This window comes from Streptomyces sp. 5-10 (genome assembly GCF_014712245.1).
GTDB classification, from domain to species: domain Bacteria; phylum Actinomycetota; class Actinomycetes; order Streptomycetales; family Streptomycetaceae; genus Streptomyces; species Streptomyces violaceusniger.
The window spans coordinates 111,783-159,690 of the sequence record NZ_JACVYG010000019.1 but is presented as its reverse complement, the minus strand read 5'-3'; the positions used below and the strand labels follow the sequence as shown (position 1 = coordinate 159,690).

Here is a 47,908-nt window from a genome sequence, read left to right as displayed (position 1 = left end):
GAGCGGTGCGCGCGGCGCGGGCGGCGGTGGCTGGAGCGCGCTGGACCGCGGGCGGCGCGCGCGAGTGCTCGCGCGCCGCCGCCGCACCACCGTGATCCTCTTCGTCGTCTTCACCCTCGGCGCGATCGTCGCGGCCGTCGGCGGTCTCGCCTTCCTGTGGGCCCCGGGCATCCCGGCCATACTGCTCAGCGCCTATATCGCCTACCTCCGCGCCCAGGAGCGCCGCCGCTTCGCCTTCACCATGGACCAGCGCCACGCCGAGCAGGCCGCGCAGCGGCTGCGCGAGCGCCGTCCGCGGGCCCATCCGCCCGCCGAGGGCCCGTCCGCAGAGGACTGCCCCGCCGACCCTCCCGCACCCTCAGAGGCCGAGCCCGCCCCCGCAAAGGCGCCCTCGCCGCACGCGGCCGGGCGCCGCGCGCTGGTGGAGCAGACCGATCACGCCGAGTGGGTGGACCAGGAGCGTGAGCGCGAGCGGGGCCCGGCCGCCGGGGAGGGCTGGGAGCCGGTGCCCGTCCCGCTGCCCACCTACGTCACCGCCCCGGTCGCCCCGCGCGCCACCGGCAGCGTCGACCTGGCCGCCCCCGACGCCTGGAGCTCCGCCCGCTCCAGCACCGTCGACCCCGCCTCCGCCCACGACCCCGCCCCGGCCCCGGACCCGGTCGCCGCCCCACCCCGCGGCACCCGCGACCGCGGCCGCACCCCCCTCTTCGACCAGTACGCCGACGAGGACCGGCCGCGTGCTGCCAACGAGTGACGGCCCCTTCACTGACCAGCGGGGAACGGATTACCAAGCACCCCGGAGGGGATGCTAGAGTTTCACTCGTTGCAAGGGCCTGTGGCGCAGACTGGTAGCGCACCTCGTTCGCATCGAGGGGGTCAGGGGTTCAAATCCCCTCAGGTCCACCGCAGCTCAAAGCCCCCGCCGGGGAAATCTGGCGGGGGCTTTTTGGTGCCGTACAGCAGCGGAGTACCGCGGTTACTTCCGATCGTGCTCACCCAGGTGCTCGCCGAGCCTCCGTGGCGCCTTATGGCGTGCGTGCTTCGTCGGCCGAAGCGGATGGCGCGTGACATTGGCGGGCGGCGCCGCTGCCTTGGTCGACAAGGTCCTCGTACACCCCGACCTTGAACCTGATCAGGTCCAGGGATTCGGAGAGCCTGCCGATCTGGGCGGTGACGTGCTCGTGGTGCTCGCGCATGAGCGTGAGCCGTTCTTCCTCGTTGCCGGCGCCTTCTCTGACGAGGTCGGCGTATCGGCGGAGCGCGGGCAGGGGCATGCCTGAGGCGCGGAGAATGATGCAGACGGTCAGCCAGTCCACGTCATCCTCGCTGTAGACGCGGCGTCCGCCAGGTCCGCGTCGCACGGCGTTGACGAAGAGGCCCTCGCGCTCGTAGAAGCGCAGCGCGTGAACGCTCAAACCGGTGCGTTCGGCGACTTGTCCGATGCTCAGACTTGTCGTGATCTCAGCCATGCCGGTCAGGGTAATGGGGTTGATCTAGAGCCGGGTCTAGTTCCTAGGGTGCCTCGTGCGATCGACGCTTCCGTCGCTCCGCGTTATCGGTTGAACGAGTAAGGGAGCATCACCATGCGCTATCGCACCCTCGGGAGAACCGGTATCGAGGTCAGTGTCCACTGCCTCGGGACCATGATGTTCCAGGATGGCTGCAACTCCGACCACGACGATTGTGTCCGCATCATCCACGCCGCCCTCGACCAAGGGATCAACTTCGTCGACACCGCCGACATGTACGGACAGGGTGAGTCCGAGGAGATTGTGGGGAAGGCGCTGCGGGGGCGCCGTGACGACGTCGTCCTCGCCACCAAGGTCCACTTTCAGATGGGTGAGGGCCGCAACCGCAGTGGCAACTCGCGGCGTTGGATCCTCAGGGCGGTCGAGGACAGCCTCAGGCGCCTGAACACTGACTGGATCGACCTCTACCAGGTCCACCTCCCCGACCACTCCACGGACATCGAGGAGACGCTCTCGGTACTCAGCGACCTCGTGCGCCAGGGAAAGATCCGCGCCTTCGGCTGCTCGAACTTCCCGGCCGAGGAGATCGTCGAGGCACACCACGTCTCCGAGCGGCGCAACCTCGGACGCTTCCGTACCGCCCAGCCGCCCTACTCGATTCTCGCCCGCGGGATCGAGGCCTCGCTCCTGCCCGTCTGTGAGCGCTACGGCATGGGGGTACTGGTCTGGAGCCCCCTCGCCTTCGGATTCCTCACCGGCAAGCACCGCAAGGACCAGCCCATCGACCTGGCAGCCGGCCGTGCCGCGCTCCGCCCGGCATTCTTCGATCCCGCGATCGCCGAAAACGCCGCCAAGCTCGACGCCGTCGAACGGCTCATCGAGCTCGCGACAAGCATCGGCTGCACCCTCCCGCAGCTCGCCGTGGCCTTCACCGTGGCCCATCCCGCCGTCACCTCGGCGATCATCGGACCGCGGACCATGCGGCAGCTGGAGGATCTACTCAAGGGCGCCGCGCTCACCCTGGATGACGCGACCCTCGACCGGATCGACGAGATCGTGCCGCCTGGGGTGAACCGGTACAACCCCAGCACCTCCTTCCCGGCCCGATCACTGACCGACACCGCCTTGCGGCGCCGCCCGCTCGCCGAACGCGCCGCGGCCTGAGCCCGACCACGGCTCAAAGCCCCCGCCGGGGACCTTGAGTTCTCGTAAGGATCAGGCGGAGCGGTTTTCCGCGCTGACCATCCAGGCGTGCTTCTCCAGGGATTCGATGATCGCGTGCAGCAGGTCGGCCGTGGAGGGGTCCTCGCTGTCGACCTGGTCGTGGAGGGTGCGCAGGGTGTCGACGGTGGCGCGCAGACGGGCGGTGATGAGGTCGACGACGGCGGTCACACTCACCTCGCCCGCCGGGAACGCGGGGAGTGTGGTGGTCGCCGCCACGGTCTCGGAGCGGCCGTCCGGGATGGCGGCCAGGGCGCGCATGCGTTCGGCGATGGTGTCGGCCGACTCGCGGGCGTCGTCCACGATCTGATCGAGTTGAAGGTGCAGATCCCGGAAGTTGTGGCCGACCACGTTCCAGTGGGCCTGCTTGCCCTGGAGATGCAGTTCGACGAGGTCCACCACGATCCGCTGCAACGCTTGGGCGAGCTGTGGTGAGGCCGTGAATCCGGCGACCTCGCTCTCCGAACGTCGGGAACCCCCAGAAGAGGCCATGGCGTGTCTCCTTCGAAAGCGCCGCAGAGCAGACCCCTGGCACAGGAGGCCCGTGTCAAGCCTCAGGGAGGTCTCTCTCCGTCGCCACTCCGCTTGATCCGCTCGGGTACCTAGGGGGAATGAGTACCCCGCACGATCCGCGGGCGGCCCGTGCGCGGTTGGGTGGAACGGTGAACGAGACAGCTTCCGCGGGAACGGGTGCCGATGAGGCGGCAGGCGCCGCGCAGGACCGGAGGGTCCGTACGGTGGCCAAGGTCGGCCTCGCACTGCTGGTACCCACGGCCGTCGTCAGCATCGTCCTCGCCCTCATGACGCAGCGGGCCACCGATTGCATCGTGGACGGCGACCACTGCTCCTCCATACCCGGCTCGGTGATCTTCGGGTCGTTTCTGGCCTCGGCGGCGTTCGGGATCTTCGCCGTCGGCTGCCCGCGGGAGCGGCTGCCGTTTCCCTCGGCGCGGTCGTGGGCGGTCAAGCTACAGGGGGCCGCTCAGGTGGTGATGGCGATGCTGCTGCTGGCCTCTCCCTGAGCGTTCGGGAGGCGCGGGGGAGGGCGCGATGTCATGGAATCGTGCTCACCGCGTTCGTGTTTGGTGCGGGCCCGGGGACAGGTGATGGCGCAGGCCAGGGGCGCGGGCATAGTAGGTGCCCGGTCCTTTGGCTCCATGGCGTGAAAGCGCCGTAGGGCAGAGGGCGGCATACCGCAGCACACCACAGCACAGCACGACAACTGCACCACAACAGGGGGATAAGGCTCCATGCCACTCATACGCCGTTCCACCGTGGCGGCCGCGGCCATGACCGCGCTGCTGGTGGTCTCCGCTTCGGCCTGCGGGCCCGGTGACGACGAGGCGGCTTCCTCGTCGAGCTCCTCGGCCGCGTCCACCGGACAGCAGGCCAAGGACGGGATCCAGCTGCCCGATGGCGTCCCGACGAGTCTGGACGACCTGAAGAAGTGGAAGGAGGGCGGCTGGAAGGACTGGGACAAGTGGGCCCGCAAGGCATCGGAATTCGCCAACCCGATCATCAAGAACTTCTGGCAGCCGTCCAGGATGGCCAAGGCGAAGGACTCGTCGCACACCGTCTCCACGCAGAGCGCCGGCCAGGACCAGGCGGCCACCGACCCCGAGCCGCCCGCCGTGCCGGCCAAGCAGGTCTCGCGGCCGTACCACCAGAACATGGCGCCGGTCGGGAAGGTGTTCTTCGACAGCCCCGAGGGGCCGATGGTGTGCTCCGGGACGGTCATCGACGACCCGGCCCATCCGGGGAAGTCCAACCTGGTGTGGACCGCGGGCCACTGCGTGCACTCCGGCAAGCAGGGCGGCTGGATGCGCAACATCGTGTTCGTGCCCTCGTACAACGACAACGGACTGCCGGCCGAGCAGACCCAGACGGCGGCGCAGAACGAGGTCAGCCCCTACGGCGTGTGGTGGGCGGACTGGTCGCAGACCTCGTCCGAGTGGATCGCGAACGGCGGTAAGACCGGCGGGGTGGGCTCGGCGTACGACTTCGCGGTGCTGCATCTGAAGCCCGAGAACGGCGGCGGCAAGTCGCTGCAGGAGACGGTCGGGGCCTCGGTGCCGGTGTGGTTCGGGGCGCCGTCGGCGGACCGGGTGAGCTCGATCGGCGCGTACGGCTATCCGCAGGCCCCGCCGTACGACGGGGCGAAGATGTTCAACTGCACCAGCAGGCCGGGCCGGCTGTCGTTCTCGCCCACCTCGCCGACGATGTACCGGATCGGCTGCTCGATGACCGGCGGTACCTCGGGCGGCGGCTGGTTCGTCAACCACGGCGGTAAGACGGTGCTGGTGTCCAACAGTTCGATCGGCTCGTACGGGCACACCTGGCTCGCCGGGCCGCATCTGGGGGCCGAGGCCAAGGGCGTGTTCGAGGCCATCAGCAAGAAGTTCGCCGGTCGGGGCTGACCGGCCCGCAGAGGTGGAAGGGGCCCGCTCCGCATGGGCGATGGGGAGCGGGCCCCTCGTCATGGCCGTACGGATGGCCTTACGGGCGCCCCCGAAAGGCCCGTCGCGTCCGTCGTGTCCGCCGCACCCGTGGCGTCCGTAAGGAGCTTGGCGTAGCAGCGGCTGGTCTCCTCGAAGCGGTAGAGCCCGAACTTGGTCACCGGTGTGTAGCCGGACGAGGTGTACAGCGCGATGGCCTCCGGCTGCTCGGTGCCGGTCTCCAGGACCATCCGCACCCGCCCCGCCTCCCGCGCGCTGTCCTCCAGCGCCGCGAGGATCCGCCGGGCCAGCCCCCGCCCGCGCGCCGCGCGCACCACGAACATCCGCTTGATCTCGGCGTCCCCGTCCTCGTAGCCCTCCTCGCTCCGCTCCTGGCTGCGCCAGCCGCCGCTCGCGACCGGGGTGCCGTCCGTGTCGTAGGCGATGAGGTAGAGGCCGCGCGGCGGCTCGAAGTGGGCCGCGTCCATATGCGTCAGATCGCCCTCGCCGTAGCGCTCGGCGTACTCCACCTGCACTTCCTCGTCGAGTTTGCGGGCGTCAGGGTGATCGTAGCGAATGACTCGAACGTCCATGCGACGGATCGTACTTCCAGGCAGGGGGAGGGGCCGTTGATTTCGTCGCGTATCGTGCCGGGCGTGCTCACCGTGACGACCGTGAATGTGAACGGGCTGCGCGCCGCCGCCAAGAAGGGCTTCATCTCCTGGCTGGACGGTACAGCGGCCGATGTGGTGTGCCTCCAGGAGGTGCGCGCCGAGCCCAAGGAGCTGCCCGAGGCGGTCCGCGAACCCGACGGCTGGCATGTGGTGCATGCCCCCGCGGCGGCCAAGGGCCGGGCCGGGGTGTCGGTGTACGCCCGGCGCGAGCTGGAGGGCGTCCGGGTCGGCTTCGGGTCGTCCGAGTTCGACGGCAGCGGCCGCTATGTGGAGGTCGATCTGCCCGGCGTGACCGTCGGCAGCCTGTACCTCCCCTCGGGTGAGGTCGGCACGGACCGCCAGGACGAGAAGGAGCGCTTCATGGCGGAGTTCCTTCCGTATCTGAAGGAGCTGCGCGAGCGGGCGGCGGCCGGCGGGCGCGAGGCGTTGGTGTGCGGCGACTGGAACATCGCCCACCAGGAGGCCGACCTCAAGAACTGGAAGGCCAACCAGAAGAAGTCCGGATTCCTGCCCGAGGAGCGCGCCTGGCTGACCAGCGTCTTCGAGGAGGCGGCGTACGTGGACGTGGTGCGCGCCCTGCACCCGGACGTCGCGGGTCCGTACTCGTGGTGGTCCTACCGCGGCCGGGCCTTCGACAACGACGCGGGCTGGCGCATCGACTACCAGATCGCCACCCCGGGGCTCGCCGGGCGCGCGGTCAAGGCGGTCGTGGAGCGGGCGGCCGCCTACGACCAGCGGTGGAGTGACCACGCCCCGGTGACGGTGGCCTACGGCCCGGCTCACTGAGGTTCGCGGGGCGGCGGTCCTGTGGGTTCGCCGACCTCCGCGGGCTCACCCGCCCCGCAGGCTCACCCGCCCCGCGGGCTCACTGACCCCCGGAGTGGCCCTTGGGCGGCGCCTCGCCCAACTCCGTCCGCATCCGGCGGTTCATGGCCATCGTCAGCTCGGCGTCCACCGCGCTCGTGGCCAGCGGCCGCAGCCGCTCCACGGTCTCGCCGACGTCCTCGCCGCGCTCCATGGCGTCCGCCAGCACATGGGCGCGCAGCAGTGTGACGAAGGTCTCGGCGATCGCGTCCACATGCTCACGCACCTCGCGCGCCGCGCCGAGCACGGCGGCCAGCGGGACGCCCTGTTCGACCAGGGTGTGTGAGACGTCCAGCAGACGGCGGCTGAGATGGACGATCTGGTCGCCGTCGACGGCCAGATAGCCGAGGTCGAGGGAGGTGCTGAGGTTCTCCGGGGTGACCTCGCCCTGGAAGTAGTCCGCGAGCGCCTCGGGCCGGAGGCGGACCGGGGTCTCCGCGGGCCAGGAGGCGGCCGCGCCGGACAGCCCGAGCAGCTCGCCGACGTCGCGGCGGCCGCTTTCGAAGGCGGCGAGCAGCTCGGCGATCCCGCCGAGGGTGTGGCCGCGCTCCAGCAGCGCCGCGATCGTCCGCAGCCGCGCCAGGTGGTGGTCGTCGTACCAGGCGATCCGGCCCTCGCGGCGCGGCGGTGGGAGCAGCTTGCGCTCCCGGTAGAAGCGCAGGGTGCGCACGGTGATCCCGGCCTTCTCGGCCAGTTCCGCCATGCGGTACTCGCGTACCTCGTCCGCTTCGCTCGTCGCCACGAGGGAAGCCTATGCCGAAGCCCATGCCGAGGCCGGTCGGGTGCAACCGCCGGTAACTAAGTTATCCACAGCCCCTACCGCTTGGCAGACCCCTGTCCTACGCTCCCATCGTGCCAGTGATTGCTGGCACGGTCGTATTCGCGTTCGTGGAAGGCGGCGGCATGGCAGGGCTGACGCATGAGCATGTGCGGGTGGCGGTGATCGGGGCCGGATTCGGCGGGCTGGGAGCGGCGGTGCGGCTGCGCCGCGCGGGCATCACGGACTTCGTGGTGCTGGAGCGCGCGGACGCGGTCGGCGGGGCCTGGCGGGACAACACCTATCCGGGCTGTGCCTGCGATGTCCCGTCGCATCTGTACTCCTTCTCCTTCGCGCCCAACCCCGACTGGCCCCGGAACTTCTCCGGCCAGCCCCATATCCGCGCCTATCTGGAGCGGGTCGCCGACACCTTCGGGCTGCGACCGCACCTCCGCTTCGGCGCCGAGGTGCGGTCCCTGCGCTGGGACACCGAAGCGGTGCACTGGGAGGTGGAGACGGCGCGGGGCTCGCTGACCGCCGATGTCGTGGTCAGCGCCACCGGTCCGCTCGCCGACCCCCGGATCCCGGACATCCCGGGGCTCGACGGCTTCCCCGGCGCCGTCTTCCACTCCGCGCGCTGGGACCACACCACCGATCTGCGCGGCAAGCGGGTGGCGATGATCGGCACCGGCGCCTCGGCCATCCAGATCGTCCCCGCCATCCAGCGCGAGGTCGGCCGGCTCACCCTCTTCCAGCGCACCCCACCCTGGGTGCTGCCGCGGATGGACCGCCGGATCAGCGGCCTCGAGCGATGGCTGCACTCGAAGATCCCGGCCACCCGGTCGCTGCGCCGCGGGGTGCTGTGGGGCATCCGGGAGCTGCAGGTAGGGGCCTTCGCCAAGCGGCCGGGCGAGATGCGGTTCGTGGAGTGGCTGGCCGGTGCCCATATGCGACGGGCCATCAAGGACCCGGGGCTGAGGGCGGTGCTGACCCCCGACTACCGCATCGGCTGCAAGCGGATCCTGCTCTCCAACGACTACTATCCGGCGCTCGCCCAGCCGCATGTGGACGTGGTCCCGGCGGGGTTGACGGAGGTGCGCGGCAGCACTCTGGTCGGTGCCGACGGCACCGAGACCGAAGCCGACGTGATCATCTTCGGCACCGGCTTCCATGTGACCGACGTCCCCATAGCCCAGCGGGTGACCGGGACGCGCGGGACGACGCTCGCGGAGGAGTGGAAGGGCGGGATGGAGGCGCTGCGCGGCACCACCCCGGCGGGATTCCCCAACTTCCTGACCATCATCGGGCCCAACACCGGCCTCGGAAACAGCTCGATGATCCTCGTCATCGAGGCCCAGCTGGCCTATATGGCCGACTATCTGCGCCAGTTGGACACCCTCGGCGGCAAGGTCGCGCTGGACGCCCGGCCGTCGGCGGTGCGCGCCTACACCGACATGATCCAGGAAAGGATGGAACGCACGGTGTGGAACACCGGAGGTTGCGACAGCTGGTACCTCGACAACGGCCGCAACACCACCCTGTGGCCCGGGACGACGACCGAGCTGCGGAGGGTCACCCGGCGCGTGGACCTCGCCGAGTACACGGTGGTGCGGCCGCGCACCGGGCCGGTCAAGGCCACGGTGTCCACGGCCAGCGCGGGGAGGGGTTCGCGGTGAGGCGGCCTCCTTCCCTGCCCTCGGGGCCGTACGTCCCGCCCGTGCCGGAGCGCGAGCTGACGGTCGTCTCGGCCGACGGGAGCCGGATCCATACGGAGCTGCACGGGCCCGAGGACGCCCCGGCCGTCGTACTCGCGCACGGCTGGGTCTGCTCCACGGCCTTCTGGGCGCCGGTGCTGCGCGCCCTCTCGGCCGACCACCGGGTGATCGTCTACGACCAGCGCGGCCATGGCCGCAGCCCGGCCCCAGGGCCCGGTGGCTACAGCACCCAGGCCCTGGCCGACGATCTGGTGGCGGTGGTGGACGCGACCCTTCCGCCCGGTCGGCGGGCCGTGCTGGCGGGCCACTCCATGGGTGCCATGACGCTGATGGCCGCCGCCGACCGGCCCATACTGCGCGAGCGCGCGGCCGCCGCGGTGCTGTGCAGCACCGGCGCCTCACGGTTGGTGGACCGGGCGCGGGTGGTGCCGCTGCGCTCCCCGCGGGCACGGTCGCGGGTGCACCGCCTGCTCCTCGGCTCCCGCGCCCCGCTGGGCCCGGTCACCCCGCTCTCCCTGCGGCTGGTGCGGTACGTCACGATGGGCCCCGGCACCGACCCGGCCACGGTGGAGGTGGCCGCGCGGATCCTGCACGCCTGCCCCCGCGCCGTACGCGCCGGATGGGCCCGGGTCCTGCTCGACCTCGCACTGGACGCGCGGATCGGCCGGCTGACCATGCCCACGGCCGTCATCGTCGGCACCGCCGACCGGCTCACCCCGCCCGAGCACGCCCACGCCCTCGCCGCCGCGCTGCCGCACTGCACCGGGCTGACGGAGCTCCCGGGGCTCGGCCATATGACTCCGCTGGAGGATCCCGAGGCGGTCGCCGGAGTGATCCGCGGCCTGGCCGGGGAGTACGGGACCTCCGGGGAAACTGATCTCACAACCTCCCAGGGACCCCGCCCCACCACTCAGGAATTCCACCCCACCTCTCAGGAATCCCACTCTCGGGAATCCCACTCTCGGGAATCCCACCTCACAACGGTGACGGAAGCCGGGCACACGGCAGTGGAAGCGAAGGAGCAGACGGCATGAGTGCGCGCAGGGGCCTTGAGGGCCAGGTCGCGGTGGTGACGGGCGGGGCGCGGGGCGTCGGCGAGCTGCTCGCTCGCAAGCTCTCCGCACGCGGCGCGAAGGTCGCGCTGGTGGGCCTGGAGCCCGAGGAGCTGAAGCGGGTCTCGGAGCGGCTGCCCACCGACTCCGCCTACTGGCACGCCGATGTCACCGACGCCGAGGCGATGGCTCGGGTGGCGGCGGAGGTCGTGGAGCGGTTCGGCGCGGTGGACATCGTCTGTGCCAACGCGGGCGTGGCCCAGGCCGGTCCGTTCCTCGATACCGATGAGACGGCCTGGCGGCGGGTGATCGAGGTCAATCTGCTGGGCAGTGCCACCACGGCCCGCGCCTTCCTGCCCGCGCTGACCGCCAGCCACGGCTATCTGCTCCAGATCGCCTCGCTCGCCGCGATCGCGCCCGCGCCGATGATGACGGCGTACTGCGCGTCCAAGTCCGGGGTCGAGGCGTTCGCCCACAGTCTGCGGGCCGAGGTGGGCCACCGCGGAGTGCGGGTCGGCGTGGGCTATCTGAGCTGGACGGACACCGATATGGTGCGCGGCGCCGACCGGGACGAGGTGATGCGCGAGCTGCGGCAGCGGCTGCCCTGGCCCGCGGGCCGCACCTATCCGCTGGGCCCGGCGGTGGACCGGCTGGTGGCGGGCATCGAGCGCCGGTCGGCGCATGTGTACGCGCAGTGGTGGCTGCGCGGTATGCAGTCGATGCGCGGCTATCTGCCCGCGTTCATCCACGCCGTGGGGCGGCGCGAGATGCGCCGCGCCGAGCCGCGGCTGGCGGCGACCCGGGGGGAGCGGGGCGGTCTGGTGGGCGCGGGCGGCGCGGCGGACGAGAAGGCGCGCACGGCGGGCACCGCGGATACGGAGCGTCATCGGTAACGCTCCGTCAACCGCGCTGACCTGCGCGTTCTTCGGCTCCTCCGGTCCGGAATGCGGAGAAAGTCGGCGCGTGTAACTCTTGTCGGGCCCGACGCCATTCATCCGATGAGGAGTGACACATGGGCCCCAAGGACCAGTCGAACGAGAAGGCTCAGCAGGCCAAGCGGAAGCCGCAGGGCGGGCGGAGCCAGGAGCCGCGGCGCGGTCAGCAGAGGCAGTCCGGTGAGCGCATGCAGTCGGCTGAGCGCACGCAGTCCGGTGAGCGCATGGAGGAGCGCTCCCGCCGGGAGCCGGGGCAGGAGCAGCGCCGTGGGCGGCAGGAGCGGCCGGAGGCCCGCGGGGAGTCCCAGCGGGCGGGCCGTGAGCGCCGTCAGCCGGGCATGGGCGACGAGATGATGGACCAGGAGCCCTTCGAGGAGATGTGACGCACGGAGGGCCGCACGGAGGGCGGCACAAAGGGCGGGAGGGGTGTATCCCCGTGGTCAGCCATGGGGATACACCGCTGCGCGCCACTCGCGCCCGCCCCCCGCACCCCATCCGTGCCAGCCCCCCGCACCGAACCCGCGCCCGCCCGCCGCTGCGTGGCCCGCGCTCAGTTCCCGTTGCGCGGTGGCAGTTGGGGGCGGCGCAGGTCGGGGACGTCCGAGTAGTCCGGCGGGGCCGCGGCCGGATGCCGTTCCAGCAGATCGAGCGCCGTACGGACGGCGACCCCCAGCTGCGGATGGCGGCCCTCCGCCCAGTCCACGGGGGAGCGCGGCGCCTCGATGTCCGGCTCCACACCGTGGTTCTCCACGCCCCAGCGGTAGGCGTCGAACCACGCGGCGTTCATCGGCACCGTGATCGACGTGCCGTCGCCGAGGCGGTGGCGCCCGGTCATCCCGACCACCCCGCCCCAGGTGCGCAGCCCCACCACCGGCCCGATGCCCTGGATCTTGAAGGCCGCGGTGATCATGTCGCCGTCGGAGGAGGTCGCCTCGTCGGCGACGGCGACGATCGGTCCGCGCGGCGCGTTGCTGGAGTACGACACGGGCTGGGTGTTGCGGGTCAGGTCCCAGCCCATGACCTTGCGGGTGAGCTTCTCCACCACCAGCTCGCTGATGTTGCCCCCCGCGTTGCCCCGGACGTCCACGATCAGCGCGGGCAGTGACATCTCGCGGCGCAGATCGCGGTTGAACTGCGCCCAGCCGGAGCCGCCCATGTCGGGGATGTGGAGATAGCCGCACCGCCCGTCGCTCAACTTCCGCACCACGGAACGGCGCTGGGCGACCCAGTCCTGATAGCGCAGCGGCCGGTCGTCGATCAGCGGGGAGACCGCGACCCGGCGCGGCGGCCCCTCGCCGTCCGGCGGCTCGAAGGTCAGCTCCACCGTCGTGCCGCCCGCGGCCGTCAGCAGCGGATACGGACCGGCCACCGGGTCCACCGGGCGCCCGTCGACATGGGTGAGCACGGCGCCGTCCCGGATGCCCAGACCGGCCAGCGGCGAGCGGGCCCGGGAGTCGGAGGACTCACCGGGCAGGATGCGGGCCACCGCCCACCGCCCGTCCTTGGGCAAGCGGGTGAGGTTGGCGCCGAGCAGTCCGATGGGGCGCTGGTAGTGGGACGGCCCCTCGTTGCGCCGCGCGGTGCTGACGTAGGCGTGCGAGGTGCCCAGCTCGCCGAGGGTCTCGCGGAGCAGATCGGCGAACTCGTCGGGCGAGGCGACCCGTTCGACCAGCGGGCGGTACTGGTCGAGCACCCCGTCCCAGTCGACCCCGCACATCCCCGGGTCCCAGTAGTAGTGCCGGGTGATGCGCCCGGCCTCGTCGTACGCCTGCCGCCACTCGGCCGCCGGATCGACGGTGTGCTGGATCCGCCGCATGTCGAGGTGGACGGTGGAGTCGCTGTCGCCGGACTCGGTGGCGGGCATCGCGCTCAGATCGCCGTCGTCGTAGGCCACCAGCCGGGTGCCGTCGCCGCTGACCGCGTACCAGTCCAGCTCACTGGTGAGCTCGGTGCGCTTGGCCTTCGCCAGGTCGAAGTGTTCCAGGGTGGGTCGGCTCGAGGTCTCGGCCGGGTTGGCGAACGTCTCGCCGAGCACGCCCGAGATCGGCCAGCGCAGCCACACCAGCCCGCCGCCGCTGACCGGGCTCAGCGAGGAGTACTTGGACGCGGCGACGGGGAAGGCCGTGACCCGGTTGGCCAGCCCCTCCACCTCGACCGTCACCGTGCCGTCGCCGTCGCCCCCGCCCCCGCTGTCGTCCGGGTCCAGCCCGCCCGCCGCCGGGCGCCCCTCGGGGGACAGCGCGAAGGGCGAGGGGGTGGCGGAGGACAGCGGTACGAGATAGGGGCGGCAGCCCAGCGGGAAGGAGAGGTCGCCGGTGTGCACGTCGTAGACCGGGTCGAAGCCGCGCCAGGAGAGGAAGGCGAGATAGCGGCCGTCGCTGGTGAAGACCGGCTCCTCGTCCTCGAACCGCCCATTGGTCACGTCCACCGTGGTCCGGTCGGACAGTCGCGCGATCTTGATCGAGCGCAGGGTGCGCCCTATCCCGGGGTGGGACCAGGCGAGCCAGGCCGAGTCGGGGGAGAAGGCCAGGTCGCCCACCGGGCCGTTGTCCGACCGGATCAGCTCGGTGACCTCGCCGTCCCCGTCGGGGGAGGTGTCCACCAGCAGCAGCCGCCCGTCGCCCGCGGCGACCGCGAGCAGGTCGCCGTCCGGCGAGGGCTCCAGCTCGTGCACCCGCCCCAGCCGGCCGGCGGCCAGCCGGCGCGGCTCGGCGGGCCCGGTGGCCCGGGGCAGATGGGTTATCTCGACGGCGTCCTCGCCCTCCGCGTCGGTGACGTAGGCGACCCGGCCGGTCGAGCCCAGCATCACGGGCAGCCGCACCCGGACGCCCGGGGTGTCGGCGAGGGTGCGGGCGGGGCCGTCGCGGTGGGTGAGCCAGTAGAGGCTGCCGCGCACGCACACCGCGCTGGCCCGGCCGGTGGTGTCCACCGACAGCGAGTCGATGTGCGAGGCGGCGGGCACCTGGTAGGGCCGCCGCCCGGTGCGCGCCCCGCCGAGCCGCACGTCCAGCTTGCGCGGTGCGCCGTCCGGGCTCAGGTCGTCCACCAGCCACAGCTCGCCCGCGCACTGGTAGACGACGCGGGAGCCGTCGGTCGAGGCGTGCCGGGCGTAGAAGTCGGCGTGGTCGGTGTGGCGGCGCAGATCGGTGCCGTCGGGCAGACAGGAGTAGAGGTTGCCGATGCCCTCGTGGTCGGAGAGGAAGGCGATCCGGCCGCCGACGAACATCGCCGCGTCCAGATGGCCGTTCAGCTTCTCCACGAGCCGGGTGCCGTGCAGCCACAGCCGGCCCATCGCCCCGCCCCGGTAGCGCTTCCAGGTGGCGGGCTCGTGCGGCGGCTTGCCGGTGAGCAGCAGGGTGCGGCGCTCGCCGTCGAGGTCGGCCACCGCGATGTCGGCCACCGGCCCCCAGGGCAGCCGCCCGCCGGGGCTGCCGTCGGTGGGCAGGCTGTAGGCCCAGGAGAAGTGGGAGAACGGCTGCTCATGGGAGGAGACCGCGAGGATCTGGGATGCGCCGTCCTGGTCCGGCGGGGTCCAGCCGCACACCGTGGCGTCCGTACTGCCCCAGTAGGTCAGTCGGCGGGCCGGGCCGCCGGCCGAGGGGACGAGATAGATCTCCGGGTCGAGGCTGCGCCAGGTGGTGAACGCGATCTGGGAGCCGTCGGGGGAGAAGCGGGGAGGTCCGACGCGGGTACGGTCCACGGTCAGCCGCCACGCTCGCCCGGGTGGCTCACCCGGGGCGGTCAGCGGGGCGACCCACAGATCGTCCTCGGCCGCGAAGCACAGCAAGTCGCCGTGCAGATGCGGAAATCGCAGGTACGCCAGGTCGTCGTCGCATGCGTAAGGCTCCACCCCACCCATGTTTTCGAGCTACGCCATTCGGAGCAACTCGGTTGTGTGACCGAGACCACGAGCGAAACGGCGTAGTTTCGATAGGGCGAGGCTTATGCTGGAGGAGTACGAAACCGTTTCGTTCGGAAGCTTGTCAAGTTCGCACGTTCGGAAGCTCGGAGGGAGGCGACACCCCATGCACGCCACGGATCAGCCGACGGAGGACCGCGACACCGCCCGGGTGCGCCGCAGCAGACTCTCCCCCGAGCGCGAGCGGGAGCTGTACGAGGCGGTGGTCGAGCTGCTGGGCGAGGTCGGGTACGAGGGTCTGACGATGGACGCCGTCGCGGCCCGCACCCGGTCCAGCAAGGCCACGCTCTACCGCCAGTGGAAAGGCAAGCCGCAGCTGGTCGCGACCGCGCTGCGCCACACCAAGCCCATTCTGCTCGAAGGCGTCGACACCGGATCGCTCCGCGGGGACCTGCGGGAGATCGCGCGGTGTTCGGAGACCGCCCATGAGCGGGACGCCGCGCTGATGAGGGGACTCGCCCACGCAAGTCACGACAACCCGGACCTTCACCAGGCCCTGCGAGAGTTGTTGATCTACCCCGAGATCGACGCGCTCCACACGCTGCTGAGGCGCGCCGTCGACCGTGGCGAAGTCGCCCCGGACCGGCCCGCCTTGAAATACGTCGTGCACATGATGTCCGGCGCGTTCATCACCCGAGCGCTCGTCGAGGGCAAGGAGCCGGACCAGACGTATCTCCTGGAGTACATCGACGCCGTGATCCTCCCCGCACTCGGCGCCGCGTAGTCCTTCCCTCCGCACTCCCCACCTCCCCGCACAACCACATATGACCTCGGCCGGCGCGCCGCTCTCGTCGCCGGTTCGGTCACCCATCCCTGCCCTGCCAGACAACCGACGGGAGCACTCCTTCTCGTGGCCACCTTCCTCTATAAACTCGGCCGGTTCGCCTTCCGGCGACGCGGCTTCGTCGCGCTGATATGGGTGGCGCTGCTCGCGGTCGCGGGCGTCGGCGCCGCCACCGCCTCCCAGCCCGCCAACGACAGCTTCTCCATTCCGGGCACCGAGGCCCAGAAGGCGTTCGACCTGCTGGAACAGCGGTTCCCCGGGGGTAACGCGGACGGCGCCACCGCCCGTGTGGTCTTCCGCGCCCCGAGCGGCGAGAAGATGACCGACCCGGCCAACAAGGCGGTGGTCACCAAGACCGTCGCCGAGCTCAAGGCCAGTTCGCCGCAGGTCGCCTCGGTCGCCGACCCCTACCAGGCCCATGCCGTCAGCAAGGACGGCACCACGGCGTACATCCTGACCAGCTACAAGGTCAACGCCATGGAGCTGAAGGACCCCGCCAAGGACGGTCTGAAGGAGGTGGGGCACAAGGCCGAGAAGTCCGGGCTGACGGTGCAGATCGGCGGTGACGCGCTCCAGGAGATGCCGGAGACCGGCTCCACCGAGATCATCGGCATCGCGATCTCCGCGGTCGTCCTCGCCATCACCTTCGGCTCGCTGGTCGCCGCCGGACTGCCCCTGCTGACCGCGCTCATCGGCGTCGGCATCGGCATCTCGTCGATCACCGCGCTCGCCACCACCCTGGGGCTGTCCACCACCACCTCCACCCTGGCGATGATGATCGGCCTCGCGGTCGGCATCGACTACGCGCTCTTCATCGTCTCCCGCTACCGCGCGGAGCTGGCCGAGGGACGGGACCGGGAGGAGGCCGCCGGACGGGCCGTGGGCACCGCGGGCTCCGCGGTCGTCTTCGCCGGCCTTACGGTCGTCATCGCGCTGGTCGGCCTCGCCGTCGTCAACATCCCGATGCTGACCAAGATGGGCTTCGCCGCGGCCGGTACGGTCGTCATCGCCGTCCTCATCGCGATCAGCCTCATCCCGGCGGTGCTGGGCTTCGCGGGCAAGCGGGTGTTCGGGCGCAAGGCGCGCCGGCGGATGGAGGAGCGTGCCGCGGCGGCCGCCGCGAGCGGCGCGGAAGCCCCCGAGGAGAAGCCCAACATGGGCACCCGCTGGGCCCGTTTCGTGCTGCGCCGCCCGGTGCTGGTGCTGCTGGTGGCCGTGCTCGGCCTCGGCGCTGCCGCCCTGCCCGCCACCAGCCTGGAGCTCGGTCTGCCGGACGACGGCTCGCAGCCGGTCAGCAGCCAGAAGCGCCAGGCGTACGACATGATCTCCGAGGGCTTCGGCCCCGGCTACAACGGTCCGCTGATGGTGGTCGTCGACGCCAAGGGCAGCGATGACGCCAAGGGCGCGGCCCAGCAGGTCGTCAAGACCATCACCGGTCTGGACGGGGTGGCGGGGGTCAGCCCGGCCACGTTCAACAAGGCCGGTGACACCGCGACGCTCACCGTCCTCTCCAAGTACAAGCCGAGCAGCATCGACACCGAGAACCTGGTCGGTGACATCCGGGACAAGGCGAGCGGCCTGAGGTCCGACACCGGCGCCGAGGTGCTGGTGACCGGCCAGACGGCGATGAACATCGACATCTCGCAGAAGCTCAACGACGCGCTGGTGCCCTATCTGGTGCTCGTCGTCGGACTGGCCTTCCTGCTGCTGATGGTGGTCTTCCGGTCCGTCCTGGTCCCGCTCAAGGCGGCGCTCGGCTTCCTGCTCTCCGTCGTCGCGGCGCTCGGCGCGGTGGTCGCGGTCTTCCAGTGGGGCTGGCTGGCGGACCTGTTCGGGGTCGAGGAGACCGGCCCGATCATGAGCATGATGCCGATCTTCATGATCGGTGTGGTGTTCGGGCTGGCGATGGACTACGAGGTCTTCCTGGTGACCCGGATGCGGGAGGCGTACGTCCACGGCGAGCGCCCCGGCCAGGCCGTCGTCACCGGTTTTCGGCACGGCGCCCGGGTGGTCACCGCGGCCGCGGTCATCATGATCAGCGTCTTCGCGGGATTCATCGGCTCGTCCGAGTCGATGATCAAGATGATCGGCTTCGGCCTCGCCACCGCCGTTCTCTTCGACGCCTTCGTGGTCCGCATGGCCATCGTCCCGGCGGTCCTGGCGCTGCTCGGCAAGACGGCCTGGTGGCTGCCGCGCTGGCTGGACCGGGCGCTGCCCAACGTGGACGTGGAGGGTGAGGGGCTGCGCAAGCAGCTCGAGCAGCCCTCCGGGGCCCAGCAGCCCGACAGGGACTCCGACGCCGAGCTGACCCGCGTCTGACTCGCCTCTGACCCGGGCCTGACCCGGGTCTGAACACCTGGCGTCACGCTTCGGCCCGACGGCGGCCTTCCGATCCCGGAAGGCCGCCGTTCGGCGTTTTCCGCGAGCTCGCGCGATTCCGCGACGTCGGCGCTCTTGCGAACAACTTGCAGGTACGGGCTACCATCGGGCCGATAGCTGCAGCTCAGGAGCGGAGTCCCGCCATGCATGTGCCCGACGGATTCATCGACGCACCGGTGTCGGTGGCGACCGGTGTGGTCGCGGCCGGGGCCGTCGCGGTCAGTTTGCGCGGTGCCCGGCGGGAGCTCGACGAGCGGACCGCGCCGCTGGCCGGGCTGGTCGCGGCGTTCATCTTCGCCGTGCAGATGCTGAACTTCCCCGTGGCCGCCGGGACCAGCGGCCATCTGCTGGGCGGGGCGCTGGCCGCGATACTCGTGGGGCCGTACACGGGGGTGTTGTGCGTCTCCGTGGTGCTGCTGATGCAGGGCGTGCTGTTCGCGGACGGCGGGCTCACCGCGCTCGGTGTCAACATCACGGACATGGCCCTGGTCACCACGGTCGTGGCGTACGCGCTCTTCCGCGCGATCGTGAAGCTGGCCCCGCACCGCCGCCGTACGGTCACCGTCGCGTCCTTCGCGGCCGCGCTGATCTCCGTGCCGGCCGCCGCGGTGGCCTTCACGGCGATCTACGCGCTCGGCGGCACGGCCGATGTGGCGATCGGCAAGGTCTTCGCGGCGATGGTCGGGGTGCATGTGCTGATCGGCATCGGCGAGGCGGCGATCACCGCGCTGACGGTCGGCGCCGTCGTCGCCGTACGGCCGGATCTGGTGTACGGGGCGCGGGGGGTGACCGCGCGTCCGCTGGAGATCCGCAGCAGCCCGCTGGCCCCGGCCGCCCCGGGGGCGGTGGCGCGGGCGGAGGTCCCGACGGCCGAACCCGCCGCGGCGACCGCCGGGACCCCCGAGCCTGCCGGGACCCCCGAGCCCGCCGGGACCCCCGAGCCCGCCGGGCCCCCTGAGCCCGCCGCCGCGCCACGGCGGTCGGCCCGGCGCGTGTGGTGGGCCGGGCTCGCGGCCGCGCTGCTGTGCGCCGGGGTCGTCAGCTTCTACGCCTCCGCCAGCCCCGACGGGCTGGAGAAGGTCGCCCATGACAAGGGGATCGACAAGAAGACCGAGGACCACGCCGCCAAGGACTCCCCGCTCGCCGACTACGGCGTCAAGGACATCTCCGACGCCCGGCTCTCCGGCGGGCTCGCCGGGGTAATCGGGGTCGGGGCCACGCTCGCCGTCGGCTCCGGGGTCTTCGTCGTCGTACGGCGGCGCAGGGCGACGGCCGAGAGCGAGCGGGGCTGACCGTGGGTGCGGGACACGCGCACAAGCTCTACCGGGAGGGCCGGTCGCCCGTCCACGCCCTCCCCCCGCACTGCAAGATCGCCGCCGTCTTCTGCTTCGTCCTCGTGGTCGTCTCCACGCCCCGCGAGGCCGTCTGGGCGTTCGGGGCGTACGCGGTGCTGCTGGCCGGAGTGGCGGCGGCGGCCCGGATCCCGGGCGGGTACGTACTGCGGCGGCTGCTGATCGAGATCCCGTTCGTGGCCTTCGCCGTGCTGATGCCGTTCATCGCGGAGGGCCCGCGGGTGGAGGTGCTGGGGATGTCGCTCAGCGAGTCCGGGCTGTGGAGCGCCTGGAACATCCTCGCCAAGGGCACCCTCGGCGTCGCGGCCTCCGTCCTCCTGGCGTCCACGACCGAACTGCGCGCCCTGCTGCTGGGGCTGCAGCGGCTGCGGATGCCCTCGCTGCTGGTGCAGATCGCCTCGTTCATGATCCGCTACGGGGACGTCATCTCCGATGAGATGCGCCGGATGCGGATCGCCCGCCAGTCGCGCGGCTTCGAGGCGCGCGGGGTGCGGCACTGGGGCGTGCTCGCCTCCTCGGCCGGGGCGCTGTTCATCCGCTCCTACGAACGGGGCGAACGGGTCCACCTGGCGATGGTCAGCCGGGGCTATACGGGCACCATGCCGGTGATCGACGATGTGACGGCGTCCCGCGCCCAGTGGATGTACGCCGCCGCCCTCCCGCTGACCGCGCTGGCGGTCTGCCTGACCGGATGGATGCTGCCATGACCGACCCCGCCACCACCCCGCCGTCCCTCCAGGTGTCCGGTCTGGCCTACGCCTACCCCGACGGCCATCAGGCCCTCTTCGGCGTCGATCTGACCGTGGCCCGCGGCGAGCGGGTGGCGCTCCTCGGGCCGAACGGCGCGGGCAAGACCACGCTCGTGCTGCACCTCAACGGCATCCTCACGGCGGGCGCCGGGACGGTCACGGTCGCGGGGCTGCCGGTGGCGAAGGCCCATCTGGCCGAGATCCGCCGCCGGGTGGGCATCGTCTTCCAGGACCCGGACGACCAGCTGTTCATGCCGACCGTGCGCGAGGACGTGGCCTTCGGCCCGGCCGCGGCGGGGCTGCGCGGCGCGGAGCTGGAGGAGCGGGTGCGNATGCCGACCGTGCGCGAGGACGTGGCCTTCGGCCCGGCCGCGGCGGGGCTGCGCGGCGCGGAGCTGGAGGAGCGGGTGCGCCGCGCGCTGGAGCGGGTCGGGATGGCGGAGTTCGCCGACCGGCCGCCGCACCACCTCTCCTTCGGGCAGCGGCGGCGGGTGGCCGTGGCGACCGTACTGGCCATGGAGCCGGAGATCCTGGTCCTGGACGAGCCCTCGTCCAACCTCGACCCGGCCTCGCGCCGCGAACTCGCCGACATTCTGCGGTCCCTGGAGGTGACCGTGCTGATGGTCACCCACGATCTGCCGTACGCGCTGGAGCTGTGCCCGCGCTCGGTGGTGCTCAGCGGCGGGGTGATCGCGGCGGACGGCGGAACGCAGGAGCTGCTGTGCGACGAGGAGCTGATGCGCGAGCACCGGCTGGAGCTCCCCTTCGGCTTCGATCCGCGCTCGGTGACGGTGCCCATCAGGTGATGGGCTGGGCGGCGTCCGGCGGGGCCTGACGCCTGCGCGGCGGACCACGCGGCGGAGCCGGATATCGATGCTTCCCCCTCCCCGCCCCTTCCCGAAACTGGGGCTCCGCCCCAGACCCCGGGCCGGGGCTTTGCCCCAGACCCCGGGCCGGGGCTTCGCCCGGTCATCCGGTCCCGCCGGACATGGACATCGGCGTCGGCGCGGCTCGGCACGGGCGTCCGGCCTTGATCCGTTCCACCGCCGCCAGCAGATCCGCCTGCCGCACCCGTGGCCGCCCCGTCCGCAGCACCTCCGCCGCCGCGTCGATCACCGCACGGCGGATATCGCGCCCGGTCACCTCGTCCACCCCGGCCAGCCCCTCCGGGGAGACGTCCTCGGCGAGGGGCAGGGCCTCGGGCAGATGGCGCCGCCAGATCCCGGCCCGCGCCGCCTCGTCCGGCGCCGGGAAGCGCACATGCCACACCCGGCTGTCGAACGCGGTGTCATAGCTGGTCACCAGGTTGGTGGCCAGGACGACCAGCCCCTCATGGCTGTCCAGGGCGGTCAGCATCTCGCTGCGCATGGCGTTCACCGCGTGCTCCGAGCCGTGGCTGGTGGTCTCGAACCGCGAGGACATCAGCGCGTCCGCCTCGTCCAGGAAGAGCACCGCGCCCTGCTCACGCGCCGCGTGGAAGAGCGCCGCCAGATTCTTCGGGCCCTCTCCGTGGTACTTGCTCTCCAACTGCGAGGCGCGGGCCGCGATCAGTGGACGCCCCAGCCGGTGCGCGAGGGCGTGGGCGGCCAGGGTCTTGCCGGTGCCGGGCGCGCCCTCCAGGTTGATCGCCGAGCCGGGGTGCGGCTGGATCTCGCGCAGCCCCCACTCGTCGAACAGCACCCGGCGCTGCTCCACGGTGTGCACGGCGCGCAGCAACTGGTCCAGCGTCCGGTCCGGGAGCACCAGGCGGTCGAAGGTGTACAGCGGTGGCGTCGCGGTGAACCGCCGCGCCCGCTCCGCGATCGACGGCTCGTCCGGCCCCGCCGCCGCTTCCGGCCCCGCTTCCGCCTCCGTCTCCGCCGCCGCACCGGCTCGCGGCCCCGACTCCGCCGCCGCCCCCGGTGGTTGGTTGGTGACGGTGACCGTGAGCGGCCGTGGTCCGCCGCGGCCGCTGAACTCCTTCGCGGCCTCGATCAGCCGGGTCCGCAGCAGCGCCGCCTCCACATCGTCGGCGCCGCCCGGAATGCCGGTGACGGCGAAGGCGGTACGCGAACCCCTTCCCAGGTTTCTCACGGGATCTCCCCCCTCGAACGCAGGCCGCGCCCCGGGCCCTCAGCCCCGGACTCTCGGCCCTGGACTCTCGGCCCTGGACTCTCGGCCCCGGACCTCGACCCCGGACCTCAGCCCCAGACCGCGACCCGGTGGTGCGCATGAGCGCTGCGCACCCGCTGCTCGGCCTGCTTCCCCTCGATCCGGCGGCTTTCGACGAACTGCTCCCGCGAGGTGTCGAAAAGCCCCTGGATATAGCTGACATTGCCGTTGCGGATGGACTCGGAGACGGTGACCGCCCGTAGATCGGGATCGGTGTGCAGCCGCTCGCTCCGGGACCGGAACCAGTCCGCCAGGAGCTGGATGGTCACGCAGACGACATGGACCACCGCGACCGCGCCGATCCCGCCGAGCGCGAGGAGGACCATGCCCAGCAGGCTCAGCATGACGGCCCCGCCTCTCCGAAGATGATGAGGTCCTTGTCCCCGAAGGCCGCGCACAGCTCCTCGTCCAGGCGCCGGGCCCGGCAGACCCAGACCGGGCCGGACGCCTCGGTGTCGCCCAGCGGGACGCCCTCCTGGTCCAGGAAGAAGGTCTGCACGACGAACACCGGCCCTTGGCGCCGCCGCAGCACGGCGCCCGCGGCCGCTTCCGGCGCCCGCGGGCGGTTGCGGACCAGGAAGGAGACCACATCGCGGTAGCGGACGACGCCGCGCGGCGATACGCGCCGGGCGCCCGTCCCGCGGAGCGTCACCTCGAAGGCGCCGAGGAAACGGTCGTCGGCGGCCGTCTCACGAGAGTCGCGCCGGTCAGGCATGGGCCGTGAGTCGCGCTGGTCCGGTATGGGCCGTGAGTCGCGCTGGTCCGGCATGGCCCTAGAGCCGCGCTGGTCAGGCATGGGCTTCCCCCGTCTTCCGAATCCGTCGTCCGAACCGGTCGTCCGAAGAGGCGGGCCCCCGACTCCCCCGGCGAGGGCCCGACACCGATCCTGCGCGCCCCGCGTGTCGCTTTTCGTCCCCCGGGGCGGTGGGAAATCCGGGAGATCGCTGTCGGCGCCCGTGACGACAGAAACCGACATCCGCGCGGACCCCCGTCGCTCGGCGCCCGTCGCTCGGCCCCTCAACGCTCGGCCCCGCCCCGGCGCGGCGCATGCGCCCCCAGCTCGGTCAGCCGGCGCAGCAGCAGATCCGGTTTGGTGTGCCGGGAGCACACGTACATCGCGAACATCATGCGGATGTCGGCCGGTTTGGAGTTGATCCCGCAGGCGGTCATGGCCCGGTCGATCTGCGTACGGACCGTGGAGACCTTCACATCGAGGTGGGCGGCCGTCTCCTCGTACGAGTACCCGTCCGCGTACCACTCCAGCGCCCGGACCTGGCCCTCGCTCAGCCCGGCCGCCCAGGGGGAGAACACCACGGGTTCATGGGCGGGCGGCTGTTCGGCCGACGAGGCCATGTAGAGCGCGTCCAGCAGGGTCAGCTGGCCGAGCCCGGCCCGGGCGCACTGCATCCGGAAGTCCCGCAGATCCTCCCCGTAGCGCTTCTCGCTGACGCCCAGCTCCTCCAGGATCCAGGCCACCCGGCCGCCACGGGCCGTGCGCCCCAGCAGATCGGCGAAGTACGGCGGCACGCTGAGCCCGCATTCGCGCACCGCCGTCTCCAGGGCGGAGGCCAGATGCGGTTTCAGCCAGTGCGGATGGTTGCGGGCGTCCCACACGGCATTGGCCAGGACCGCCGCGCCGACCGTCTTGCCGAAGACCGCCTTCGCCCCGCACACCCAGGGGGCCACCCGCTGGCGCCACTGCTCCGCCGCCGTGCACACCACCACGTCCGAGCGGCGCACCAGATCGGCGAACTGCTCGGCGGTGCCGACCCCCATCATGTCCGCCACGCACACGTCGTACTCCGCGCCGCTCACCTCGAGCTGCTCCACGGAGTCCACCTCGCTGACCACGGTCAGCCGTGGATCGGCGTTCAGCGCGGCCACCAGGCCGCGTCTGGTCATCTCATGGTCCTCGACCACCGCCACCTGCAGTGGCTGCTTCGGTCCGTACTCGGCCGACTCGTCCCTCATCCGACGCCCCCTTGACTCGGCTCGGTCGTGTAACTCGGCTCGGTGTTGTTGTCCCGCTGGATCGGCAGGGTGAGCGTCACCTGCGTGAACCCGGCGACCGACCGCACCCGCAGCGCCCCGCCCCGCTCGCGCAGCAGGCTCTCGTGCAGCGCCAGCGACCGCATGGCGCCGACCCCGCGCGCCAGCACCGCGGGCGGGAAGCCCACGCCCTCGTCGGTGACGACCAGCTCCACCAGCTCGTCGCCGTCGGCGTCCTCGACGAGGTCCACATGCAGCACCGCGTCGTGCACCCCGGCGCTGCGCGGTACATTGATCAGCAGGGCGCGCAGCGCGGGCTCCAGCAGCTCCACCTGGGAGGGCAGCACCCGGGCCGCGGCGCCGACCACCCGCTCGGTGACGATCGGCTCCACGGTGAGGGTGTCGTTGGTGGCCAGGGCCACCTGCCGGTGGACCATGCCGATCAGCGGCACCGACTCGCTGAACCGCCCGGTGCCGATGAAGGTGGCCAGCCGCTCCCGCGCCACCACCGCCGATTTGCGCAGCGAGTCGATCTGCTCGGGGTCCGAGGCGTCGATCCGCTGGAAGGCGTTGAGGGTGTGGCCGAGGTGGTTGTGGAGCTCGATGGCGAGCAGTTTGCGCTGCTCCTGCTCATGCAGCTGAAGACTCATGTCGCCCAGGTCGGCGGCGAGTTGCAGCAGGAACGCGGCGCCGCGGCGGATGAGATACGCCAGCGCCCCATAGCCGGTGAGCCCGATGAGCACATCGGAGCGGGCCAGCGCCGCCGGGCCGCCGTCGCCCAGGGCGACGACCGCGGCGTAGGAGGCGGCGATCGCGCAGGTGCCGGTGAGCAGCACCCGCCGCGGCTGGCCGAGCGCCGAGCCGATGCCCGCGGCCGAGATCTGCTCGGTGGTCAGCACCAGCAGCGGGGCCATGTCCTGCGACCGGTGCGAGCCCATGACCAGCGCACACGCCCACAGGAACGCCACGGCCGAGCACAGCTCCACACCGGCCGCCACACCGTCGTACGTGGTCGGCGGCGCGGCATGCGGATCGGGCCGGACGCCCGCGCGCTCCCGCTCGGTGTCGTCCGCGATCACCCGCCGGTGGTTGCGGACGATGCGCGCGACGAACCACAGGGATTCGGCCACCACCGCGATCAGCAGCAGCGACGCCCCGCCGCGGTGCGGCAGATGGCCCGCGATCCCGGGCACCGTCACCGCCAGCTGGATGCCGTGCATCAGACGGAAGATCAGCAGGATGCGCAGCATCTGCCATTCCATGTCCCGGCGGGCCAGCCGGTGCCGGTCCGCCGGCGGTTCGGCGACCTGGTGATATCCGTCGGTGGGGCGCGGCGCCCGCCCGCGCCCCCGCTGTCGTTCCTCGCGCGGCCACCGCCACGCCCACGCCCATGAACGCGGCCGCAGCCGCCCCCGTAACCGAGCCACGTGCCCCCCGATTTCCCCCGGATTCCAGTGTGCGATGACCGGGGGCGGCGCAATAGGGACCCTTGGCCCTGGTGGACCCGCGTGTGCGAGTACGGGAGGGCGCTCGGAGGCACACCGGGGGCGCGTGGCGCGTTCCCTTTCGCGCCGCCCCGCCGCACCTGCGGCGCCTCGGGCCGTTACGCCTCCCGCGCCGCCAGGCTGGTCCGCACCGCGCGCACGAGCGCCTGCGCACGCGGATCGGCGGTGACGCCGCGCCGCATACCGTTGGTGACGTAGGCAAAGCCGATGCGCGCCTCCGGGTCGGCGAAGGCGAGGGAGCCACCGCGCCCCGGGTGGCCGAACGAGCCCGGCCCCAGCAGCGGGCAGGCCGGGCCGTGCAGCATGTAGCCGAGGCCGAAGCGGGTGCCGACCACCAGGACCTGGTCCGGGCCCGCCGACTCCTCGGTACGGGCCATCGTCAGCGTCGCCGGGGCGAACAGCCTGCCCCCCGAGCGGGCCGTACGGGCCGAGGGCAGCGGGCCGATCAGCGCCGCGTAGAAGCGGGCCAGCGCCTCGGCGGTCGCCACCCCGCCCGAGGCGGGCAACTCGGCGGCCAGATACGCGGGATCGTTCTCGTCCGGCAGCGGGGTGATCGCGGCGAACGCCCGCCGGGTCAACGACTCGGGGTCGCGATACGCCTCGGCGACCGACCGCTTGGGGCGCAGCCGCGGCCCGTGGGCGGCGGGCGCGGAGAGCGCCTCCACCGTCGCGATCCGGCCCACCCGGCCCCGCTGCTCCTCGGGCAGCCCGAGCCACAGGTCGAGCCCGAGCGGCCGGGCGATCTCCTCGGCGATCCAGCGGCCGATGGTCCGCCCGGTGACCCTGCGCACCAGCTCGCCCAGCAGCCAGCTGTACGTCTGGGCGTGGTACCCGTGCGCCGTACCGGGCTCCCAAACGGGCTGCTGGGCGGCGACGGCCCGCGGCCCTGATATGCCGTCGACGGCCTCGGCGGGGGTCAGCGGGGTGTCGAGCACGGGCACGCCGGTGCGGTGCGCGAGCAGATGCCGCACCAGCACCCGCTCCTTGCCGGCCGCCTTGAACTCCGGCCAGTAGGTGCTGACCCGGCCGTCCAGGTCCAGCTGGCCGCGCTGGTGCAGCAGCAGCGGCACGGCGGCGGCCACGCCCTTGGTGACCGACCGGACGACCTGGGCGGTGTCCTGGGTCCAGGGCTCGGGGCCGCCGTCGGACCCCTCATGGCCATCGGAGTCCTCGGAGTCCGCACGGTCCGTGGACGCCTTACGGTCGTCGGAGTCCGCACGGCCCGTGGGCCCCTTACGGTCGCCGGAATCCTCGCCGCCGTCGGGGTCCTGGCCGCCGTCGGGGGTCTTCGTACCGCCCCACAGATCGACGACCTTCTCGCCCTCCCGGTACAGGACCACGGCCGCGCCGCGCTCGCCGTGCCGGGCGAAGTTCGCCGCGAAGGCGTCCCGGACCGGTTCGAAACCGTCTGCCACCGTGCCCTGGACGTCCACCACTGTCCGACTCCCGCCATGCCGACCCGAGCGTGTGTGCTGCGTTTCTCTTATGGTGCAACGCCCCGCGCGGGAGGATCATGCCGGGGCCGGGCATGATCCCGGCGGACCCGCCGCCATGGGGCGGCGGCGGTCCCGGAGCCGACGGAAGGGGCACACGGTGCGGAGATTCGAGGGCTACGCGGTCATGCTCACCGGCGCGGGGCGCGGGATCGGGGAGGTGACCGCCCGCCGGTTCGCCGACGAGGGCGCCCGGGTGCTGATCACCGACCAGGACGGCGAACGGGCCGCGAAGGCCGCCGCGTCCATACGGGCGGACGGCGGCGAGGCCGAGTCGCTGGGCTGCGACGTGGCCCGGCGGGCGGACGTCGAGGCGGCCGTGGCGCACGCCGTAAGGAGCTTCGGAAGGCTGGACGTCCTGGTCAACAGCGCCCATTCGTGTCACGTCGACACCCCGCTGTTCGAGGACCAGGCGGACGACGAGTGGCAGCAGGACATCGACATCACCCTCGGCGGCGCCTTCCGCTGCTCCCGCGCCGCGCTGCCGCATCTGGCCGCCGCGGACGGCCGGGGCGCGATCGTCAACGTCGGCTCGGTCAACGGCCTCCAGGACTTCGGCAACCACGCCTACAGCGCCGCCAAGGCGGGCCTGGGCAGCCTCACCCGCACCCTGGCCGCCCACGCCGCGGGACGGGGCGTCCGCGTCAACCTCGTGGCTCCCGGGACGATCCGCACCCCCGGCTGGGACGGCCGGGAGGACACCCTGCGCCGCGCCGCCGAGGTCTACCCCCTCGGGCGGGTCGGCGAACCCACCGACATCGCCGCCGCCATCACCTTCCTCGCCTCCTCCGACGCCGCCTGGATCACCGGGATCACCCTTCCCGTGGACGGCGGCATCACGACTACGAACGTGGCGGTGCGCAGGGCCTTCGGTCACTCGGAGACGCCCAGCGAGACATAGTCGTAAGCGCCCTGCCAGGGGTCGCTCGTATAGACGTTGGTCAGATGGGAGCCGCGCCAGAGCACGCTCTTCTGGAACAGGATGGGCAGATACGCGGCGGAGTCGGCGATCCTCCGATTGATCTGCGCGTAGTCGCTCCCGGCCTTTTCCGGGTCCTGTTCGGCGATGGCCGTGTCGAAGAGGTGGTCGATCGTGGGGTCGTCCACCTCCGCGACATTGACGTTTCCGGTGCTCGTGATGAAACGGCTGTCGGCGACCGGTTGCAGAAAGCTCTGACCGGTGGGGAAGTCAGCGCCCCACCGGTAGATGACGATGCCGTATCCCTTCTTCTGCACCACCGGGGGTGCGCCCATCGTCTCGCTGTATCGGGCGCCGTCGATCTGATCGATCTCGGTGTCGATACCGACCTTCCGCAGCGACGACTGGAGCGACTGGGCGACAGCTATATCGGATGGGCGGTTGTTCCGCACCGCGATGGTGGTCGTGAAGCCGTTCGGCTTTCCGCACGCCTTCAGCTCCTCCTTGGCCTTGGTGGCGTTCGTGCCGTCGTTCTTGAGTGCCTCGTACGGGTCGTAGGAGGATTCGGAGCCCCTGATGGAGGGCGGGAGCATATGGGGCGCGACATCACCGGAGAGCACACCGCCCGCAGCGGTTCGCATGTTCTCCCTGTCCGCCGCGTAGAGGACCGCCTTACGGCAATGGGCGTTGTCCAGGGGTTTGACCGAGCGCGGGAGGGCCGCGAACAGCAGCAGCTGGGTGTACGGGTTGTCCAACCGGGACGTGAGGTCGGAGCTGCCCCGGGCCTTGGCGAGGGCGGACCCGGTGAGTCCGGAATATCCCAGGTCCAGGTCGTACTGGCCGGAGAACAGTGCCTCGGCCCTCGCCTGCTCATCGTTGTTGACAGCCACCGTGATCCGGTCGGGAAGAGCGGTGCGGATCGGGTCGGAGGACTGCTTCCACTCGGTATTGCGGACGAGTTCCAGTGACGTGCCCGGCTGGTAGGTGCCGAATTTGTACGGCCCCGAGGAGAACGGCCTGGCCGTGTACTTGTCCTTGGTGTCCTTCTCCTTTTTCACGGGGGATCCGGACGGCGTTGCGAGCATGCGCTCGAAGTCGCCGTTGGCCTTCGGCAGTGTGAAGACGATGGTCCTGTCGTTCGGGGTCTTGATGGCCTTCAGGCCGAGCTTGTCCTTGTACGGCCCTTTGTAGGTGAGGTCCGGATCGAGCGCCTGCTGGAGGAAGATCGGACCACCCGAGATCTCGTCCTGGGCCCAGACCCGCTCGATCCCGTATTTGATGTCATAGGACGTGATCGGGGAGCCGTCCTCCCAGGTGATCCCCTTGCGCAGGGTGTAGGTGTACGTCTTACCGCCGTCGGTCACCTCGGCCGTCTTCTCCGCGAGGTCGGGGACCAGTTCGGCGCCGTCCTTACCGGGTTTGGGGGCGTAGGTGACCAGTTGGCGGGCGTAGTAACGGGAGAAGTTCCAGATGTAGCCGTAATAGGTGCGCTGGGGGTCCCATGAATCCGCGTCGTACTGGCTGATGAACTTCAGCGTTCCGCCCGGTTTCGTCGAGGCGTTGACGACGGCGCCCTTGGTCGCGGCGTTGTACCCGGAGGTGGGGCCCGGCTTCGGCTTGCCGGACGACTTCGAGGTGTCGCGCCCGGTGTTGTGCCCGGAGTCGTCGTGGGACGAGTCCTTCATCCAGGACATCGCCAGGGGCACCCCAGTGGCCACCAGGGCCACGAAGAGCGCTCCCGCCAGCCCGTAGGTGACGGCGCGGCGGCGGCCCCGGGAGGCGCCGCCGGGGGAGGGGAGCGGGGCGGGCGACGGCAGGGCCATCGGCGACCAGGTGGGCATCGGCGGCACGGCGGGCAGCGGCGTGGGCGGCGGCGTCGGCTCGTGGCCGTACGGCGCGGGCGGCGGCGTCGGCTCGTGGCCGTACGGCGCGGGCGGCGGCGTCGGCTCATGGTCGTACGGCGGGGGCGGCGGGCCGAAGCCGGGCGGTGCCCAGGCGGCGTTGCGGGCCAGGGCGAGCCCGCCCGCCGTATTGCGGTCGCGCTTCTGCGGCAGCGGCCGCCCCTTGGCCCGCAGCGCCGCGTACACCGCCGCGTAGACCGTGTCCAGGTCCAGCAACTCCGGCCCGCCCGGCACCCCTTCGCGCAGCAGCCGCAGCAACTCGCCCGTGAAGGCCGTATGGGTCTCACCGGGCGGGGCGAGCGCGAAGCTGGTGTCGGGGACGGAGGCGAGCAGATAGGTGCCCTCGATCTCCACCTGGTCGATGACCGCCTCGGCGGCCGCCGCGCTCATGAAGCCGAGCACGCGTCCGCTGAAGCAGCAGTCGAGCAGCATCACCTGGCGCCCGGCCCGCCCGTCCAGCACGACGTCGCGCAGCGTGCCGTACGGCAGTCCGGTGTACGAGCGGTGCTGTATGGACCCCGTCAGCCCCAGGAAGAGCTCGCCGCGGCGCGGTTCCACGAGCCCGTGTCCGGCGAAGTACACCAGCAGGGTGTCCGTGGCCTCCTCGGCCGCGGTCCGGACGGCCTCGAGGACCTCGACCGCGGTGCCGGGGTCCTCGATGACCGTGCAGTGCTCGGGCGCCAGCCCCCAGGAGCCGGGGGCGCACAGGGCCGCGGCCAGCGCGCTCAGGTTGTTGGCCACCGCCGGGATCTGCTCCAGGTGGGCATAGCGGCTGGTGCCGATGAGCACCGCGCGGCTGGCGGCCGGGTCGGGCAGAACGGCCACGGCTACCGCCCTTCTCCGCCGCCCTGACGATCCGGTTCCGGTTCCCGTTCCGGTTCCGGTTCCGGTTCGGGTTCCCGTTCCGGTTCGGGGGCGGCCGGGCGCTCCAGCGCGTCGATCAGCCGCCGCAGCTCCTCGTCGCCGCCGCTGTCGATGTCGACCGTAAGGTCGCCACGGCGCACGGTGATCCGTGGGCCGTGCGGCCGCGTCCGCCGCCAGGTGGACAGCGCCAGCGCGAAGGAGGCCGCGCTCCAGGCGTTGTCGGTGACCAGCTGCAGCACATCGGTGAGCACGCCCATCTGGCCCGGCGACGGCTCGGCCTGGACCAGCTCCACCCGGACGCCACGGCGCGCGCCCGGATCCCGTCTCAGCCAGTCGTGGAGCGAACGGAGCTCCGCCTCCCCACCGCTCACCGCTACGTCGATCCGCACCAAGTCCCCCTTGTGACGACGGTCTCCCGATTCTGTCCTACTCAGGGGCATTCGCGCAGGATCAACGAAGAGCGGGAGTAGCGGGCGGTCAACCCGCGTGCAGCATCAGTCCGATGCCCGCCACCATCAGCCCCGCCGCCGCGATCCTCGGACCGCCGAACCGCTCCTTGAAGAACAGCGCCCCGATCGCCGCGCCCACGATGATCGACGATTCGCGCAGCGCCGCGATCGGGGCGAGTTCGGCCCGGGTCTGGGCCCACAGGACCAGACCGTAGGCGGCGACCGACAGCAGCCCGCCGAGCAGCCCGCGCGCCGCGACCGGCCGTAGCTGCCCCAGGAGCGCACCGCGCCGGATCATCAGGGCGCAGAGGGGGATGGCGAAGCCCTCCAGGATCATCAGCCAGGCGATGTAGCCGGGTGGGCTGCCGGAGGCGCGCACCCCCAGACCGTCCACGACGGTGTACGCGGCGATGGACAGACCGGTGGCGATGGCGGCCGTAAGGGCGAGCCACTGCGGTGTGCCCCCGCCGCTCTCCCCGCTTCCCTCGCGCTCGGCGTGGCGCGACCCCCTGATGCCCCACAGCGCCACGCCCACCAGCCCCGCCGAGGCCAGCGCGATGCCCGCCGCCTGCCAGCGGTCCGGCCGCTCGCCGACGAAGACCGCGGCGGCCACGGTCACCACCAGCGGGGCGGTGCCGCGCGCGATGGGGTACATCTGGCCGAAGTCGCCCAGGTGGAACGAGCGCATGAGCAGCAGCTGATAGACCACATGGATGGCCGCGGAGGCCAGCAGATACGGCCAGGCGTCCGCCGCGGGCAGCGGGGCGAACGGCAGCAGCGCCAGCCCGCACAGCGCCCCGCCGCCGCCCACCAGGGTGAAGGCGAGCAGCTGGTCCCTGATGCCGTGCGCGATGGCGTTCCAACTGGCGTGGGTGACGGCCGCGATGAGCACCGCGGCCGCGACCAGCGGGGTCACGCGGACCGCTCGCGCACATCCACCAGCGTGCCCTCGGCATGCGCGATCAGGGTCTTGGGGTCGAGCGGGAAGACGGTGTGGGGATCGCCCGCCGCGGCCCATACGGTCTCGTGGTCCAGCAGCCGGCGGTCGGCGAGGACGCGGGTACGGGTGCGGTGGCCGAAGGGCGGCACCCCGCCGATGGCGTAGCCGGTGGTCTCCCGCACCAGCGCCGCGTCCGCCCGGCGGACGCTCCCGGCGCCCAGTTCACGCCGTACGAGTTCGACGTCGACCCGTGACGCCCCGTCCATCAGCACCACCACCGGCTGTCCGTCCGCCTCGAAGACCAGCGACTTGACGATCTGGCCCAGCTCACAGCCGATCGCCGCGGCGGCCTCGGCGGCGGTACGGGTGGCGTCGGGGAACCGGCGCACCTCGACGTCCAGGCCGAGCTCGCGCAGGGCGTCGGCGAAGCGGGGGTGGGCGGCGTTGTCAGGGGTGGAGTCGACCATGGACCGACGCTATCGACGCCCACGCGGCCCCCGCCAGGACTTTTCCCGTCGGTGGCCTCCGGGCCCCGCTGACGGTTGGCCTCCAGACCCCGCTGACGGTTGGCGTCCGGGCCCCGCCGACCGGCGGCGTCCGGGCCCCGCTGACCGCCGGGCCGGCCGAACACGAAGGAGCCGGGCGGGCGCTCGAAGCGCCCGCCCGGCTCCCGGGGCCGTACCGCGGAGGGTCAGCCCGCGCGCAGCAGGGCCGCCACGATCGGTCCCGCCGTGTCGCCGCCGTGGCCGCCCTCGGGGACCACACCGGCGGCCGCGACGTCGTCGCGGTACGCGCTGAACCAGCCGTTCGGCTTCTCCTGGTTGTCCACCTCGGCCGAGCCGGTCTTGGCGCCGAAGTCACCGCTCATCCCGGCCATCGCCTCGGCGGCGGTGCCCGAGGTGGCCGTCAGCTTCATCAGCTTCTTCAGCTGGTCGTGGGTGCTGGACTTCATCGTCCTGCTCGCCTTGGCCAGCGTCCGGTCGTCCAGCGACGGCGAGACCAGGTACGGCTGGCGGAAGGTGCCGGTGGAGGCGGTGGCCGCGACCGACGCCATGTTGAGCGGGTTCATCCGCACACCGCCCTGGCCGATCAGCGAGGCGGCCTTGGAGGCCGCGGACTGCACCGGCACCGAGCCGTCGAAGGTGGGCACGCCGGTCTGCCAGTTGAGCCCGATGCCGAAGACGTCCCGGGCCTCCTTGCTCAGGTCGTCGTCCTTCAGCTTCCCCGCCTGGCTGATGAAGGCCGTGTTGCAGGAGCGGGCGAAGCTCTGCTCGAAGGTGCCGTTCTTGATCTCGAACTTCTTGTCGTTCTGGAACTTCCAGCCGCCGTAGGAGAAGTACTTCGGGCACGGATGCGGCTTGCCGTACGCCGCCAGGCCCTTGTCCATCAGCGTCGTCGAGGTGATGATCTTCATCGTCGAGCCGGGTGCGTACGAGCCCTGGAAGGCGGTGTTGAAGCCGCTCGCGGGGGAGTTGGCCAGCGCGAGGATCTCACCGGTGCTGGGCTTGACCGCGACCACCGACGCCTTGGTGCGCTTGCTCACCTGCTGCTCGGCGGTGCGCTGCAGCGATGCGTCGATCGTGGTGCGGAGCGTGCCCGGGGTGCCCTTGGAGAGCACCTTGAGGGTCTTGTCGGGGGACTTGGAGCCCTTGGCGCGCTGGATCCAGGTCTCCACGCCCGCCTCGCCGCCCGCCTTCTTGCCGTACCGCTCGCGCAGCGCGGCCAGGACGGTCTTGAGGGTCGGGTGCTCGGAGGCGGTCAGCTCCTTGCCGTCGCGGTCCACCGCCTTGATCGGCGGGGCCTCGGACGCCCCGGTCTTGAGCGTGTCGCCCTCGGCGAGGTCGGGGTGCACCACGGAGGGCTTCCAGGCGACGACCGGCTTGCCGGTCTTGGTGTCGCGGGTCACGGTCAGCGAGGATTCATACGTCCAGGGGATGCTCTCACCGCCGGAGGAGAGCTGGGCGTTGACCGAGAACGGCACCTTGGCGCCGCTCGCCTGCCCCGCGTCCAGCGTCACCTTGGCCACCTTGGCCTTCGTGCGGTAGCCGCTCAGCGCCGTGGTGGCCGCGCCGCTGTCGTCCGTCAGGGCGGCGGCCTTCGCCGTCTCGCCCGCCGACCAGGCCGCCAGGAACGCGTGGGCGGTGGTCTTGACCTCGGCCGCGCTGGGCGGGCCGGTCTTCACCTTCTTCAGGGACGGCTTGTCGTCACCCGAGCCGGCGCTCGCACCGTCCTTCGGGCCGGCTGAATCGTCCTGGCCGCTGCCGCAACCGGCCACACCGACCATGGCGGCGAACACCGCACCGACGATCGCGGCTCTCGCGCCACTCCGCATTTCAGAACCCCCACACTGTGTTCTCGGTTCCCCCCATCAGTCGATGGGGGCCGCGGTGCCCGGCACTCTACCGGCACCACGTGAAGCCCCCGCGCCCTCACCGTAGAGGGTGCGGGGGCCGTGGCCGGATCCATGCGGTGGGCCGGGGGCCGAGCCGGGGTCAGATCCAGGTATCGAGCCACATCCGGGCGCGCCAGGCGTCCATGGGGATCGTCTGGCCCGTGTACAGCGGGAAGAAGTAGATGAAGTTCCAGATGATCAGCAGGACGAGGGCGCCCGAGCCGACCGCGCCGATCACCCGGCGGGTCTCGCTCGCGCCCGGTGGCCCCAGCAGCGCGCCGATCATCATCGCCACCCCGAGGCACAGGAAGGGCACGAAGACGACGGCGTAGAAGGAGAAGATCGTCCGGTCCTGGTAGAGGAACCACGGCAGATAGCCCGCGGCGATCCCGCACAGGATCGCGCCCGCCCGCCAGTCGCGCCGCAGCGCCCACCGGAACAGCAGGTACAGCAGCGCGAAACAGGCCGTCCACCACAGCAGCGGGGTGCCGATGGCCAGCACCTCGCGGGCGCACTTCTCGGCGGCGTCCTTGGGGCAGCCCTCCTGGCCGGCCCGCGGGGACTCGTAGAAGTACGAGACCGGGCGGGACTGGACCAGCCAGCTCCACGGATTGGACTGGTAGACATGCGGCGAGTCGAGGTTGACGTGGAACTTGTAGACCTCGGACTCGTAGTGCCACAGGCTGCGCAGCGGGTTGAGCAGCCAGTCGAAGGCGCCGCCGGTGCCGTAGCCGCCGCCGTCCGGCTTGTCGGACTCGGCCCAGTGGCGGAAATAGCCGCTGTGCCGCCAGCCGCGCCCCCGGTCGTAAGTGCCGCTCGCGGTGAACCAGCCCGACCAGGAGGCGATGTACGTGAGGATCGCCACAGGCACCAGTGAGACGAACGCCCCGCCCAGATCGCGCCGCAGCACCGCCCGGTAGGGGCGGAGGGCGCCCGCGGTGCGGCGGCTGCCCACGTCCCACAGGACGGTCATCAGGCCGAAGGCCGCCAGCACGTACAGCCCGTTCCACTTGGTGCCGATGGCCAGGCCCAGCAGCACCCCGGCCGCGATCCGCCACGGCCGCGCGCCCAGCTTCAGGCCCCGGGCGACCGCCGGGTCCGGCCGCGCCGTGCCGTCCTCACCGGCCGGCAGCGCCGCCGCCAGCCTGGCGCGCGCCCGGTCCCGGTCGACGAGCAGACAGCCGAAGGCGGCCAGCACGAAGAACATCACGACCAGGTCGAGCAGCGCCGTGCGGCTCATCACGTAGTGCAGCCCGTCCACGGCCATCAGCGCGCCCGCGAGGCAGCCGAGGAAGGTCGACCGGAACAGCCGCCGCCCGATCCGGCACAGCATCAGCACCGAGAGCGTGCCGAGCACCGCGACCATGAACCGCCAGCCGAACGGATGCAGCCCGAAGAGCTGCTCGCCGAACCCGATCACCCACTTGCCCACCGGCGGGTGCACCACATACGAGGCCGCGTCGCTGAGCGGGATGTGCTGCGGGGTGTCGAGGATCCGGTCGTTGGCGGATTTCGGCCAGGTGCCCTCGTAGCCGTACTCCCAGATCGACCAGGCGTCCTTGGCGTAGTACGTCTCGTCGAATATGACGTTGTCCGGGCTGCCCAGATGCCAGAAGCGGGTCAGACCGGCGCACAGCGCGACGAGCAGCGGACCGCCCCAGCCGCTCCAGCGGGCGATTCTGGCCGCCGCCGAGGGGGTCGCGCCGAGGATCTCCCAGAGCCGGGTGCCCGGCTCCGCGTACGGCGGGACCAGCCGCTCCCGTACGCCGGGCCTGGTCTGGCCCGCGTATCCGAAACGGCGCAGCCGGAGCTGCCAGGCCGGCGGCTGCTGGCCGGTGGCTTTGCCCGGCTGGGCGTGGGTCGCGGTGTCACTGCTCACCGGGCCATCGTAGGGAAGCGGTCTGTGAGTGTGGCGGGGAAAGGCGGCGAACGGGGATTCGTGCCCGGGGCGGCGGCCTCGGGCGCGAGCCCGCGGTTGCCTCGGGGGCGAGCCTGCGGTTGCCTCGGGGGCGAGCCCGCCGCCGCCTCGGGGTCGATCCCGCGGTCGGTCGTGGCCGGTCGCGGGGCCCGCCGCGCCCGGCTGCGAGGATGGGGGCGTGACTGGAACGCTCGTACTGGCAGGGACCCCCATCGGCGACACGGCGGACGCGCCCCCGAGGCTGGCCGCCGAACTCATGGCCGCCGATGTGATCGCCGCCGAGGACACCCGGCGGCTGCGCCGCCTCACCCAGGCCCTGGAGGTGCGCCCGGCCGGCCGGGTGGTGTCCTACTTCGAGGGCAACGAGTCGGCCCGCACGCCCGAGCTGGTCGAGTCCCTGGTCGGCGGCGCCCGGGTGCTGCTGGTCACCGACGCGGGCATGCCGTCGGTCTCCGACCCCGGCTACCGGCTGGTGGCCGCCGCCGTGGAGCGCGGGATCACCGTCACCGCCGTGCCCGGCCCGTCCGCGGTGCTCACCGCGCTGGCCGTGTCCGGGCTGCCGGTGGACCGCTTCTGCTTCGAGGGGTTCCCGCCGCGCAAGGCGGGGGAGCGGCTGACGCGGCTGCGCGAGGTCGCCGACGAGCGCCGCACCCTGGTCTGGTTCGAGGCCCCGCACCGGCTGGACGACACGCTCGCGGCCATGGCCGAGGTGTTCGGCCCGGACCGCCGCGCCGCGGTGTGCCGGGAGCTGACCAAGACGTACGAGGAGGTGCGGCGAGGCCCGCTGGCCGAGCTGGCCGCCTGGGCGGCGGAGGGCGTGCGGGGCGAGATCACCATCGTGGTCGAGGGCGCCCCCGCGCCCGGCCCCGAGGAGGCGGGCCCCGCCGAGCTGGCCCGCCGGGTCGCGGTGCGCGAGGAGGCCGGTGAGCGCCGTAAGGAGGCCATCGCGGCGGTGGCGCAGGAGGCCGGGGTGCCCAAACGGCAGGTGTTCGACGCGGTGGTGGCGGCGAAGAACGCGACGGGAAGCACGCCACGCGAAGGTAAAGCCCTGTAGCGAAAAGCAAAGCTCAGGTTAGTAGCCGGGCAGTTGCTCGCCAGTTTCTCCATGGCCGTTGCCAAATCTCGCTCAAAGAGAGGGAAGAGCCCGTGCGGTGGCGCCGGGAAAGGCGTCCACTGGTTGTGGAAGACCTGGGGCGATCCCATCCCGAAAGACTTGTCCTGTGTGACAAGAGGAGCTGCCATGAGCGATATAGCGGGAACCTCGAGCGGTGCTCATCCGATAGCCGCCCACACCCCCTCCGGTCAGTCCGGCGAGGTGGCCCACGAGGCGTACGCCTTCGCCTGCATGAAGTGCGGGCACGGCTGGGAGCGGGCGTACGACATCGAACACCACGTGGACGGCGAGGGCCGCGCCTTCGTCGTCTACTTCACCGACGGCCGGCGCGTCCCGTCCCCGCTGACGAGCCCCGACTGCGTCAACTGCGGTGCGCATCTGGTGCGGATCATGCGCTCGGGTCAGGTCTCCTCCGTCCTGGAGAGTGCGCGGCGCGGGAGGCCGCACACCACCCGGGACCGGGAGGACGGCACCGGCGCGCCGGACACCGAGGCGGACGCCGCGCCGGACCGCGCACCGGAAAACGAGGGCCCCGCGCGACGCCGTGGGCACCATTGGCACCTTCCGAATCTGCTGCATCCCTTTCAGCACCACCGCGACTGAGTACGATCCGGTTCATATGAGCTGTTTCACATGAGCCGGTTCGAGTGGGTTCGCATGAGCCTGTTCGCGTGAGTCGGTTCACATGAACCAGTTCACATGAGCCGGTTCACATGAGCCGGGCGCGGGTCAACTGAGCGGCCGGACGCGATTCACCGGACATTCACCGGGATTCATAGAATCGCGCCTATGGCGAAAACAGCATCGACCCCCGGCGGCAGTGGCAAGGCGAGCGGCGCGCAAAAGGAAAAGGACGCGCCCCCGCCGCCGCCGGAGCCCCTGCGGATCCCGGTCGCCGATTCCCACACCCACCTGGACATGCAGTCGGGCACCGTCGAGGAGGCACTGGCCAAGGCCGCCTCGGTGGGCGTCACGACCGTCGTCCAGGTGGGCTGTGATCTCGCCGGGTCCCGGTGGGCGGCCGAGACCGCGGCGGCGCACGAGAGCGTCTGGGCCACGGTGGCCCTGCACCCCAACGAGGCGCCGCGCATCGTCCTGGGGGACCCTGACGGCTGGTCCCGGCAGGGGGCCAGGGAGCCCGGCGGCGACGCCGCCCTCGACGCGGCGCTCGACCAGATAGCGGCCCTCGCCGCGCTGCCCCAGGTGCGGGGCGTGGGCGAGACCGGTCTGGACTACTTCCGCACCGGCCCGGAGGGCATGGCCGCCCAGGAGCGCTCGTTCCGCCGCCACATCGCCATCGCCAAGGAGCACGGCAAGGCGCTGGTCATCCACGACCGCGAGGCCCACGACGACGTGCTGCGGGTGCTCGCCGAGGAGGGCGCGCCCGGGACCGTCGTCTTCCACTGCTACTCCGGTGACGCGGCCATGGCGAAGATCTGCGCCGAGCGCGGCTACTACATGTCGTTCGCGGGCAACGTCACCTTCAAGAACGCCCAGCCGCTGCGCGACGCCCTCGCCGTCGCCCCGCTCGACCTCGTCCTCGTCGAGACCGACGCGCCCTTCCTGACCCCCGCCCCCTACCGCGGACGGCCCAACGCTCCGTATCTGATTCCGCTCACCCTGCGGGCCATGGCCGAGGTCAAGGGCGTCCCCGAGGACACCCTGGCGACCGCCGTAGCGGCCAATACGGCACGCGTCTTCGGCTACTGAGGGGTGGTGGCGCTCCGGGGTGGGTGATCACACTGCGTGATGATCTTCCTTTGGAGAGTCACCCCCACTCCGCTACAGTCCCGGACCCAACGCCCTGACCAGTGGACTTGTGGAGTGTTACCGGAGTGTTGTCGTGAGCCGTAGGGCCAGCCACCGCGTCCCGGGCGGCCGTGCCGCCGCCCGCCGAGCCGCCCGGCGCGGCGCCACCGGCCGGACCGACCCGATGCGCCGGCTGCTGCCGCAGGCGATGGTGGTCGCCGCCCTGGCCGGCGGCACCTCCGCCTTCGTCGCCCAGGACAAGGCCGTACGGCTCAGCGTCGACGGCGACGCGCGCACGTTGCACACCTACGCCGACGACGTGGGCGAGCTGCTGGCGGACGAGGACGTCCACGTCGGCGCGCACGACATCGTCGCCCCCGCGCCCGGGGAGCGGCTCGGCGACGGCGACGAGATCGCCGTCCGCTACGGCCGCCCCGTCACCCTCACCCTCGACGGGGAGCGCCGCCGGGTGTGGACCACCGCCCGCACGGTTGACGGCGCACTGCGCCAACTGGGCGTACGTGCCGAGGGCGCGTATCTGTCCGCCTCCCGCTCCGCGGCCATCACCAGCCGCGGGCTGCTCCTGCACGTCCGCACCGAGCGCACCGTCACCTTCCTCGCCGACGGGCGCCCCCACACCGTCCGCACGAACGCGGCCACCGTCGGCGAGGCCCTCGCCGCCGCCGGGCTCACCCTGCGCGGCCAGGACACCACCTCCGTCCCGCGGGACAGCTTCCCGCGCGACGGCCAGACGGTGACGGTGATGCGGATCACCGGCGGCAAGGAGGTCCGGGACCATCCGGTGCCCTTCACCACCATCCGCCGCGCCGACCCCACCCTCCCCAAGGGCACCGAACTCGTGGCCCGGCCCGGCGAGCCGGGCACCCTGCGCATCACCTACCGGGTGCGCAGCGTCAACGGCGTACGGCAGCGGCCGCGGAAGATCGACAGCGAGATCGTCAAGGCGCCCGTGGCCCGGATCGTGCGGGTCGGCACCATGACGGTGCCCACCGGCGTCGGCGGCCCGGCGGACGGGCTCAACTGGCGGGCGATGGCCCGCTGCGAATCGGGCGGCCGGCCCGACGCGGTCGACGGCTCCGGCCGTTACGGCGGCCTCTACCAGCTCGACCAGGGCACCTGGCACGCCCTCGGCGGCCACGGCCGCCCCCAGGACGCGCCCCCGTCCGAGCAGACCTACCGCGCGAAGAAGCTCTACCAACAGCGCGGCACCAGCCCTTGGCCCAGCTGCGGCGCAAAGCTGCATGGGTGAGGGGGCGGCTTGGGTGCTCCTGGTTGAGTGCCTGCGGTGGGGTGCTCCTGGGTGGGTGCTCGGTCGGGTGCCCGCGGTGGGGTGCTCCCGGGCGGGTCCTCGGTCGGGTGCCTGCGGTGGGGCGCTCCCGGGCGGGTGTCCGTGGTCGGGTGCCCGTGGTCGGGTGCCTGCCGTCGAGTGCTTGCGGTCGGGTGCCCGTGGTCGGGTGCTCCCGGTTGGGGTTGGGTGCCTGCGGTCGGGCGCTCCCGCCCGTCGGGGCCCGTGGTCGGGCGCTCCCGGTCGAGTCCCTGCGGTCGGGTGCTCCCGGTCGGGTGTCCCGGGCCCCGGGGCGCGTGGGTCCTCCGCCGGGGCACCTCCCAGCGGTAGCCGGAGGAGGCTGAGGCGCCCCGGCGGGGGCTTTCCAGCGGTAGCCGGGGGGATGCTCAGGCACCTGGCGGGGGCACCTCCCAGTGGTAGCTGGGGGAGGCTGAGGCACCCGGGCCGGGGCACCTCCCAGCAAGAGCCGGTGGATGACCGAGCCCCGAAAAAGGGGGCCTAAACTTCCTGGGTGAGCTCCACCGACTCCGACGTCCTTCTCGGCCCCGCCGATGTCCGCGAACTCGCGGCGCGGCTCGGCGTACGTCCGACCAAGCAGCGCGGCCAGAACTTCGTCATCGACGCCAACACGGTCCGCCGGATCGTCCGGACCGCCGGGGTGCGCCCGGACGACGTGGTCGTCGAGGTCGGCCCGGGGCTCGGTTCGCTGACCCTCGCGCTGCTGGAGGCCGCCGACCGGGTCACCGCCGTCGAGATCGACGACGTCCTCGCCGCGGCACTCCCCGCGACCGTCGAGGCCAGGCTGCCGCACCGCGCCGACCGCTTCGCGCTGGTGCACAGCGACGCCCTGCGGGTGACCGAGCTGCCGGGCCCCGCCCCCACCGCGCTGGTCGCCAACCTGCCCTACAACGTCGCCGTGCCCGTGCTGCTCCATATGCTCGGGCGGTTCCCGACCATTGAGCGGACGTTGGTCATGGTCCAGTCCGAGGTCGCCGACCGGCTCGCCGCCCCGCCCGGCTCCAAGGTGTACGGCGTGCCCTCCGTGAAGGCTGCTTGGTACGCCCACGTCAAGCGGGCGGGCGCGATCGGCCGCAACGTCTTCTGGCCCGCCCCCAACGTCGACTCCGGCCTGGTCTCGCTGATACGCCGGGAAGAGCCCCCGCGCACCACCGCCACCCGGGAAGAAGTCTTCGCGGTGGTGGACGCGGCGTTCGCCCAGCGCCGCAAGACCCTCAGGGCGGCGCTCGCGGGCTGGGCCGGTTCGGCGGGGGCCGCGGAGGAGGCACTGAGGGCTGCTGGGGTTTCGCCGCAGGCGCGCGGGGAGTCGCTGACGGTGGAGGACTTCGCCGCGATCGCCGAGCACGGGCCTGCGGCCTGACCACACGAGGCGCCTGCGGTCGGGCTTGCTCCCCACCCCGCCCCTCCCCGAAACCGGGACTCCGCCCCGGCCCCCACCCGGGGGCTCCGCCCCCACACCCCCGCCCGGGGGCTGCGCCCCTAAACCCCCGCTGGGGCTCTGTCCCCGTGCCCCGCTGGGGCTGTGCCCCGTACCCCCGCTGGGCTCTGTCCCGTACCCCCCCGCTGGGGCTCTGCCCGCGCGCCCCTGGGCTGCACCCCTGTACCCCCCCGCTCCCGGGCCTTGCCCCGCGCCTCCCCGCTGAGCTGCGCCGCCGAACCCCCGCTGCGGCTTCACCCTCGCCGGGGTTCTGCCCCCGTAGATCCTCCCTCGCACCTCATGCCGAGGGTCCGCCCCACTCCCCGCTTCGGCCGTACATCAGCCGGGCCATGGGCCGGAGCCGCGAACCGGGGCTCGGAGCCTCGCTGGACCACGAGCGGGGGCCAGAGGCCGAACCTCGGCGCGGTGCGGGGGCGGAATCCCCCGAGTACGGGGCGCGGGCGCGGGGGACCCGAGTACGGGGCCCGGAGGCGGGAACTCTCGGGAACGGGGCCCGGGGGCGGGAGCCCACGAGAGCGGGGTCCGGGGCGGAGCCCCGGTTACGGGAAGGGGCGGGGTGGGGAACAAGCCCGCCGCAGGCACACCCCCGCAGGCGGGACAATGGCCGCACCGGAACACCCGCACCCCCACCAAGGAGCCCCGTGACCCGCCCCGTGACCGCCCGTGTGCCCGCCAAGGTCAACGTCCAGCTCGCGGTCGGCGGGCTGCGCCCCGACGGGTTCCACGACCTGGCCAACGTCTTCCTCGCCGTCGGGCTCCACGACGAGGTCACCGCCACCCCCGCCGACGCCCTCCGCATCACCGTCGAGGGCGCGGACGCCGGCCACGTGCCGCTGGACCGCACCAACCTCGCGGCCCGCGCCGCCCTCGCGCTCGCCGAGCGGCACGCCATCGCGCCCGCCGTGCACCTCCACATCGCCAAGGACATCCCCGTCGCGGGCGGCATGGCGGGCGGCAGCGCCGACGCCGCCGGGGCGCTGCTGGCCTGCGACGCGCTCTGGGGCACCCAAGCCACCCGGGCCGAACTCCTCGAGATCTGCGCAGAGTTGGGCAGTGACATCCCCTTCAGCCTCGTCGGCGGCGTGGCACTCGGCCGCGGCCGGGGCGAGCTGCTGACCCCGCTGGAGACCGGCGGCACCTTCCACTGGGTGTTCGCCGTGGCCGACGGCGGGCTGTCCACCCCCGCCGTCTACCGTGAATGCGACCGGCTGCGCGAGGCGTCCGGCGCGGGCGCGAGCGCCGCCGACGTGCCCGACCCCGAGCCCTCCCAGGCACTGCTGGACGCGCTGCGCACCGGCGACGCCACCGCCCTGGCCGCCGCCGTCTCCAACGATCTCCAGCCCGCCGCGCTCTCGCTGCGCCCCGCGCTCGCCGACACCCTGCGCGCCGGCGCGGACGCGGGCGCGCTCGCCTCCCTCGTCTCCGGCTCCGGTCCCACCTGCGCCTTCCTGGCCAAGGACACCGAGGCCGCACAGGAGGTGGCGACAGCGCTCGCCGCCTCGGGCACCTGCCGCACGGTCCGCGTCACCTCCGGCCCGGTCCCCGGGGCCCGGCTGGTCGGCGCCTGAGCGAGCCCCCGACGCCTCAGCGTGTGGCCGACGCCTGAGCGAGGCACCCCGCACCCGAGCGAGGCACCCCGCACCCGAGCGAGGCACCCCGCACCCGAGCAAGGCACCCCGCACCTGACCGAGGCGCCCCGCGCGGCGACTACCCTGGGACGCCGATCGATCCGCGTAATGGAGTGTGATGGCGACCAACCTGGTCAACGTTGAATCCGTCGGCAAGGTGTACGGCACCCGTGCCCTGCTGGACGGCGTCTCCCTCGGAGTGAACGAGGGCGACCGCATCGGCGTCGTCGGCCGTAACGGCGACGGCAAGACCACGCTCATCCGGATCCTCGCCAAGCTGGAACCCGCCGACGACGGCCGCGTCACCCACGCCGGTGATCTGCGGCTCGGCGTGCTCACCCAGCACGACTCGCTCGACCCCGCGGCCACCATCCGCCATGAGGTGATCGGCGACCTCGCCGACCACGAGTGGGCCGGTGACGCCAAGATCCGGGACGTGCTCACCGGGCTGTTCGGCGGGCTGGACCTGCCCGGCTTCCCCCAGGGTCTCGACACGGTCATCGGCCCGCTGTCCGGCGGTGAGCGCCGCCGTATCGCGCTCGCCCAGCTGCTGATCGCCGAGCAGGACCTGATCGTCCTCGACGAGCCCACCAACCACCTCGACGTGGAGGGCATCTCCTGGCTGGCCGGGCATCTGCGCGCCCGCCGCTCGGGCCTGGTGGTGGTCACCCACGACCGCTGGTTCCTCGACCAGGTCTGCACCCGGATGTGGGACGTCCAGCGCGGCGCCGTCCACGAGTACGAGGGCGGCTACAGCGACTACGTCTTCGCCCGTGCCGAGCGCGAGCGCATCGCCGCCAGCGAGGAGGCCAAGCGGCAGAACCTGATGCGCAAGGAGCTCGCCTGGCTGCGCCGTGGCGCCCCCGCCCGCACCAGCAAGCCCCGCTTCCGCATCGAGGCGGCGAACGCGCTGATCGAGGACGTCCCGCCGCCCCGCGACAGCGCCGAGCTGATGAAGTTCGCCAACTCCCGGCTCGGCAAGACCGTCTTCGACCTGGAGGACGTGACCGTCACGGCCGGGCCCAAGGTGCTGCTGAAGCATCTGACCTGGCAGCTGGGGCCCGGCGACCGGATCGGCCTGGTGGGGGTGAACGGCGCGGGCAAGACCTCGCTGCTGCGCGCCCTGGCCGAGGCCGCCCGCAGCGAGGGCGAACAGCAGCCCGCCGGGGGCCGGATCGTGGTCGGCAAGACCGTAAGGCTCGCGTATCTGTCCCAGGAGGTCTCCGAACTCGACCGGAACCTACGGGTCCTGGAGGCCGTCGAGCAGGTGCGGCAGCGCGTCGACCTCGGCAAGGGCCGGGAGATGACCGCCTCCCAGCTGTGCGAGAAGTTCGGCTTCACCAAGGAGAAGCAGTGGACCCCGGTCGGCGATCTCTCCGGCGGTGAGCGGCGCCGGCTCCAGATCCTGCGGCTGCTGATGGACGAGCCCAATGTGCTCTTCCTGGACGAGCCCACCAACGACCTGGACATCGAGACCCTGACCCAGCTGGAGGACCTGCTCGACGGCTGGCCCGGCTCGCTCGTGGTCATCAGCCACGACCGCTACTTCATCGAGCGCACCACCGACCGGGTGCTCGCGCTGCTGGGCGACGCCACCCTGCGGATGCTTCCGCGCGGCGTGGACGAGTACCTGGAGCGGCGGCAGCGCGCCCTGGCCGCGGCCGCCCCGGCCGCCGCCGCGCCCGCCAAGCAGAAGACCGGCGAACAGGCCGCCCGGCAGCGGTCGGCGGCCGAGCAGCGCGCCGCCAAGAAGGAACTGCAGCGCATCGAGCGGCGGCTGGACCGGATCAGCGAGCAGGAGTCCGAGCTGCACGCGCGGATCGCCGAGCACGCCACGGACTTCACCAAGGTCGCCGAGCTCGATACGCAACTGCGCGAGCTGACGGGGGAGCGGGACGAGCTGGAGACCCGCTGGCTGGAGCTGGCCGACGACGCGTGAGTCAACGGCGCATGGCCGACGATGCGTGAGCCGACAACGCATGAGCTGCCAACCCTTGGTGTGAGTGGCCTGAAAGCATCGTGTGAAGAGGTTGTGCGGCGGTGGCGCGCGCCCTGGCAACGGTCGCGTCACAGGCCGGTCTCAGCTGATCGATGACCTGGACACTGGTCCCTATTGCGCCCCTTACGGGTGATACAAAGAACTCCCGCCTGCCTTCCGCTCAATGGCGGGGTGCCCTGTCCGATTCGCTCCTTCCCGGGGGGCTTCGACCCACCGGGATCGCGGGGGAGGCCGGTCGGACGACGGGTCCCGCATCTGAAGGAATTCGCATGTCACAGCCGCCTCCGCCGCCCAACCAGCCGCCGCAGGGCGGCTTCGGCGCGCCGCAGGAACCTGGTTACGGCTATCCACAGCAGCCGCCCACACCGCCTCCGGGCCAGCAGGGCTACGGCTATCCGCAGGCCCCCGGCCAGCCGCCGCAGACCCCGCCTCCGCCGCCGTCGGCACCGCCGGCGCCGCCGCAGACGCCCCCGCAGGGCGCCGGCGGCTATGGCTACCCGGAGCAGCCGGTGCACGGCCAGCCGACCCAGGGCGGCCCGTCGCCGTACGGATCCGGCCAGCAGCCTTACGGTCAGCCTCAGTACGGTCAGCAGCCTTACGGACAGCCGCAATTCGGCCAGCCGCAGTACGGCCAGCCGCCGCAGGCCCAGTACCCCGGCGGCCCCGGCCCGGGCGGCCCCGGTGGCCCCGGTGGCTCCGGCCAGTCCAAGCAGCGCATGGCGATCATCGTCAGCGCCGTGGTCGCGGTCGCGCTGATCATCGGCGGCGGCATCTGGTTCGCCACCAAGGACGACGGCGGCGGCAGCGAGGCCAAGGGCAAGGACAAGGACAAGCAGTCCAGCCAGGGCGCCTCCAGCGGCACCACGGGCGGCGGGGACAAGCCCGCCAAGGCCGTGGACGCCAAGCTGCTCGACAAGGTCCCGATGCCCAAGGTCTCCGACCAGGTCACCGTCGAGGGCATGTGGACCACCGACGACACCTTCGTGAAGGCCGGTGTCTACAAGATCGTCGGCTATCCGCTGAGCGGCGGCGACGCCAAGTGGACGATCCCGCTGGACGGCGCGGTCTGCTGGTCCTCGGACCACCTCACCAAGGACGGCCTGACCACGGTCCTCTACCAGGAGGCCAAGCCGTCGGCCAAGGACAAGTACCCCAGCTGCACCGAGGTCGGTCTGCTCGACCTCAAGAACGGCAAGATGCTGTGGCACCGCAACGTCAAGGAGGGTGACGAGAAGATCCGCTTCGACGAGGTCACCATCGGCGGCGGCACCGTGGCCGCGGGCGGCACCAGCGGCGGCGCCGCCTGGTCCACCTCCGGCCAGTCCCTGTGGAAGCCCAAGTCGGGCGAGCAGTGCTCGGACGACGGCTACGCGGGCGGCGAGGACAAGCTGGTCGCGGTGCGCCGCTGCGGCGACTACGACAACCCGCAGATCCAGGTCCAGACGCTGAACCCGAAGACGGGCGCGGTGAAGTCGGCCTACAAGGTCTCGCAGGGCATCGACTACGTCCACGTCGCCTCCACCGATCCGCTGGTGATCGGCCTGGACGCCGGTGACTCCACCGGCTCGGCGGTCTCGGACTTCCTGTCCATCGACGACAGCGCCAAGACCGGCAAGGTGCTCGGCAAGATCGGCACCGAGAACGGCAAGTACGACGCCAAGTGCGAGTCGACCAACGTCGAGGGCTGCCGCAAGCTCGCCGTCTCCAAGTCGGCGAACGCCCTCTTCCTCGGCTCCGAGGACCGCACCGACTCCAGCGCCGCGACGGCCAACGAGGTCGTGGCCTTCGACCTGAAGACCGGCAAGCCGATCGGGAAGACCGACGGGGTCA

At 72.2% G+C, this 47,908-nt stretch carries 40 protein-coding genes and 1 tRNA gene (1 of these 41 running past the window's edge); 24 read left to right on the top strand and 17 right to left on the bottom strand.

The features are described 5' to 3' along the window. Positions 1–754: divisome protein SepX/GlpR (gene sepX, locus IEJ02_RS22450; RefSeq protein WP_498067077.1), on the top strand; the 754-nt coding region annotated here is incomplete at its 5' end. Positions 755–829: 75 nt separating this feature from the next. Beyond that, positions 830–903, top strand: a tRNA-Ala gene (locus IEJ02_RS22445). Positions 904–1,025: 122 nt separating this feature from the next. On the opposite strand, the gene IEJ02_RS22440 is transcribed toward IEJ02_RS22445, so the two are convergent. After that, on the bottom strand, positions 1,026–1,469 hold the full coding sequence (locus IEJ02_RS22440; protein WP_137979221.1) for a MerR family transcriptional regulator: 444 nt from the start codon (positions 1,467–1,469) through the stop codon (positions 1,026–1,028). Between the two features lie 114 nt (positions 1,470–1,583). On the opposite strand from IEJ02_RS22440, the gene IEJ02_RS22435 reads away from it, so the two are divergent. Further along, positions 1,584–2,633 carry an aldo/keto reductase gene (locus IEJ02_RS22435; protein ID WP_191066490.1) on the top strand — a complete coding sequence of 350 codons (1,050 nt, stop codon included), beginning with the start codon at positions 1,584–1,586 and terminating at the stop codon, positions 2,631–2,633. A gap of 51 nt (positions 2,634–2,684) precedes the next feature. Here the strand turns inward: IEJ02_RS22435 and IEJ02_RS22430 are convergent, their stop codons facing one another. Next, on the bottom strand, positions 2,685–3,182 hold the full coding sequence (locus IEJ02_RS22430; RefSeq protein ID WP_191066489.1) for a Dps family protein: 498 nt from the start codon (positions 3,180–3,182) through the stop codon (positions 2,685–2,687). Positions 3,183–3,352: 170 nt separating this feature from the next. Between IEJ02_RS22430 and IEJ02_RS22425 the strand changes: the two genes are divergently transcribed. Next, the gene (locus tag IEJ02_RS22425) at positions 3,353–3,712 is read left to right on the top strand and encodes a hypothetical protein (protein ID WP_191066488.1); all 360 of its coding nucleotides are present in this window, start codon (positions 3,353–3,355) and stop codon (positions 3,710–3,712) included. Positions 3,713–3,940: 228 nt separating this feature from the next. Then, entirely contained in the window at positions 3,941–5,107 is a 1,167-nt protein-coding gene (locus IEJ02_RS22420; protein WP_191066487.1) for a trypsin-like serine peptidase, read from the top strand. Positions 5,108–5,166: 59 nt separating this feature from the next. Here IEJ02_RS22420 and IEJ02_RS22415 read toward each other — a convergent pair whose 3' ends face one another. Further along, positions 5,167–5,718, bottom strand: a complete 552-nt coding sequence (locus IEJ02_RS22415) for a GNAT family N-acetyltransferase (RefSeq protein ID WP_191066486.1) — start codon at positions 5,716–5,718, stop codon at positions 5,167–5,169. A gap of 63 nt (positions 5,719–5,781) precedes the next feature. Here IEJ02_RS22415 and IEJ02_RS22410 point away from each other — a divergent pair, with 63 nt between their 5' ends. Next, a complete protein-coding gene (locus IEJ02_RS22410; RefSeq protein ID WP_191066485.1) occupies positions 5,782–6,585 on the top strand; it encodes an exodeoxyribonuclease III in 804 nt (267 codons plus the stop codon). Positions 6,586–6,664: 79 nt separating this feature from the next. Here the strand turns inward: IEJ02_RS22410 and IEJ02_RS22405 are convergent, their stop codons facing one another. After that, positions 6,665–7,366: a MerR family transcriptional regulator gene (locus IEJ02_RS22405; protein WP_191066505.1), complete on the bottom strand. Its 702-nt coding sequence runs from the start codon at positions 7,364–7,366 to the stop codon at positions 6,665–6,667. Positions 7,367–7,566: 200 nt separating this feature from the next. On the opposite strand from IEJ02_RS22405, the gene IEJ02_RS22400 reads away from it, so the two are divergent. From IEJ02_RS22400 to IEJ02_RS22385, 4 genes are all read left to right on the top strand, one after another. Then, positions 7,567–9,096 (top strand): flavin-containing monooxygenase, encoded by a 1,530-nt coding sequence (locus IEJ02_RS22400; protein WP_191066504.1) that lies wholly within the window; start codon positions 7,567–7,569, stop codon positions 9,094–9,096. Further along, positions 9,093–10,169 (top strand): alpha/beta fold hydrolase, encoded by a 1,077-nt coding sequence (locus IEJ02_RS22395; protein WP_191066484.1) that lies wholly within the window; start codon positions 9,093–9,095, stop codon positions 10,167–10,169. The genes IEJ02_RS22400 and IEJ02_RS22395 overlap by 4 nt, the downstream gene beginning before the upstream one ends. Further along, positions 10,166–11,080: an SDR family oxidoreductase gene (locus tag IEJ02_RS22390; protein WP_191066483.1), complete on the top strand. Its 915-nt coding sequence runs from the start codon at positions 10,166–10,168 to the stop codon at positions 11,078–11,080. Before IEJ02_RS22395 ends, IEJ02_RS22390 begins: the two co-directional genes overlap by 4 nt. Positions 11,081–11,199: 119 nt before the next feature. Then, a complete protein-coding gene (locus IEJ02_RS22385; protein WP_191066482.1) occupies positions 11,200–11,505 on the top strand; it encodes a hypothetical protein in 306 nt (101 codons plus the stop codon). Between the two features lie 167 nt (positions 11,506–11,672). Here the strand turns inward: IEJ02_RS22385 and IEJ02_RS22380 are convergent, their stop codons facing one another. Beyond that, positions 11,673–14,972, bottom strand: coding sequence for a S41 family peptidase (locus IEJ02_RS22380; RefSeq protein WP_370467103.1), 3,300 nt, complete (start codon positions 14,970–14,972; stop codon positions 11,673–11,675). A gap of 175 nt (positions 14,973–15,147) precedes the next feature. Between IEJ02_RS22380 and IEJ02_RS22375 the strand changes: the two genes are divergently transcribed. The 5 genes from IEJ02_RS22375 to IEJ02_RS22355 all read left to right on the top strand — a co-directional run bounded on the left by IEJ02_RS22375 (position 15,148) and on the right by IEJ02_RS22355 (position 21,111). Next, on the top strand, positions 15,148–15,765 hold the full coding sequence (locus tag IEJ02_RS22375; protein WP_223864228.1) for a TetR/AcrR family transcriptional regulator: 618 nt from the start codon (positions 15,148–15,150) through the stop codon (positions 15,763–15,765). A 126-nt stretch (positions 15,766–15,891) separates the two neighbouring features. Beyond that, on the top strand, positions 15,892–18,144 hold the full coding sequence (locus IEJ02_RS22370; RefSeq protein WP_191066480.1) for an MMPL family transporter: 2,253 nt from the start codon (positions 15,892–15,894) through the stop codon (positions 18,142–18,144). Positions 18,145–18,347: 203 nt separating this feature from the next. Continuing rightward, complete coding sequence (locus IEJ02_RS22365) at positions 18,348–19,496, top strand: energy-coupling factor ABC transporter permease (RefSeq protein ID WP_191066479.1); 1,149 nt, start codon at positions 18,348–18,350, stop codon at positions 19,494–19,496. A 2-nt stretch (positions 19,497–19,498) separates the two neighbouring features. Further along, the gene (cbiQ, locus tag IEJ02_RS22360; RefSeq protein WP_191066478.1) at positions 19,499–20,263 is read left to right on the top strand and encodes a cobalt ECF transporter T component CbiQ; all 765 of its coding nucleotides are present in this window, start codon (positions 19,499–19,501) and stop codon (positions 20,261–20,263) included. Then, positions 20,260–21,111: an energy-coupling factor ABC transporter ATP-binding protein gene (locus tag IEJ02_RS22355; RefSeq protein ID WP_191066477.1), complete on the top strand. Its 852-nt coding sequence runs from the start codon at positions 20,260–20,262 to the stop codon at positions 21,109–21,111. Before cbiQ ends, IEJ02_RS22355 begins: the two co-directional genes overlap by 4 nt. 163 nt (positions 21,112–21,274) lie before the next feature. Here the strand turns inward: IEJ02_RS22355 and IEJ02_RS22350 are convergent, their stop codons facing one another. From IEJ02_RS22350 to IEJ02_RS22325, 6 genes are all read right to left on the bottom strand, one after another. Continuing rightward, positions 21,275–22,378 (bottom strand): ATP-binding protein, encoded by a 1,104-nt coding sequence (locus tag IEJ02_RS22350; RefSeq protein ID WP_191066476.1) that lies wholly within the window; start codon positions 22,376–22,378, stop codon positions 21,275–21,277. A 107-nt stretch (positions 22,379–22,485) separates the two neighbouring features. Next, on the bottom strand, positions 22,486–22,800 hold the full coding sequence (locus IEJ02_RS22345; protein ID WP_191066475.1) for a hypothetical protein: 315 nt from the start codon (positions 22,798–22,800) through the stop codon (positions 22,486–22,488). Continuing rightward, positions 22,794–23,171: a hypothetical protein gene (locus tag IEJ02_RS22340; protein WP_191066474.1), complete on the bottom strand. Its 378-nt coding sequence runs from the start codon at positions 23,169–23,171 to the stop codon at positions 22,794–22,796. The genes IEJ02_RS22345 and IEJ02_RS22340 overlap by 7 nt, the downstream gene beginning before the upstream one ends. A gap of 302 nt (positions 23,172–23,473) precedes the next feature. Beyond that, complete coding sequence (locus IEJ02_RS22335; protein WP_137979233.1) at positions 23,474–24,427, bottom strand: sigma factor-like helix-turn-helix DNA-binding protein; 954 nt, start codon at positions 24,425–24,427, stop codon at positions 23,474–23,476. Then, positions 24,424–25,872, bottom strand: a complete 1,449-nt coding sequence (locus tag IEJ02_RS22330) for a sensor histidine kinase (protein WP_191066473.1) — start codon at positions 25,870–25,872, stop codon at positions 24,424–24,426. Before IEJ02_RS22330 ends, IEJ02_RS22335 begins: the two co-directional genes overlap by 4 nt. Positions 25,873–26,048: 176 nt before the next feature. Then, positions 26,049–27,386, bottom strand: a complete 1,338-nt coding sequence (locus tag IEJ02_RS22325; RefSeq protein WP_191066472.1) for a serine hydrolase domain-containing protein — start codon at positions 27,384–27,386, stop codon at positions 26,049–26,051. A 157-nt stretch (positions 27,387–27,543) separates the two neighbouring features. On the opposite strand from IEJ02_RS22325, the gene IEJ02_RS22320 reads away from it, so the two are divergent. Beyond that, positions 27,544–28,344, top strand: coding sequence for an SDR family NAD(P)-dependent oxidoreductase (locus IEJ02_RS22320; protein ID WP_191066471.1), 801 nt, complete (start codon positions 27,544–27,546; stop codon positions 28,342–28,344). On the opposite strand, the gene IEJ02_RS22315 is transcribed toward IEJ02_RS22320, so the two are convergent. The 6 genes from IEJ02_RS22315 to IEJ02_RS22290 all read right to left on the bottom strand — a co-directional run bounded on the left by IEJ02_RS22315 (position 28,317) and on the right by IEJ02_RS22290 (position 36,787). Next, positions 28,317–31,088: a caspase, EACC1-associated type gene (locus tag IEJ02_RS22315; RefSeq protein WP_191066470.1), complete on the bottom strand. Its 2,772-nt coding sequence runs from the start codon at positions 31,086–31,088 to the stop codon at positions 28,317–28,319. The two genes, IEJ02_RS22320 and IEJ02_RS22315, sit on opposite strands and share 28 nt — an antisense overlap. A gap of 2 nt (positions 31,089–31,090) precedes the next feature. Further along, positions 31,091–31,516, bottom strand: a complete 426-nt coding sequence (locus IEJ02_RS22310) for an effector-associated constant component EACC1 (protein ID WP_191066469.1) — start codon at positions 31,514–31,516, stop codon at positions 31,091–31,093. Between the two features lie 88 nt (positions 31,517–31,604). After that, positions 31,605–32,492: an EamA family transporter gene (locus tag IEJ02_RS22305; protein ID WP_191066468.1), complete on the bottom strand. Its 888-nt coding sequence runs from the start codon at positions 32,490–32,492 to the stop codon at positions 31,605–31,607. Beyond that, entirely contained in the window at positions 32,489–32,983 is a 495-nt protein-coding gene (locus IEJ02_RS22300; RefSeq protein WP_137979238.1) for a YbaK/EbsC family protein, read from the bottom strand. Before IEJ02_RS22300 ends, IEJ02_RS22305 begins: the two co-directional genes overlap by 4 nt. A 224-nt stretch (positions 32,984–33,207) precedes the next feature. Further along, positions 33,208–34,848 carry a penicillin-binding transpeptidase domain-containing protein gene (locus tag IEJ02_RS22295; RefSeq protein WP_191066467.1) on the bottom strand — a complete coding sequence of 547 codons (1,641 nt, stop codon included), beginning with the start codon at positions 34,846–34,848 and terminating at the stop codon, positions 33,208–33,210. A gap of 160 nt (positions 34,849–35,008) precedes the next feature. Continuing rightward, positions 35,009–36,787: a dolichyl-phosphate-mannose--protein mannosyltransferase gene (locus IEJ02_RS22290; RefSeq protein ID WP_191066466.1), complete on the bottom strand. Its 1,779-nt coding sequence runs from the start codon at positions 36,785–36,787 to the stop codon at positions 35,009–35,011. Between the two features lie 217 nt (positions 36,788–37,004). Between IEJ02_RS22290 and rsmI the strand changes: the two genes are divergently transcribed. From rsmI to IEJ02_RS22250, 8 genes are all read left to right on the top strand, one after another. After that, a complete protein-coding gene (gene rsmI / locus IEJ02_RS22285; protein WP_191066465.1) occupies positions 37,005–37,880 on the top strand; it encodes a 16S rRNA (cytidine(1402)-2'-O)-methyltransferase in 876 nt (291 codons plus the stop codon). Between the two features lie 186 nt (positions 37,881–38,066). Then, positions 38,067–38,543, top strand: a complete 477-nt coding sequence (locus IEJ02_RS22280) for a hypothetical protein (protein ID WP_137979243.1) — start codon at positions 38,067–38,069, stop codon at positions 38,541–38,543. Positions 38,544–38,729: 186 nt separating this feature from the next. Then, entirely contained in the window at positions 38,730–39,650 is a 921-nt protein-coding gene (locus IEJ02_RS22275) for a TatD family hydrolase (RefSeq protein WP_191066464.1), read from the top strand. A 109-nt stretch (positions 39,651–39,759) separates the two neighbouring features. Next, positions 39,760–40,959, top strand: a complete 1,200-nt coding sequence (locus IEJ02_RS22270) for a resuscitation-promoting factor (protein WP_317985875.1) — start codon at positions 39,760–39,762, stop codon at positions 40,957–40,959. A 547-nt stretch (positions 40,960–41,506) separates the two neighbouring features. Next, positions 41,507–42,373, top strand: coding sequence for a 16S rRNA (adenine(1518)-N(6)/adenine(1519)-N(6))-dimethyltransferase RsmA (gene rsmA, locus IEJ02_RS22265; RefSeq protein ID WP_191066463.1), 867 nt, complete (start codon positions 41,507–41,509; stop codon positions 42,371–42,373). A 719-nt stretch (positions 42,374–43,092) separates the two neighbouring features. After that, positions 43,093–44,019 (top strand): 4-(cytidine 5'-diphospho)-2-C-methyl-D-erythritol kinase, encoded by a 927-nt coding sequence (locus IEJ02_RS22260; RefSeq protein ID WP_191066462.1) that lies wholly within the window; start codon positions 43,093–43,095, stop codon positions 44,017–44,019. Positions 44,020–44,197: 178 nt separating this feature from the next. Beyond that, positions 44,198–46,018, top strand: a complete 1,821-nt coding sequence (locus IEJ02_RS22255) for an ABC-F family ATP-binding cassette domain-containing protein (protein ID WP_191066461.1) — start codon at positions 44,198–44,200, stop codon at positions 46,016–46,018. Between the two features lie 329 nt (positions 46,019–46,347). Further along, positions 46,348–47,908: the 5' portion of a hypothetical protein gene (locus tag IEJ02_RS22250; protein WP_191066460.1), read on the top strand. It continues 296 nt past the right edge of the window; only the first 1,561 of its 1,857 coding nucleotides appear in the window; the start codon lies at positions 46,348–46,350; its stop codon lies beyond the right edge, outside the window.

Bases quoted from the DNA above. Each gene is read 5' to 3' on its own strand.
- IEJ02_RS22420 (WP_191066487.1), top strand. From the start codon at position 3,941: ATGCCACTCATACGCCGTTCCACCGTGGCGGCCGCGGCCATGACCGCG.
- IEJ02_RS22375 (WP_223864228.1), top strand. From the start codon at position 15,148: ATGCACGCCACGGATCAGCCGACGGAGGACCGCGACACCGCCCGGGTG.
- IEJ02_RS22280 (WP_137979243.1), top strand. From the start codon at position 38,067: ATGAGCGATATAGCGGGAACCTCGAGCGGTGCTCATCCGATAGCCGCC.
- IEJ02_RS22385 (WP_191066482.1), top strand. From the start codon at position 11,200: ATGGGCCCCAAGGACCAGTCGAACGAGAAGGCTCAGCAGGCCAAGCGG.
- IEJ02_RS22390 (WP_191066483.1), top strand. From the start codon at position 10,166: ATGAGTGCGCGCAGGGGCCTTGAGGGCCAGGTCGCGGTGGTGACGGGC.
- IEJ02_RS22435 (WP_191066490.1), top strand. From the start codon at position 1,584: ATGCGCTATCGCACCCTCGGGAGAACCGGTATCGAGGTCAGTGTCCAC.
- IEJ02_RS22295 (WP_191066467.1), bottom strand. From the start codon at position 34,848: ATGCGGAGTGGCGCGAGAGCCGCGATCGTCGGTGCGGTGTTCGCCGCC.
- IEJ02_RS22340 (WP_191066474.1), bottom strand. From the start codon at position 23,171: ATGCCTGACCGGCGCGACTCTCGTGAGACGGCCGCCGACGACCGTTTC.
- IEJ02_RS22365 (WP_191066479.1), top strand. From the start codon at position 18,348: ATGCATGTGCCCGACGGATTCATCGACGCACCGGTGTCGGTGGCGACC.
- IEJ02_RS22335 (WP_137979233.1), bottom strand. From the start codon at position 24,427: ATGAGGGACGAGTCGGCCGAGTACGGACCGAAGCAGCCACTGCAGGTG.
- IEJ02_RS22415 (WP_191066486.1), bottom strand. From the start codon at position 5,718: ATGGACGTTCGAGTCATTCGCTACGATCACCCTGACGCCCGCAAACTC.
- IEJ02_RS22345 (WP_191066475.1), bottom strand. From the start codon at position 22,800: ATGCTGAGCCTGCTGGGCATGGTCCTCCTCGCGCTCGGCGGGATCGGC.
- IEJ02_RS22275 (WP_191066464.1), top strand. From the start codon at position 38,730: ATGGCGAAAACAGCATCGACCCCCGGCGGCAGTGGCAAGGCGAGCGGC.
- IEJ02_RS22405 (WP_191066505.1), bottom strand. From the start codon at position 7,366: ATGGCGGAACTGGCCGAGAAGGCCGGGATCACCGTGCGCACCCTGCGC.
- IEJ02_RS22400 (WP_191066504.1), top strand. From the start codon at position 7,567: ATGGCAGGGCTGACGCATGAGCATGTGCGGGTGGCGGTGATCGGGGCC.
- IEJ02_RS22255 (WP_191066461.1), top strand. From the start codon at position 44,198: ATGGCGACCAACCTGGTCAACGTTGAATCCGTCGGCAAGGTGTACGGC.
- IEJ02_RS22440 (WP_137979221.1), bottom strand. From the start codon at position 1,469: ATGGCTGAGATCACGACAAGTCTGAGCATCGGACAAGTCGCCGAACGC.
- IEJ02_RS22430 (WP_191066489.1), bottom strand. From the start codon at position 3,182: ATGGCCTCTTCTGGGGGTTCCCGACGTTCGGAGAGCGAGGTCGCCGGA.
- IEJ02_RS22300 (WP_137979238.1), bottom strand. From the start codon at position 32,983: ATGGTCGACTCCACCCCTGACAACGCCGCCCACCCCCGCTTCGCCGAC.